Raw genomic sequence first — 55692 nt, forward strand, 5'->3', positions numbered from 1 at the left:
CGGCAGGTCGACGATGATCAGGCCGTCGACGCCGGCTTCCTTGGCATCGGCGATGAAGCGCTCGACGCCGTAGTAGTGGATGGGGTTGAAGTAGCCCATCAGCACCAGCGGGGTGCTGTCGTTGCCGGCGCGGAATTCGCGGACCATCTTCAGCGTCCTGGCCAGGTTCTGGCCGTTGCCCAGGGCGCGGATGTTGGCCAGCTGGATCGCCGGGCCGTCGGCCATCGGGTCGGTGAACGGCATGCCCAGCTCGATCACGTCGGCGCCGGCCTCGGGCAGGCCCTTGAGGATGTCCAGCGAGGTGGAGTAGCCCGGGTCGCCGGCGGTGATGAAGGTCACCAGAGCGGCGCGGTTCTGCTGTTTCAGTTCGGCGAAGCGGGTCTGCAGGCGGCTCATGCTTGCTGCTCCTGTTGCATGTGGTGCATGACGGTCTGCATGTCCTTGTCGCCACGACCGGACAGGTTCACCACCATGATGTGGTCCTTGGGCAGGTTCGGCGCGCGCTTGAACACCTCGGCCAGGGCGTGGGAGGACTCCAGCGCCGGGATGATGCCTTCCAGGCGGCAGCAGGTGTGGAAGGCCTGCAGCGCTTCGTGGTCGGTGATCGAGGTGTACTCGACGCGGCCGATGTCGTGCAGCCACGCGTGTTCCGGGCCGATGCCGGGGTAGTCCAGGCCGGCGGAGATGGAGTGGGCATCGATGATCTGGCCGTCCTCGTCCTGCAGCAGGAAGGTGCGGTTGCCGTGCAGCACGCCGGGCACGCCGCCGTTCAGGCTGGCCGCGTGCTTGCCGGTCTCGATGCCGTGGCCGGCGGCTTCCACGCCGATGATCTTCACCCCGGCGTCATCCAGGAACGGGTGGAACAGGCCCATGGCGTTGGAGCCGCCGCCGATGCAGGCGACCAGGGAATCGGGCAGGCGCCCTTCCTTCTCGGCCAGCTGCTCGCGGGTTTCCTTGCCGATCACCGCCTGGAAGTCGCGGACCATCGCCGGGTAGGGGTGCGGGCCGGCCACGGTGCCGATCAGGTAGAAGGTGTCGTGGACGTTGGTCACCCAGTCGCGCAGGGCTTCGTTCATGGCGTCCTTGAGAGTGCCGGTGCCGGCGGTGACCGGGATCACCTCGGCGCCCAGCAGGCGCATGCGGAAGACGTTGGCCTGCTGGCGGTCGATGTCGGTGGTGCCCATGTAGACCACGCACTTCATGCCGAAGCGCGCCGCCACGGTGGCGGTGGCCACGCCGTGCATGCCGGCGCCGGTCTCGGCGATGATGCGCTGCTTGCCCATGCGCCTGGCCAGGAGGATCTGGCCGATGCAGTTGTTGATCTTGTGCGCGCCGGTGTGGTTCAGCTCTTCGCGCTTGAGGTAGATCTTCGCGCCGCCGCAGTGCTCGGTCAGGCGCTCGGCGAAGTACAGCGGGCTCGGGCGGCCGACGTAGTCGCGCTGGAAGTAGGCCAGTTCCTTGTGGAACTCCGGATCTTCCTTGGCCTTGTCGTACTCGCGGGCCAGGTCGTGGATCAGCGGCATCAGCGTCTCGGCGACGTACTGGCCGCCGAAGCTGCCGAACAGGCCCTTGGCGTCGGGACCGGTGCGCAATGTGGACATGGGAAGGCTCCTCTGGTGTCGGTAGGCAGGAGCGCCCCTGGGTGCGAAACACCTCCAGGGAAGCACGGCTTTTCGTAGGATGGCGTTGAGCGAAGCGATACCCATCACCACGGCAGCATGGGTATCGCAAGCTCAACCCATCCTACGAAGAGCACCTCGGCGCAAGGCCGTTGCTCCTACGGAATGTGCCGAGGATACGACTGCCAGCCGGGCGGGAAAAGCGATAAGATCGCCCGGACATGTCAGGAAAACTCACAGGTTTAACGCCATGAGCCGCGACCTTCCCCCGCTCAACGCCCTGCGCGCCTTCGATGCCGTCGCCCGTCTCGGCGGCGTGAGCCAGGCGGCGGCCGAGCTGCATGTCACCCACGGCGCGGTGAGCCGGCAGCTGCGGCAACTGGAGGAAGACCTCGGCGTGGCCCTGCTGGCCAAGGACGGGCGCGGCGTAAAACTCACCGATGCCGGGCGCCGCTTGGGCGAGGCCAGCGGCGACGCCTTCGAGCGCCTGCGCCGTGTCTGCGCCGAGCTGCGCCAGGCTGGCGGCGAGGCGCCCTTCGTGCTCGGTTGCCCGGGAAGCCTGCTGGCCCGCTGGTTCATCCCGCGCCTGGACCGCCTCAACCGCGAGCTGCCGGAACTGCGCCTGCAACTCTCGGCCAGCGAGGGCGAACTGGACCCACGCCGCGGCGGCGTCGACGCCACCCTGCTGTTCGCCGAGCCGCCGTGGCCGGCCGACATGCAGGTGTTCGAACTGGCCGCCGAGCGCATCGGCCCGGTGCTCAGCCCGCGCCACCCGCGCTTCGCCGAACTGCAGCTGGCCGAGCCCCGGGCGCTGCTGGGCGAGGCATTGCTGCACACCGCCTCGCGGCCCCAGGCCTGGCCGCAATGGGCGCTCGCCCAGGGCCTGGACGCCGGCGCCCTGCACCTGGGCCAGGGCTTCGAGCACCTGTACTACCTGCTGGAAGCGGCGGTGGCCGGCCTTGGCGTGGCCATCGCCCCCCAGGCGCTGGTGGCCGACGACCTCGCCGCCGGCCGCCTCGCCGCGCCCTGGGGCTTCGCCGAAACCGCCGCGCGCCTGGCGCTGTGGGTGCCGGCCCGGCGCGGCGACGCCCGCGCCGAACGCCTGGCCCGCTGGTTGCGAACGGAACTGGCCGCGCGCTGAGGGTTGCCCCCTGGCGGCAATTTGCTGCACTTCCAGGGCTCGGCTAGTGTCCTACGAGGACATTCAGCACTGCGCGCCGCCGGGCGCGCTCAAGGAGAAGCCGATGTCGAACCATCACACCTACAAGAAGATCGAGCTGGTCGGGTCTTCGCGCACCAGCATCGAGGACGCCATCAACAACGCCCTGGCCGAGGCCTCGAAGTCGTTGAAGAACCTGGAATGGTTCGAGGTGGTGGACACCCGCGGGCATATCGAGAACGGTGCGGTGGGGCATTACCAGGTGACGCTGAAGGTCGGCTTCAAGATCGCCGACAGCTGACCGGCATTTGCCGCCGCGCGCCCGCGGGCCGGGGCGCCGGGGGCTTTCGGGGGCCGCCGCGGGGCGGCCGTTTCACGGGCCCAGCGGGGCCCTTCGTCCATTCGTTCAACGGAGAGCATCAGCCATGAAGAACCTGTTGTTGGCCGCCGGCCTACTGGCCATGGCGGGCAGCGTCCTGGCCGCCGGCAAGCCGTGCGAGGAGCTCAAGGCCGAGATCGACGCGAAACTCCAGGCCAAGGGCGTCTCGGGCTACACCCTGGAGATCGTCGACAAGGGCGCGGGTGGCGCTCGTCAGGTGGTCGGCACCTGCGAGGGCGGCAGCAAGGAGATCGTCTATTCGCGGCACTGAAGCCGCCGCGGGACCGCGAAGGGGCGCCATTGGCGCCCCTTCGTCGTTGGGCACTCTGTCGCCGCCGCGCTGTCTCTCGTTAGGATAGGGCGCCCCGTGGTGGGGCTGACGAGGGAATGCCATGACCGTGAGCAAGTTCGCCGTGCTGATGCTGGCCCTGGCCTGCGCGGGCGCCGCCCAGGCGAAGACCAAGCCGTGCGAGGAACTCAAGGCGGAGATCGAGACCAAGATCCAGTCCGCCGGGGTGACCGCCTACACCCTGGAGATAGTCACCAACGCCGAGGTGAAGGACCCGAGCATGGTGGTCGGCAGCTGCGAGGGCGGCACGCGCAAGATCATCTACCAGAAGAACGACGACTGAGCCGCCCGGCTCAGAACAGCCCGCAGTCCATCCGCCCCTGGAAATCGGTCTTGGCCACCAGCTGGCCGTTGGCATCGGTGAGCAGGGCCAGGGCCTTGCGCAGTTGCGGGCGCACTTCCAGGCGGTAGCGCTGGCCGGGGGCGAAGTTGTCGTAGGTCAGCCATACGCGGCAGGTGATCTGCGTGGTGTTGTCGCTCATCGCCAGGCCGCCGCCGCCACCCCCGGGAATCTCGTACTGGTAGCGCACTTCCAGCTCGTGCTTGCCCGGCGGCACCTGGAAGAAGCGGCCGTCGCGCAGCACCTGCTTGTCCAGGCGCTCGGCGAGCAGGGTGTTGGCCGGCTGGGTGTAGAGGTCGACCCAGGCCAGCTGCGGGTCGTGGGCCGGCAGCGGGCCGGCGCAGGCGCTCAGCAGGGCCGGGAGGAACAGCAGCGGGAGTTTGCCCATGGCGGTGTCGCTCGAAGCGGGGAATCCGCCCAGCATACGCCCTGGGCGGCGCCGCGGCGCGTTCGCTCAGACCTTCTCGCAGCGCCCGGTGCGGCCGCGGGCGATTTCATTGGCCTGCTGGTCGTACAGCCGCGCCCAGGGGTAGAAGCCGATGCTGCCGGTCTCCAGGCGGTAACGCTGGCCGGCGCCGAAGTCCTTGTACTTGAGGGTCAGCTGGCAGTCGCGCCACATCGCCTCGGAAACTGCGGCCTCGGAACCGATGTTCTGCGGTTCGACCTGGAACTGGTAGCGCACGCGCAGCTCGTGCTGGCCGGGGTCGACCTCGAAGTAGCGGGTGCTGTGCCAGGGCTGGTCGTCCACCTGCAGGGCCGAGAGGTCGCTCTGGCCGTTGGTGTCGAGGTCGATCCAGGCACGGTTGGGGTCGGGTTGCGGCAGGATCAGCGAGCAACCGCTCAGGACGAGCAGGCCGGTGGCGAGCAGCAGCGGGCGCATGGGTACACTCCAGGGTGGTCTCGTTGTGTCGGCAGCGGCGGTTCGGGGCCTGTGCTAATGTGCCGCGCATGCCCGCCCGCCTGTGTATTGCGTTTCTCGACCGCCGATTGCCCCGCTGGGTTCCCTGCCTGGCGTTCTTCCTGCTGGGCGGTTGTTCCACCGCCGGCTATTACAGCCAACTGGGCAACGGCCAGTTGCAGTTGCTGGCGGCCCGCGAGCCGGTGGCCGAGGTGGTCGCCGACCCCGCCCGCGACGCCAGGCTGCGCCAGCGCCTGGCGCTGTCCCAGGAGGCCCGCGCCTTCGCCAGCGCCGAGCTGGCCCTGCCGGACAACCGCAGCTACCGGCTGTACAGCGATATCCACCGGCCCTACGTGGTGTGGAACGTGTTCGCCACGCCGGAGCTGTCGCTGCAGCCGCTCACCCACTGCTTCCCCATCGCCGGCTGCGTGGCCTACCGCGGCTACTACGCCGAGGCCGGCGCCAAGGCTGAGGCGCAGCGCCTGAAGGCGCAGAGCTGGGACGTCTACGTCGGCGGCGTGGAGGCCTACTCCACCCTCGGCTGGTTCGACGACCCGATCATCAGCAGCATGCTGCGCTGGGACGACCAGCGCCTGGCCGAGACGCTGTTCCACGAGCTGGCCCACCAGCGCTTCTACCTGCCGGGCGACACCGCCTTCAACGAATCCTACGCCAGCTTCGTCGAGCAGGAGGGCGGCCGCCGCTGGCGCGCCTTCCGCGGCCTGCCGCCGGAACAGGCCAGCCGCGTGCGCCAGCGCGAAGGCTTCACCCGCCTGGTGCTGGACACCCGCGAGCGCCTGAAGGAGCTCTACGCCCGCGACCTGCCCGAGGCCGACAAGCGCGCCGCCAAGGCCGCCGAGTTCGAGCGCCTGCGCCGCGACTACCGTGAACTGTGCCAGCGCGAATGGGCCGGCAAGTGCCCCTACGACGCCTGGGTGAACGGCCCGCTGAACAACGCCAAGCTGCTGCCATTCGGCCTCTACGACCAGTGGGTGCCGGCCTTCGCCACCCTGCTGCGCCAGGTCGGCGGCAACTGGCCGGCGTTCTATGCGCGGGTCGAGAAGCTCGGCGCGCTGCCCGCGGAAGAGCGCCAGGCAGCGCTGGTTCGACTGAAAACCGGCGAATTCGTCAGCCTGCGCTAGGCTCACCCGTAAAGAGTCGATTTCTTGACTTCGCGCGGGCCGCCATGGCCCCCCTGCCCCGGGTCAACGGGCATGGAGGTGCGCCATGGGCCTGGTCCATTGCACCTTGGTCTGCCTGGGCCTGCCGTTGCTGATGGCCTGCGCCGCCGGGAGCTACCAGGAGCAGTTGCACGAGGGCCAGCGGCAAGTGCTGGCCAATGCCCTGCCGGTGGCCGAGGTGCTGGCCGACCCCGGCACCGACGCGCGCACCCGGCGCCTGCTCGCCGCCGCCCTGGCCGCCCGCGACTTCGCCAGCCGCCACCTGGACCTGCCGGACAACGCCAGCTACCGCCGCTACGCCGACCTGCGCCGGGACTATGCGGTGTGGAACCTGTTCGCTACCGACGAATTCTCCCTGCGGCCGCGCGATCGCTGCTTTCCCCGCGCCGGCTGCGTCAGCTACCTCGGCTTCTACGATCCGCATGCCGCTCGGCGCGCGGCGGCCGAGCTGCAGCGCCAGGGCCTGGACACCTGCATAGGCGCGGCCGCGGCCTTCACCATTCCCGGGCGCGAGGATGCGCCCATCCTCAGCACCATGCTCGGCGACGAGGCGCACCAGGCCGAGCTGATCTTCCACGAGCTGGCCCACCAGCGCCTGTACCTGCCCGGCGACAGCGCCTTCAACGAATCCCTGGCGGTCTTCGTGCAGCGGGAGGGGCTGCGCCAGTGGCTGGCCTCGCGCGGGCAGCCGTTGCCGACGGAGACGGGGCCACGGCAGCGCGAGGAGCTGGCGGCCCTGCTGCTGGCGACGCGGGCGCGGTTGCAGGCGCTCTACGCCAGCGGCCTGCCGCCGGAGGCCATGCGGGCGCGCAAGGCCGCCGAGTTCGAGCGCCTGCGTAGCGAATACCGGCAACTGGTGGCCCGGCGCTGGGGTGGCAAGGGCCTGTTCGACGGCTGGATCGACGGGCCGCTGAACAACGCCACGCTGCTGCCCTTCGCGCTCTACGACCAGTGGGTGCCGGCCTTCGCCGCGCTATACCGCCAGGTCGACGGCGACTGGTCGGCGTTCTATGCCCAGGCCGCAAGGCTCGGCGCGCTGCCCGCGGCGCAGCGGCAGGCGGCGTTGGAGCGGCTTGCGGATGGGCGGTTTCGGTGGTTGTGAGGCATGCCCCCGTAGGAGCGGACCTTGTCCGCGATAGCCGGAGGTTCCGGCGCGATTCGCGGATGAGATCCGCTCCTACACTGCTCCACCCGCGCCATTCCCATGTAGGAGCGCGCCCTGCGCGCGAAATCGCGGGCAGGGCCCGCTCCTACGAAGAGCGGTTCGGCGCGGCCTGGAAGCCAGTTGTTCTCAGTCCGCCGCATCCGGGGCGTGCAGCGGCAGGTCCAGCTGCACGCGGCGGCGCAGCCAGGGGCTGGGGCGGTAGCGCGGTTCGCCGTAGCAGGCCTGCAGGCCCTGGAGGATGGTGAGGATGCGCGCCGCGCCGTAGTGCTCGCCGAAGGCCAGCGGGCCGAAGGGGTAGCCCAGCGCCAGTTGCACCGCGCGGTCGAGGGTCACCGGGGTGGCGATGCCGCGCTGGGCGATCTCGCAGCCCAGGTTGACGATGCTGGCGATCACCCGCTGGGTGACGAAGCCGGCGGAGTCGTTGATCACCTCCACCGGCACGCCGTCGGCGCCCAGGGCCTGGCGCGCCTGGGCCTCCAGCTGCGGGTCGAGGGCCGGCTGGCGCATCAGCACGCGACGCTTGTCGAGGTCGCCGAAGCTTTCCAGGGCCAGGCTGCGCTCCGCCGGCAGGCCGAGGGCGTCGATGCGGGTGCTGGCGTCTTCCCCCAGCGGGGTGACCAGGCAGATGGCGCGGGCCGAAGGCGCCTCGGCGCTCTCCAGCACCAGCCCGGCCTGGATCAGCAACTGGCCGACGTGGTGGCGCAGCTCCGGGTCCTGGCTGTCCAGCCAGAAGGGCCGGTCCAGCAGCACCGGCTCGGGCTGCGGCTCCGGCTCGCGCAGCTGTTGGCCGTCGCGATAGCGGTAGAAGCCCTCGCCGCTCTTGCGCCCGAGCAGGCCGGCGGCTACCCGCTGCGCCGCCAGGGGCGAGGGCAGGTAGCGCGGGTCCTGGTAGAACTGCTGGTACAGCGACTCCATCACCGCGTGGGAGACGTCCAGCCCGGTCAGGTCGAACAGTTCGAAGGGCCCCATGCGGAAGCCGGCGCCGTCGCGCAGGATGCGGTCGATCTGCGCGGCGCTGGCGATGCCCTCGCCGAGGATGCGCAGGGCCTCGGTGCTGTAGGCGCGGCCGGCGTGGTTGACGATGAAGCCGGGGCTGTCCGGGCTCACCGCCGGGAAATGCCCGGCCTGTTCGGCCAGGCGCGAAAGGCGCGTTATCACCGCCTCGTCGGTGCGCTGGCCGCGCACCACTTCGACGATGCGCATCAAGGGCGCCGGGTTGAAGAAGTGGAAGCCGGCCACCCGCTCGGGGCGGCGGCAGCGCGCGGCGATGCGGGTGACCGACAGCGACGAGGTGTTGCTGGCCAGCACCGCGTCGTCCGCCACCCGCGCCTCCAGCTCGGCGAACAGCGCCTGCTTGGCGCCGAGGTCTTCGACGATGGCCTCGATCAGCAGGTCGCAGCCGGCCAACTCGTCGAGGCTGTGCGCCGCTTGCAGGCGCTGCAGGGTCGCGGCCAGGGCGTCGGCGCCGAGCTTGCCCTTGGCGGCGGCGCGTTCGAGCAGCTCGCGGTTGAAGTCCAGGGCCTGCTGGATGCTCTCGGCGCGGCTGTCGTAGAGCTGCACCGGCACCCCGGCGCTGGCGAACAGCTGGGCGATGCCGCGGCCCATGGCGCCGGCGCCTATCACGCCGATGCGGCGGAACGCGGGAAGGTTGCTCTCGGGCATGGGCTTGGGGCCCCTGTCTGGCTGGCTTGTCTTCACCTTAGTCGCTGTCGTCACGTCGTGGGGTTCCGTCGTGCTTCCAGGTCGCGCAACTGGCGGCGGAGCATCTTGCCCACCGAGGTCTTGGGCAGCTCGTCGAGAATCTCGACGAAGCTCGGCACCTTGTAGCCGGTGAGGTGCTCGCGGCAGTGGGCGATGATCGCGGCGGCGTCCAGGGCCGGGTCGCGCAGGCTGACGAACAGCTTCACCGACTCGCCCTTGCGCGGGTCCGGCACGCCGATGGCGATGCACTCGCGGATGCCCGGGTGGCGCATCACCGCGTCCTCCACCTCGTTGGGGAAGACGTTGAAGCCACTGACCAGGATCATGTCCTTCTTGCGGTCGACGATCTTCAGCAGGCCGTTGGCATCCTGCAGGGCGATGTCGCCGGTGCGCAGCCAGCCGTCGGCGTCCAGCACCTGGGCGGTTTCCTCCGGGCGGCCCCAGTAGCCGAGCATCACCTGCGGGCCGCGCAGGCACAGCTCGCCGGGGACTTCCGGCGGGCACGGGTTGCCCTCCTCGTCGACGATGCGCACTTCGGTGTCGATCAGCGGCTGGCCGACGAAGCCCTCGCGGTAGGGCGTCAGCCGGGTGTTGGTGCACACCACCGGCGATGCCTCGGTGAGGCCGAAGCCCTCCAGCACCGGGGCGCCGGTGAGCGCCTGCCAGCGCCGGCCGACTTCCAGGTTGAGCGGCGCGCCGCCGCTGGTCACCCACTTCAGGTGGCTGAAGTCCAGGCTGGCGAAGGCCGGGTGGTTCATCAGCCCGACGAACAGGCTGTTCAGCCCGCTGAGTAGGCTGAAGGGATAGCGGCGCATGGCCTCGATGATCTCGTCGAGGTTGCGCCCGTCGCGGATCACCACCGTGTGCAGCCCCATGGCCACCGAGCTGAGGCAGTTCGTGGAGAAGGCCATGATGTGGTACAGCGGCAGCGGCGCGATGCGCACGTCGCTGGCCGGGTCGAGCAGGCCCGGGCGCATGAACAGCTCCAGGGTCTGGATGACGTTGGCCAGCAGGTTGTAGTGGCTGAGCATGGCGCCCTTGGAAACCCCGGTGGTGCCGCCGGTGTACTGCAGCAGCGCCAGGCGTTCCAGGCCCGGCTCGGCGTCCAGCGGCGGGGCTTCGGCGCCCAGGCGCAGGGCCTGCATGAAGCGCGTGGCGTCGGGCTCGTCGCAGGCGTACTGCGGTGTTTCCATGTCCTCGACCGAGGTCAGCAGCACCTGGCGCACCGCGCTGTCGCCCTGGACCTTGCGCAGCAGCGGCAGCAGGCGGTCGAGCAGCAGTATGGCCACGGCGCCGGAGTCGCGCAGCTGGTGGCTCAGTTCGCCGGCGGTGTACTGCGGGTTGGTGTTGACCAGCACCAGCCCGGCCTTGAGCGCGCCGAAGGCGGCGATGGGGTATTGCAGGGAGTTGGGCAGCATCAGCGCCAGGCGCTCGCCGGGTTGCAGGCCGGCGCAGTGGCGCAGGTAGCGGGCGAAGGCGTCGGCCTGGCGCTCCAGCTCGGCGAAGCTCAGGCAACCGGGCCCGCAGGAGAAGGCGAGGCGTTCGGGGTGTTCGCGGCTGGCGTCGCGCAGCAGGTCGTGGACGTTGCGGTAACCGCGCGCGGCGAATTGCGCGGCGACATGGCTTTCGGCAGTGACGGGCATCGTCGCCCTCCATCAGTGAATTGTTATTCTGCTCTGCGAAACATGATGTCGAAATCGATGGTATGCGATAGCCTTTGCCTGTGCAACGGCCCGTCGCCCTGCTGTCCGCGGCATGCCGATCTGCTATCGTTCGCCCGCGCCGGACGCCGCTCCGGCCCTTATTTCCCCATAGCCGAGGCAGCATGAGCGACGATTTCGAAGACTCCAGCGCACCCAAGGACCGCAAGTTCGTCGAGGCCCTGGCCCGCGGCCTGGACGTGCTGCGCGCCTTCACCCACGGCTCGGTGGTGCTGGGCAACCAGGAGATCGCGCGGATCACCGGCCTGCCCAAGCCGACCGTGTCGCGCATGACCTACACGCTGACCAGGCTCGGCTACCTCAGCTATTCGCAGCAGCATGAGAAGTACCAGCTGGATTCCGGCGTGCTCGCCCTGGGCTACGCCTACGTGTCGAACCTGCGCGTGCGCCAGTTGGCCAAGCCCTACATGGACGCCTTCGCCCGCCGCACCAACACCACCGTGGGCCTGACCTGCCGCGACTGGCTGTCGATGATCTACGTGGAGAACTGCCGGCCGCCGGAGGCTACCTCGTTGCGTATGGATGCCGGCGTGCGCCTGCCGCTGGCCACCACTGCCGCCGGGCGCGCCTACCTGGCGGCGACTCCGGAGCAGGAGCGGGAGCATTTGCTTCAGGCCCTCGAAGCCCGTCATGAAGGCGACTGGGCGGCCATGCGTGCGTCGCTGGAGCGTTCCTTCGAGGAATATCGCGAGCATGGTTTCTGCCTGTCCCTCGGCGATTGGGATCGCAATGTGCGTGCGGCCGGCGTGCCGCTGCGGCTGGCCGATGGGGGGCTGATGGCGCTGACTTGTGGTGCGCCGTCGTTCCAGTTGAGCGAGGAAACGCTCAAGGGGTCGCTGGCCCATGAGCTGGAGATGCTGGCGCGGGATATCGAGAGCCTGGGGGCCTGAGGCGGGTTCGCGAGCAAGCTCGCTCCTACAAGGTGTGGGTCTGGTGGTGGTGGTGCTCGGGCTTTTCCCTCACCCCAGCCCTCTCCCAGAGGGAGCTGTCCGTGCCGGCTGGGAGTGGGGGTTCAGCCGGAAACGCCTGGGTTTCCGACTGACTCCAACCTCCCCGCACACACCGAACGGTCCCCTCTCCCTCCGGGAGAGGGTTAGGGTGAGGGGGCCGCAGGCCTGCCCTACGCCACCTCCATCAACCCTGCATAAGCCTTCAGGTGATGGTCGTCATCGCCCAACTGGTGACCGAGCATCACCAGCCGCTTGGCGTGGTGCGCCAGCACGTATTCCCAGGTCATGCCGATGCCGCCGTGCAGCTGGATCGCCTGCTCGGCGATGTAGCGCCCGGCGCGGGTGACGATGAATTTCGCCGCCGCCAGGGTGCGGCTGCGCTCGGTGCTGTCCGGCTGGTCCGCCACACAGGCGGCGAGGATGGCCATGGACGTGGCCTGCTCCAGCTCGCTGCGCATGTCCACCATGCGGTGCTGCAGCACTTGGAACTTGCCGATGGGCACGCCGAACTGCTTGCGCGTCTTCAGGTAGTCGAGGGTCAAGGCGCAGGCCTCCTGCATGCTCCCCAGGGCTTCGGCGCACTGCGCGGCGATGGCGCGGCCCTGCTGGTAGCGCAGCGCCGGCAATGCTTCACCGGGAACGCCGACGGCCTCGCCGAGGGCGCCGTCGAGGAACAGCTCGCAAGCCTTCTGCCCGTCGATGGTCGGGTAGGTGCGGCGCTGCACGCCGGGCTGTTGCGGATCGACCAGGAACAGGCCGATGCCCGCCTCGTCTCGCGCATTACCGGATACCCGCGCCGAAACCAGGATCGCCGTGGCGCTCTGCCCGCCGATCACCACCGCCTTGCGGCCGCTGAGCTTCCAGCCGTCGCCGGCCTTCTCCGCGCGGGTCTGCACGTCGTGCAACTGGTAATGGCTCTGCGGCTCTTCCAGGGCCACCGCCAACTGCGCCTCGGCGCTGGCGATGCGCGGCAGCCAGCTTTCCTTCTGCGCTTCGCTGCCCAGTTGGGCGAGCAGCCCGCCGGCGTGCACCACCGATTGCAGGTAGGGCTCCAGGCACAGGCCGCGGCCCAGTTCGGTGAGCACCAGCATGCTGTCCACGCCGCCGCCGAAGCCGCCGTAGGCTTCCGGTAGCGATACCGAGGTCAGACCCAGCTCGCCCAACTGGCGCCAGAAGCCGGCGCTGTAGCCCAGCTCGCTGTTGCCGAAGCCCTCGCGCCTGTCGAAGGCGTATTCGTCGCGCACCAGGCGCGCCGCGGTGTCCTGCAGCATCTGCTGCTCTTCGCTGAGTTTGAAGTCCATGCTCACGCCCTCACAGCTCGAGAATCATCTTCGAGACGATGTTCTTCTGGATTTCGTTGGAGCCGCCGAAGATCGACAGCTTGCGCAGGTTGAAGTACTGGCTGGCCGGCGCGCTGGCGTAGTCGGCGTGCAGCGGCTCGGCGCCCAGCTCGAATTCTTCTTCGAGGAAGGGCAGCGCGTAGGGGCCGATGACCTTGCGCAGCAGATGGCTGATGGCCTGGCGGATCTCGGTGCCCTTGACCTTGAGGATCGAGCTTTCCGCCCCCGGCACGCCGCCTTCGCGGGCGGCGGCGAGGATGCGCAGGGTGCTCATCTCGATGGCCATCAGCTGCATCTCCACCTCGGCCACCTGGGCGCGGAACAGCGGGTCTTCCAGCATCGGCCTGCCGTCGCACAGCTCGCGGCTGGCCACGCGCTTGAGGTGCGCCAGCACCGCCTTGGACGCGCCTATGCCGGCCAGGCCGGTGCGCTCGTAGGTGAGCAGGTACTTGGCGCAGGTCCAGCCTTCGTTCTCGCGGCCGACCAGGTTCTGCACCGGCACCTTCACGTTGTCGAAGAAGACTTCGTTGACCTCGTGCTCGCCGTCCAGGGTGATGATCGGCCGCACGGTGATGCCAGGGCTCTTCATGTCGATCAGCAGGAAGCTGATGCCGCGCTGCTGCTGGGCCTCCGGGTCGGTGCGCACCAGGCAGAATATCCAGTCGGCGTGCTGGCCCAGTGTCGTCCAGGTCTTCTGGCCGTTCACCACGTAATGGTCGCCCTCGCGCACCGCGCGGGTTTTCAGCGACGCCAGGTCGGAGCCGGCGCCCGGCTCGGAGTAGCCCTGGCACCACCAGTCGGTGCCGTCGAGAATGCGCGGCAGGTAGTGGGCCTGCTGCTCGGGCGTGCCGAACTTGATGATCACCGGGGCGACCATGTTCACGCCGAAGGGGATGGTGCGCGGCGCGCCGAAGGCGGCGCATTCCTCTTCGAAGATGTGCTTCTGCACGGCGTTCCAGCCGGTGCCGCCGAATTCCACCGGCCAGTGGCTGGCGTACCAGCCCTGCTCGCTGAGGGCGCGTTGCCAGCGCTGGTGGTCCTGTTTGTTCAGGTGCTTGCCCAGGCGCACCTTGCTGGCGATGTCGGCCGGCAGCTTGTCGCGCAGGAAAGCGCGGACTTCATCGCGGAAGGCCAGTTCGTCGGGGGTGAAGTGGATGTCCATGGCGGTTCCTTAGAGATCGGCGAAACGGCGGCCTTCGGCCACCAGGCGTTCGAGCAGCGGCGCCGGCTCCCACCAGGCGCCGAAGCGCTGGTGGAATTCGCGGATGCGTTGCAGTACGTGGTCCAGGCCCAGGCGGTCGGCGTGGAACAGCGGGCCGCCGCGCCAGGCGGGGAAGCCGTAGCCGTTGAGGAAGATCAGGTCGACGTCGCTGGCGCGCTGGGCGATGCCCTCGTCGAGGATGCGCGCGGCCTCGTTGACCAGGGCGAAGAGGCAGCGCTCGACGATGTGTTCGGCGCTCACCGGCTGGCGAGTGATGCCGCGCGCGGCGGCGGCCTGCTCCAGCATGGCCGGCAGCGCCGGGTTGTCCTGCGGGGTGCGCGAGCCTTGCGGGTAGAGGTAGAAGCCGGCGCCGGTCTTCTGCCCGAGCATGCCGGCGGCGTACAGGTGGTCGAGCACCGTGGGCAGCGTCTGCCCGGGCTCGAGGCCGGGGCGCTGGCGCTCGCGGATGGCGTGGCTGATGTCCAGCCCGGAGAGGTCACGCACCGCCAGCGGGCCCATGGCCATGCCGAAGTCGCGCAGGGCGGCGTCCACCTGGGCCGGGCTTGCGCCCTCTTCCAGGAGGAACTCGGCCTGGCGGCCGTACTGGAAGATCATGCGGTTGCCGACGAAGCCGTCGCACACGCCCACCGCCACCGCGACCTTCTTCAGGCGCTTGCCCAGCTGCATGGCGCTGGCCAGCACTTCGGCGGAAGTCTCGCGGCCGCGCACCACTTCCAGCAGGCGCATGACGTTGGCCGGGCTGAAGAAGTGCAGGCCGACCACGTCCTGCGGGCGTTTGGTGAAGGCGGCGATGGCGTCGAGGTCCAGCGACGAGGTGTTGCTGGCGAGGATGGCGCCGGGCTTGCACACCGCGTCCAGGCGCTCGAAGACCTGGCGCTTGACCTCCAGGCTCTCGAACACGGCTTCGATCGCCAGGTCCACGTCGGCCAGCGCGGCGTAGTCGAGCACGCCCTGGATCAGGCCCAGGCGTTTTTCCATCGCGTCGCTGGAAAGGCTGCCGCGCTCGACGCTGGCCTGGTAGGTGGCGCGGGCGCGTTGCAGGGCGCGGTCGAGGGCGGCGCCGTCGACTTCCAGCAGCTTCACCGGGATGCCGACGTTGGCGAAGCACAGGGCGATGCCCACGCCCATGGTGCCGCCGCCGATCACCGCGGCCGTGCGCACTTCGCGCACCGGGGTGTCGGCGGTCAGGCCGGCGATCTTCGCCGCTTCGCGCTCGGCGAAGAAGGCGTGGATGAGGGCGGCGCGCTGCGGCGACTCCAGGCATTCCTGGAACAGTTCGCGCTCGCGCTTCAGGCCCTCGGCCAGGGGCAGGCGGCTGGCGGCTTCCACCGCGGCCACGCAGCGCAGCGGGGAGAACAGGCCGGGCATGCGCTTCTGCACCTCGGCGTGCTTGGCGGCGATCAGCGCGGCGTCGCCTTGCACCTGGCGCTCGCCGCTGCGGCGCGGGCCGCGGCCTTCGTCCAGCAGGCGGCGGGCATAGGCCAGGCCGGCTTCGGTCAGGTCGCCGTCGACGAGTTCATCGAGGATGCCGTATTCCAGGGCCTGCGGGGCTTTCACCGGGTTGCCGGAGACGATCATCTCCAGCGCCCGTTCCACGCCGACCAGGCGCGGCAGGCGCTGGGTGCCGCCGGCGCCGGGGAGCAGGCCGATCTTCACTTCCGGCAGGCCGACCTGGGCGTCGGCCCGGGCGATGCGGTAATGGCAGGCCAGCGCCACTTCCAGCCCGCCGCCCAGGGCGGTGCCGTGGATGACCGCCACGCTGGGCTTGGTCGAGGCCTCGATGGCTTCCACCACCTCGGGCAGCGAGGGCGCCTGCGGCGGCTTGCCGAATTCCTTGATATCCGCCCCGGCCATGAAGGTGCGCCCGGCGCACACCAGCACCACCGCGCGCACCGCGGCATCCGCCTCGGCCTCGCGGAAGGCCCGCAGCAACCCGGCGCGCACCGCCAGGCCCAGGGCGTTGACCGGGGGATTGTCGACCTTGATCAGGGCCACGTCGCCGTGACGTTCGACCTGCACTACCTCGGACATGCTCAGCGTCTCCGTTGTAATTGTGGTTTTTAACGGAATTATGTTTCGCTGTGCAGAATACGAAGATCATTTAGGGTTGTCGAGGGGCGTTGTGCTTTTCGTAGGAGCGAGGGGGGCGCCTAGCTCTTGCTCGCGAACGGTGCCTCCCGGCTGCTTCGGTGTCGTGGCTTGACTCCGCCCCCTCTCCCTAACCCTCTCCCTGAAGGGAGAGGGGACCGTTCGGTGTGCTTGGGCATTCCTGAGTTAGCCGGCAGCGCCAGCGGTTTCCGGCTGAAACCATCACTTCTCTCGGCACAGACTGCCCCCTCTCCCTTCAGGGAGAGGGCTGGGGAGAGGGCGCTCTTCGGACAAACACCATAGGCCCGGCCGGAAATCCGTTCGCGAGCAAGCTCGCTCAAATAATTTCGGAGAGCGCAAAGCGCAGGACGTTGGGGCGTCGGCGCGAAACGCAGACAAAAAAAGACCGCTCTCCCCTGCCTGAATCTGGAAAAGCGGTCTGTAAGCGAAAGAAGTCGTGGAAATGCCGTTATAGCCCCCCGGCCGTTGCAGCTTGTTTACAGCCGCCAAGAAAAAAGCCGCGCCTTGCGGGGCGCGGCTTCTTCAAAGGTGCGGTCGGCTATCAGAACGCCGGAACCACGGCACCCTTGTACTTCTCCAGGATGAACTGCTTCACCTCGGGGCTGTGCAGGGCTGCGGCCAGTTTCTGCATGGCGTCGCTGTCCTTGTTGTCCGGGCGGGCTACCAGGATGTTCACGTAGGGCGAGTCGGAACCCTCGATGGCCAGGGCGTCCTTGGTCGGGTTCAGCTTGGCTTCCAGGGCGTAGTTGGTGTTGATCAGCGCCAGGTCGACCTGGCCCAGCACGCGCGGCAGGGTCGCGGCTTCCAGTTCACGCACCTTGATGTTCTTCGGGTTGTCGGTGATGTCCTTCGGGGTGGCGGTGATGCTCTTCTCGTCCTTGAGCTTGATCAGGCCGGTCTTGGCCAGCAGCAGCAGGGCGCGGCCGCCGTTGGTGGCGTCGTTGGGGATCACCACGGTGGCGCCGGAGGGCAGTTCGTCGAGCTTCTTGTACTTGCTGGAGTAGGCGCCCAGCGGCTCGATGTGCACGCCGGTGACGGCCACCAGGCTGGTGCCCTTGGACTTGTTGAACTCGTCCAGGTACGGCTGGTGCTGGAAGAAGTTGGCGTCCAGGCGCTTCTCGGCGACCTGGGTGTTGGGCTGCACGTAGTCGGTGAATTCCTTGACCTTCAGCTCCACCCCTTCCTTGGCCAGGATGGGTTTGACGAAGTTGAGGATTTCCGCGTGTGGCACCGGGGTGGCGGCCACGCTGAGGGTTTCGGCCGCGTTGGCGCCGGTGATCGACAGCGCCGCGGTGGCGGCGAAGGCGGCAAGCAGTTTCTTCATGGAGCGCTCCTTTTGGGATTTTCCTGTGGCCCGCGGGGCCTTGTGGTTATTTGCGGGAGAAGTGGACCACCAGCTTGTCGCCGACGGTCTGCAGAACCTGTACCAGCACCAGCAGCATGATCACGGTGACCACCATGACGTCGGTCTGGAAGCGCTGGTAGCCGAAGCGGATGGCCAGGTCGCCGAGGCCGCCGGCGCCGACCACGCCGGCCATCGCGGTGTAGGACACCAGGGTGATGGCGGTGACGGTGATGGCGGCGATGATGCCCGGGCGGGCCTCCGGCAGCAGGGCGTTGCAGATGATCTGGCGGGTGCTGGCGCCCATCGCCTGGGTGGCCTCGATGATGCCCTTGTCCACCTCGCGCAGGGCGGTTTCCACCAGGCGCGCGAAGAACGGCGTGGCGCCCACCACCAGCGGCGGGATGGCCCCGGCGACGCCCAGCGAGGTGCCGGTGATCAGCACGGTGAAGGGGATCATCACGATCAGCAGGATGATGAACGGCAGCGAGCGCAGCACGTTGACCACGAAGGAAAGCAGAGCGTAGACCGCGCGGTTCTGGAACAGCTGCTTGGGCCCGGTGAGGAACAGCAGCACGCCCAGCGGCAGGCCGAGGATGACGGTGAACAGCAGCGAGCCGCCGAGCATCCAGAAGGTGTCGATGCTGGCCTGGAGGATTTCCGACCAGTCGATATTTATAAAGAAGTCGTTCATGCGCGCAGCACCTCTACATGCACCTCGGCCGCATTCAGCTGGGCCATGGCCGCCTCCATGTCACCGCCCACCAGGGCCAGGGTCAGCTGGCCGTAGGGCTGGTCCTTGATGCGGTCGATGCGCCCGGCGAGGATGCTGTAGTCCACCCCGGTCTGCCGCGCCACCGTGCCCAGCAGCGGGGCGTAGGTGGCCTCGCCGCGGAAGGTCAGGCGCAGGATGCGCCCGGGCACGTGGGCGAAGTCGTCGTGCTGCTCGTCCTCGTCGACGCGCTCGGCCTCGAAGACGAAGCGCCGGGTGGTTTCGTGCTGCGGGTGGAGGAAGACGTCGGCCACCTCGCCCTGCTCGACGATGCTGCCGGCGTCCATCACCGCCACGCGGTCGCAGACGCGGCGGATCACGTCCATCTCGTGGGTGATGAGGACGATGGTCAGCTTCAGCTCGCGGTTGATCTCCGCCAGCAGCTGCAGGACCTGGCCGGTGGTCTGCGGGTCCAGCGCGCTGGTGGCCTCGTCGCAGAGCAGCAGCTTGGGCCCGCAGGCCAGGGCGCGGGCGATGCCGACGCGCTGCTTCTGGCCGCCGGAAAGCTGCGCCGGGTACTTGCGGGCGTGGTCCTGCAGGCCCACGCGCTCGAGCAGTTCGTCCACCCGCGCGGCGATCTGCGCGGCGCTGAAACTGCCGGCCAGCCTCATCGGCATGGCGATGTTCTCGGCCACGGTCTTGGAAGCCAGCAGGTTGAAGTGCTGGAAGATCATCCCGACGCGCTGGCGGAAGCGCCGCAGGCCGTCGGCGTCGAGGGCGGTGACGTCCTCGCCGTCGATGACGATGCGCCCGCCGCTGGGTTCTTCCAGGCGGTTGATCAGGCGCAGCAGGGTGCTCTTGCCGGCGCCGGAGTGGCCGATCAGGCCGAACACCTGGCCGGCGCCGATGCTCAGGCGCGTCGGCTGCAGGGCCGGGATGTCGCGGCCGGCGACGCGGTAGGTCTTGTGGACGTCGTGGAATTCGATCACGTGGCGAACCTTGTGGGTACGGCGAAGTGTGGGAATGGCGCGCTCTGCCGGGGTGTCCTGGCAAACGAGCGTAGGCGCTCGGCAAAAACCGCGCATTTTACCCTGCTTTCCTATAGCCGATTAATCCTTGTTCGGATAAGGGCCGGGCGAAACGGAATAAGACGGGCGGACGCGGCTTTCAGGGCTCGCACTTGACCGGGGCGGCGGCCTTGGGCTGGCCGATGTCCTTGACATCGGCGGCCAGCGCCGGGGCGCGCGGCATCAGCGAGCGGGCGCGGGCCAGGGCGTTGCTGGCGCCGTTGACGTCGCCGGCCTGCAGGGCCTCGCGGCTGCGTTGCAGGTAGGCGTCGGCCAGGCGCTGGCGGCGTTCGGCCAGCTGCGCGGCATCCTCGTGCTCCTGGCCCAGCTGCAGTTGCGCGGCTTCCAGCTGGCCGGCGGCCAGGCGGGCCTCGAAGCCGGAGCCGGCCGGCGCCTGGCCGGACAGGCTCTGGCACGCGCCCAGCAGCAGGGCGAGGGAGAGGACGGAAAGCAGACGGAGGGCAAGGAACTTCATGCCAGTCATTCTCGATTGATCAAAAAATCGACAAATTCTACACCGTCCGCCGCGGCAGGACAAAACTCAGCAGGAACAGCGCTGCGGCACTGACCACGATGGACGGCCCGGCCGGGGTGTCCTTGAACCACGACAGCGCAAGCCCGGCGCACACCGCCACCAGGCCCACCAGGGTGGCGCCGAAGGCCATCTGCTCGGGGCTGCGGGCGTGGCGCTGGGCGGCGGCGGCGGGAATGATCAGCAGCGAGGTGATCAGCAGCACGCCGACGATCTTCATGGCCACGGCGATGACGATGGCGATCAGCAGCATCAGCGCCAGGCGGATGGCGGTCACCGGCAGGCCCTCGACCCGCGCCAGTTCCTCGTGCACGGTGATCGCCAGCAGCGGCCGCCACAGCCAGCAGATCAGCCCCAGCACCAGGGCGCTGCCGGCGACTATCCACATGAGGTCGGTCTGGCTCACCGCCAGCAGGTCGCCGAACAGGTAGGCCATCAGGTCCACCCGCACTTCCTTCATGAAGCTCAGGGTCACCAGGCCCAGGGACAGCGTGCTGTGGGCGAGGATGCCCAGCAGGGTGTCGGCGGCCAGCGGCTGGCGCTGCTGCAGGGTCACCAGCAGCACGGCCAGCAGTACGCAGCCGACGGTCACCGCGAGGGTCGGGCTGACGTCCAGCAGGAAGCCCAGGGCCACGCCGAGCAGCGCGGCATGGGACAGGGTGTCGCCGAAATAGGCCATGCGCCGCCAGACCACGAAGGAGCCCAGGGGGCCGGCGACCAGCGCCAGGGACAGCCCGGCCAGCAGCGCGTAGAGAAGGAAATCAGCCATGGTTGCAGTCGGGGCCGTGCTTGTGTACCGGGGTCAGTTTGCCGTGGATAGCCAGGCCGGCGCCGCCCTGCGGCACCACTTCGCCGTGCAGGTCGTGGGCATGGTCGTGGTGGTGGTGGTAGACCGCCAGGCTGCGGGCGTCCTGGCCGAACAGCTCGACGAAGGCCGGGTCGCCGCTGACCTGCTCGGGGTGCCCGTGGCAGCACACGTGGCGGTTCAGGCAGACCACCTGGTCGGTGGTGCTCATCACCAGGTGCAGGTCGTGGGAGACCATCAGCACGCCGCAGCCCAGGCGGTCGCGCAGGCGGGTGATCAGGCGGTACAGCTCGGCCTGGCCGGCGACGTCGACGCCCTGCACGGGCTCGTCGAGCACCAGCAGCTGCGGCTTGCGCAGCAGCGCGCGGGCCAGCAGCACGCGCTGCAGTTCGCCGCCGGAGACGGTCTGCAGCGGGCTGTCCAGCACCTGCGCGGCGCCCACTTCCTTGAGCGCGGCCAGGGCCTGCTCGCGGCCCACGCCGGGCACCAGGCGCAGGAAGCGCAGCACCGAGAGCGGCAGGGTCGGGTCGACGTGGAGCTTCTGCGGCATGTAGCCGATGGTCAGCTTCGGCTGGCGCCACACCGTGCCGCTGTCGGGCCTGAGCAGGCCGAGCACGCTGCGCACCAGGGTGGTCTTGCCGGCGCCGTTGGGGCCGATCAAGGTGACGATCTCGCCGGCGCCGATGCTCAGGCTGACGTTCTGCAGCACCGCCTGCCCGGCATAGCGCACGCCCACCCCTTCGAGGCGGACCAGGGGCTGGCTCATCAGGCCTCCCGCTGCTTGGGCGCGCAGGCGGCGCAGAGGCCGACCACTTCGACGGTCTGCGTCTCGACGCTGAAGCCGACGCCCTCGGCGCCGGCGACTATGGCCTGGCTGATGGCCGGCTGTTCCAGCTCGATGGCGGTGTGGCAGGCGCGGCAGATGAGGAACTGGCCCTCGTGGGCGTGCTCGGGGTTGTTGCAGCCGACGAAGGCGTTGAGCGAGGCGATGCGGTGCACCAGGCCGTTTTCCAGGAGGAAGTCCAGCGCCCGGTAGACGGTGGGCGGCGCGGCGCGGCGGCCGTCTTCCTCGCTGAGCACGGCGAGGATGTCGTAGGCGCCCAGCGGCCTGTGGCTCTGCCAGACCAGTTCCAGCACGCGCCGGCGCAGCTCGGTCAGGCGCACGCCCTGGCGCGCGCAGAGCGCGTCGGCCTCGGCCAGGGCGCCGGCCACGCAGGTGGCGTGGTCGTGCGGGCGGCAGGCCAGCGGGGTGTTGGGCATCAACTTGTACATTGCGGCGACGACGCTCGGGTACGGAGACGTTATTATATTACCCTTTACCTCCCTGCCCGTGTGAGTCCGCCGTGTCCCTGCGCCCATCCGCCCTGCTCCTCGCCTGTTGCACCCTGTTCCTGAGCCTTGGCGCCAGCGCCGAGGTCAAGGTGCTGACCAGCATCAAGCCGCTGCAACTGATCGCCGCCGCCGTCCAGGACGGCGAGGGCAGCCCCGACGTGCTGCTGCCGCCCGGCGCCTCGCCGCACAGCTACGCCCTGCGCCCCTCGGACGTGCGCCGCCTGCGCGAGGCCCAGCTGTTCTACTGGGTGGGCCCGGACATGGAAGTGTTCCTCGACAAGCCGCTGCAGGCCCGCCAGGCCCCCAGCGTGGCGGTGCAGGAGCTGCCGGGCATGCACCTGCGCAAGTTCGTCAACTTCGAGAACATGAGCCACGCCGACTACGAGGACCACGACCACGATCACCGCCCCGGCACCCTGGACGCGCACCTCTGGCTGCTGCCGGCCAACGCCCAGGCCATCGCCGCGCGCATGGCCGAGGACCTGGCCATCGCCGACCCGCTCAACGCCGGGCGCTACCAGGCCAACCTCAAGGCCTTCGACGAGCGCATGGAACAGCTCGACGCGCGCCTGAAGCAGCGCCTGGCGCCGCTGGTCGGCAAGCCCTACTTCGTCTTCCACGAAGCCTTCGACTACTTCGAGGAAGCCTACGGCCTGCGCCACGCCGGGGTCTTCGCCCTGTCCGCGGACGTGCAGCCGGGGGCGAAGCACGTCGCCGCGATGCGCGCGCAACTGCAGAAGGCCGGCCCGTCGTGCATCTTCAGCGAACCGCCGCTCCGCCCGCGCCTGGCCGATACCCTCAGCGCCGGCCTGCCGGTGCAGCTGGCCGAGCTGGATGATCTGGGCGTGGCGGTCAAGGTCGACGCCAATGGCTATGAGAGGCTGCTGGGCAACCTGGCCGATGAGTTCGCCGGGTGCCTGGAGAAGCTCTGAGGCGGCGCTCTTGTAGGATGGGTTGAGCGAAGCGATACCCATCGGGCCATGCCATGGTGATGGGTATCGCAAGCTCAACCCATCCTACGGTCTTTGGTGGGGTGAGAGGGAATGGTGCCTGCCGGGGGGCCATGGTGCTGGGATGGGTACCGCTCCCTCTCCCCAGCCCTCTCCCTGAAGGGAGAGGGGGCTAGTTCGTGCCGAGAATAGAACAGGCATCAGCCTGAAAATTTCGGCGTTGCCGGCTAACTCCTATATCTCCGACTCTGCCCAACGGTCCCCTCTCCCTTCAGGGAGAGGGTTAGGGAGAGGGCGCTCTTGCGCTCTTGGGCACTTAGGCTCTTGCCCCCACCCCAACCCCCTCCCTCCCGCCCCCGCTCACCTACACTTTCCCCCTGCGTCCCATCGCCTCATAGGCAAATACCTCTTCCGGGTACTAGAGTCTCCGGCTGGACTAAATACACAATATGTAGTTTCGTGTATTTACTGGATAACTAGATATTGCGGTCTGCCCCAAGCCGGCCGCGCACCAACGGGAGGATCTTCAGCGGATGGCCAAGACCGATGCTCGCCCGCAGGGCACAGACCAGGCGGCACTCGAACTGCAGCCGGCGTCCCAGGACATCTGGGACAGCAAGTACCGGCTCAAGCAGAAGGACGGCACGCCCATCGACGCCAGCGTCGACGAGACCTGGCAGCGGGTGGCCCGCGCCCTGGCGGACGTCGAGCCGGACGCGGCGACCCGCGAGCACTGGTACGAGCGCTTCCTCTGGGCCCTGCGGCATGGCGCCATCCCGGCCGGGCGGATCATCTCCAACGCCGGCGCCCAGGGGCACAAGCCGGCCACCTCGACCATCAACTGCACCGTCTCCGGGATCATCCACGACTCCATGGACGACATCCTGCAGAAGGTCCACGAGGCCGGCCTGACGCTCAAGGCCGGCTGCGGCATCGGCTACGAGTTCAGCACCCTGCGCCCGCGCGGCGCCTACGTGTCCGGCGCCGGCGCGCACACCAGCGGGCCGCTGTCGTTCATGGATATCTTCGACAAGATGTGCTTCACCGTCAGCTCCGCCGGCGGCCGCCGCGGCGCGCAGATGGGCACCTTCGACGTCGCCCACCCGGACGTGCGCGAGTTCATCCGCGCCAAGCGCGAGGACGGCCGGCTGCGCCAGTTCAACCTCAGCCTGCTGATCACCGACGACTTCATGCAGGCGGTGCAGGCCGACGCCGACTGGCCGCTGCTGTTCCCGGTGCACCACAAGGAGCGCGACGAGGTCGACCTGGACGACCCGGCCCAGGTGCTCTGGCGCGACTGGCCGATCCACGACGAATACCTGGTCGGCGAGGACGGCCGCGTCGCCTGCAAGGTCTACGGGCGCGTGAAGGCGCGGCACCTGTGGGACATGATCATGGTCTCCACCTACGACTACGCCGAGCCGGGCTTCATCCTCATCGACCGCGTCAACGAGCTGAACAACAACTGGTGGTGCGAGGCCATCCGCGCCACCAACCCCTGCGGCGAGCAGCCGCTGCCGCCCTATGGTTCCTGCCTGCTGGGCTCGGTGAACCTCACCGGCTTCGTCGTCGACCCCTTCGGCGAGGAGCCGCACTTCGACTGGGAGCGCTACCGCGAGGTGGTGCGGGTGTTCACCCGCATGCTCGACAACGTGGTGGAGGTCAACGGCCTGCCGCTGGCGCAGCAGCGTGAGGAAATCCTCGGCAAGCGCCGCCACGGCATGGGCTTCCTTGGCCTGGGCTCGACGCTGACCATGCTCAAGCTGCGCTACGGCAGCCCCGAGGCCTGCGTGTTCACCGAGGAAGTGGCGCGCGAAATGGCCCTGGTGGGCTGGGAAGTGGCCCTAGACCTGGCCCTGGAGAAAGGCCCGGCGCCGGTGCTGGCGCAGGACTACGAAGTGACCGCGGAAATGCTGCGCAAGCGCCCGGAAATGGCCGCCGACGGCCTGAAAGTGGGCGACCGGGTGCCCGGCCGCGTCCTCCACGCCAAGTATTCGCGCTACATGCAGCGCATCGCCGAGCACGCCCCGCAGCTGGTCGAGGCCCTGGCCCGCCACGGCGCGCGCTTCACCCACCACAGCTCCATCGCGCCCACCGGCACCATCAGCCTGAGCCTGGCCAACAACGCCTCCAACGGCATCGAGCCGAGCTTCGCCCACCACTACTCGCGCAACCTGATCCGCGCCGGGCGCAAGACCAAGGAGAAGATCTCGGTGTTCAGCTACGAACTGCTGGCCTACCGCGCCAAGGTCGACGCCAAGGCCGTGCCCGACGCCGAGGACGGCAAGCACCGCCTGCCGGAGTACTTCGTCACCGCCGACGACATCACCCCGCAGCAGCACGTGGACATCCAGGCGGCGGCGCAGCGCTGGATCGACTCGTCGATCTCCAAGACCGCCAACGTGCCCACCGACTACCCCTTCGAGGACTTCAAGGACATCTACCTCTACGCCTGGCGCCAGGGCCTGAAGGGCTGCACCACCTTCCGCTTCAACCCGGCCGCCTTCCAGGGCGTGCTGGTCAAGGACTCGGACCTGGAGAAGACCCTCTACCGCTTCGAGCTGGAAGACGGCAGCACGGTGGAACTCAAGGGCAACGAGGAAGTGGAGTACGACGGCGAGACCCACACCGCCGCCAACCTGTTCGATGCCTTGAAAGAAGGCTACTACGGCAAGTTCTGAAGCCGCGGAGGAATCCCATGCCAGTGAAAATCAACCAGAAGATCCGCAGCTTCGAAGTGGTCGACGTCGCCGAGGAAAAGGCCCGCGCCGAGGCTGCCGCGGCGGCGGCCGTGGTGAAGATGGACGAAACCCTGCAGCGCCCGGAGATCCTGGTGGGCGCCACTTACAAGATCAAGTCGCCGCTGTTCGAGCACGCGCTCTACGTGACCATCAACGACATGGTGCTCAACCCCGACACGCCCTACGAGCAGCGCCGGCCCTTCGAGATCTTCATCAACTCGAAGAACATGGACCACTTCCAGTGGATAGTCGCCCTCACCCGCATCATGTCGGCAGTGTTCCGCAAGGGCGGCGACTGCACCTTCCTGGTGGAGGAAATGAAGGCGGTGTTCGATCCGCGCGGCGGCTATCTCAAGCGCGGCGGCATCTACATGCCCTCCATCGTCGCCGAGATAGGCGCGGTGGTGGAACGCCACCTGGTAGCCATCGGTCTGATGCAGGGCCCGCAGATCGACGAGGAACAGCGCCTGTACCTGGCGGAAAAGCGCGCGGCCTACGAAGCGGCCCAGGGCACCAACAAGGCCGAACCCGGCGAAGGCTTCCCCGCCGGCGCCCAGCTGTGCGGCAAGTGCAACACCATGGCGGTGGTGCAGATGGACGGCTGCGCGACCTGCCTGAATTGCGGGTATTCGAAATGTGGGTGAGCCGGAGTCTTTGCGAAGCATGCTTCGCCCGGCGAACGACTGACCATGGATGGTCAGGCCGGGGTTGAACTTGGGCGGAGGAGTATCGACAGGGATGTCTGCTCAAGATCGGATCTTCACTCCGTACGAGCATGCGTCGCGCCGGCGAACGACCGGCCAAGGATGGCCGGGCTGGGGTTGAACTTGGGCAGAGGAGCAACGACAGGGATGTCCACTCCGACTCAGATCTTCACACCCGCATGCGCCACGCTGGCACATCCCCTGTAGGAGCGAGCTTGCTCGCGAACGGAGCTTCGCCGGCAACCTCGGAGCTTGACCTGAAGAACTCCCTCTCCCCAACCCTCGGCTGCGCGCCCCGCCCTGAAGGGAGAGGGGGCTGTCCGGCGCAGATGGGAAATTCGGCATCAACCTGTAGGCCTGTAGGAGAAACACCCCGTAGGATGGGTTGAGCGAAGCGATACCCATCGCCATGACTCGGCACGATCCCCCTTCGCGAGCAAGCTCGCTCCTACGAAAAGCCGTGCCATCCGGCAGAACCGTGGGGGCGTCATCCCGCGATCGCGCGCAGGGCGCGCTCCTACAGGTGGGCATCGAGGCCCCTGGGACGCACGGACGTAGGAGCGGACTCCGTCCGCGATAGCGTACATACGCCGGCCCTGCCGGCGGAAATCGCGGATAAATCCGCTCCTACAAAAAACCGTACCGTCCGGCGGCGGCCCTACAACGCAAACGGCAAATGAATGTCCACCTTCTGCCGCTTCGCCAGGCGCCGTTCGAACTCGCCCGGGTCGTGGATCAGCACGTCCTGCCCGGCGAAGGCCTCGGCGGCGATCAGGCGCGACAGCCAGAAGCGCACGCAGGCCACGCGCAGCATTTCCGGCCACAGCTCGGCCTCCAGGGCGGTGAACGGCCGGCGGCTGGCGTAGGCGGCCAGCAGCGCGCGGGCGCGGGGGCCGTCGAGTTCGCCGTCTTCGTGGGAGCACCAGTCGTTCAGGGTGATCGCCAGGTCGTAGAGCATCCAGCCCGAGCAGGCGTTGTAGAAGTCGATCACCCCGGCCAGGTGCGGGCCGTCGAACAGCACGTTGTCGCGGAACAGGTCGGCGTGCAGGTTGGCGCGCGGCAGCTCGGGTTGTTCGGCGAGTAGCCGGGCGATTTCCTCCAGGGCGTTTTCCAGCAGTTCGCGCGGGGCCGGGGCCAGGTGCGAGGCGAGGTTCTCGCCCTGGTGCAGCATCCAGCTCAGGCCGCGGTCGCTGGGGCGTTCGATGATGCGCCCGCGGGTGGCCAGGTGCAGGCGTGCCAGCAGGGCGCCGACCTCGCCGCAATGGTGGGCGTTGGGCTGGCGCTCGTGGCGGCCGGGCAGGCGCGGCTGCAGCAGCGCCGGCTTGCCCTCCAGCTGGCGCAGGGCCTCGCCGGATTCGGTGCGCAGGGCGTAGGGCACCGGCAGGTCGGCCTCGTGGAGCACGTCGAGCAGTTCGACGAAGAACGGCAGGTCCTGCACCGGGCCGCGCTCGACCAGGGTCAGGACGAATTCGCCGCGCTCCAGGCTGACGAAGAAGTTGCTGTTCTCCGAGCCCTCGGGGATGCCGCGGAACTCATGCAGGCGCCCCAGTCCGTAGGGAGCGAGGAAGCTTTCCAGGGTGGAACGCTCAAGAGGGGTGAATACCGACATGCTCAGGCCTCGTGAGCGCCATGGGGTTGAAGGTTTACCAGCTGAAGATCTGCCACTGCGGGATCAGCTTGTCCGGCTGGTCGGAACGGATGAAATTGCCATCGCTGCCGTCCTGGCGCACCAGGAAATACGGCTTGCCATGCTTGGGCGTGACCTTGATGGCATAGAGGAAGCCGTTGACCCGGTATTCCTGGATGGTCTTGTCGCCCTCCTGGCGGATGGTCACATCCGGTTCGGGCGTCGGCGCTTCCTCGTCCACCGCCATGGCGACCAGGGGGGATACGGCCAGCAGGGCGGCGAGCAACCAGCGTTTGCGACTGCGCATGATAACCTTGTTCCTTTGTCGATTCGGCTGGGGTCATTCTAGCCCCTGGCCTCCGGAAAAGGTTGATTCCACTCATGAGTCAAGCACCCCTCGTCCTCGTGGACGGCTCTTCCTACCTGTACCGCGCCTTCCATGCCCTGCCGCCGCTGACCACCTCCACCGGCATGCCCACGGGCGCGGTGAAGGGGGTGCTGAACATGCTCAAGAGCCTGCGCAAGCAGTACCCGGACAGCCCCTTCGCGGTGGTCTTCGACGCCAAGGGCCCGACCTTCCGCGACGAGCTGTTCGCCGAATACAAGTCGCACCGCCCGCCGATGCCGGACGAGCTGCGGGTGCAGATCGAGCCGCTGCACGCGGCGGTGCGCGCGCTGGGCCTGCCGCTGCTGTGCGTGGAAGGGGTGGAGGCCGACGACGTGATCGGCACCCTGGCCCGCAGCAGCGCCGCGGCGCAGCGCCCGGTGGTGATCTCCACCGGCGACAAGGACATGGCCCAATTGGTCGACGGGCACATTACGCTGGTCAACACCATGACCGGTAGCTCGCTGGACGTGGATGGCGTTAAGGAGAAATTCGGCGTCGGTCCTGAGCTGATCATCGACTACCTGGCGCTGATGGGCGACAAGGTCGACAACATCCCCGGCGTGCCCGGGGTCGGCGAGAAGACCGCGCTGGGCCTGCTCACCGGCGTCGGCGGCGGCCTCGACGTGCTCTACGCCAGCCTGAACAAGGTGCCCGAGCTGCCGATCCGCGGCGCCAAGGGCCTGCCGGCCAAGCTCGAGGAAAACCGCGAGCAGGCCTACCTGTCCTACCAGCTGGCCACCATCAAGACCGACGTGGCGCTGGACATCGAGCTGGATGCCCTGCACCCGGGCGAACCGGACCGCGAGGCGCTGATCGAGCTGTACCGCCAGCTGGAGTTCAAGAACTGGCTGGACGACCTGCTGCGCGAGGCCAAGGACGCCGGCGAAAGCCCCGCCGAGAGCGCCCCGGCCCAGGACTCGCGCTACGAAACCGTTCTGGAGCAGGCCGCCTTCGACGCCTGGCTGCAGAAGCTGCAAGTCGCCGAGCTGATCGTCTTCGACACCGAGACCACCAGCATCGACGCCCAGCAGGCGCAGGTGGTGGGCGTGTCCTTCGCCGTCGAGCCGGGCGAGGCCGCCTACGTGCCCCTGGCCCACAGCTACATGGGCGTGCCCCAGCAGCTGGACCGCGACGCCGTGCTCAAGGCCCTCAAGCCGCTGCTGGAAGACCCGAACAAGGCCAAGGTCGGCCAGCACGCCAAGTACGACATCAACGTCCTGGCCAACGCCAGCACGCCCATCGAGGTGCGCGGCGTGGCCTACGACACCATGCTCGAATCCTACGTGCTCAACTCCACCGCCACCCGCCACGACATGGACAGCCTGGCGCTGAAGTACCTGGGCCACAGCACCATCCGCTTCGAGGACATCGCCGGCAAGGGCGCCAAGCAGCTGACCTTCGACCAGATCGCCCTGGAGCAGGCCGGCCCCTACGCCGCCGAGGACGCCGACGTGACCCTGCGCCTGCACCAGGCCCTGTGGGAGAAGCTGCAGGCCATCCCGTCGCTGGCCAAGGTGCTGACCGACATCGAGATGCCGCTGGTGCCGGTGCTGGCGCGCATCGAGCGCAACGGCGCGCTGGTCGACGCCAACCTCCTGGGGCTGCAAAGCCGCGAACTGGGAGAGAAAATGGTCGAACTGGAGCGCAAGTCCTTCGAACTGGCCGGCCAGGAGTTCAACCTCGGCTCGCCCAAGCAGCTCGGCGCCATTCTTTACGAGAAGCTTGGCCTGCCGGTGCTGGCCAAGACCGCCACCGGCCAGCCGTCCACCGCCGAGAACGTGCTGGCCGACCTGGCCGAGCAGGACTACGAGCTGCCCAAGGTGATCATGCAGTACCGCTCCCTGAGCAAGCTCAAGAGCACCTACACCGACAAGCTGCCGGAGCAGATCAACCCGCGCACCGGGCGCATCCACACCAGCTACCACCAGGCGGTGGCGGCCACCGGGCGGCTCTCCTCCACCGACCCGAACCTGCAGAACATCCCGATCCGCACCGCCGAGGGCCGGCGCATCCGCCAGGCCTTCGTCGCCCCCGCGGGCTGCCGGCTGCTGTCGGCCGACTATTCGCAGATCGAATTGCGGATCATGGCCCACCTGGCCCAGGACGAAGGCCTGCTGGACGCCTTCCGCCACGACCGCGACGTGCACCGCGCCACCGCCGCCGAGGTCTTCGGCCTGCCGCTGGACGAGGTCACGCCCGAGCAGCGCCGCCGCGCCAAGGCCATCAACTTCGGGCTGATCTACGGCATGAGCGCCTTCGGCCTGGCCAAGCAGATCGGCGTCGAGCGCAAGGAGGCCCAGGCCTACATCGACCGCTACTTCGCCCGCTACCCCGGGGTGCTGGCCTACATGGAGCGCACCCGCGCCCAGGCCGCCGAGCAGGGCTACGTCGAGACGCTCTACGGCCGCCGCCTGTACCTGCCGGAAATCGGCTCGAAGAACGCCGCCATGCGCAAGGCCGCCGAGCGCACCGCGATCAACGCGCCCATGCAGGGCACCGCGGCGGACATCATGAAGCTCGCCATGGTCGCCGTGGACGACTGGCTGCAGGCCAGCGGCATCGACGCCCGGGTCATCCTCCAGGTACACGACGAACTGGTGCTGGAAGTGCGCGAGGACCTGGTCGAGGAGGTGGCGGCGAAACTGCGCGACCTGATGGGCAAGGCGGCGCAGCTGGCGGTACCGCTCATCGTCGAAACCGGCAGCGGTTCGAACTGGGACGAAGCCCACTGACGAACGGTCGCAGGGCCCGGGTGACGGGCTCTGCGGGGCGCCTCAGGAAACCCTGAAAAGGGCCTCGGGAAAATTTTTTCAGCCACCACTGAACTTTCCCGCTGCAGCCCGGGTCAGAACTCGTGAATGGCTGGAGAAGCCCTTCGATGCTCCTTTGCAGTGTTTAGTGTTGGCAGAATCCTGGACCCCGCCCTAGCGGTCCGGACTTAAACCCCGAACTTCCCCCTCCCCATACGAAGCTCGGGGTTTTTTTTGCCCGCGCAAAAGTGCCGGCGGCCAGCCGGCACCCTCTGCGCCAGGCCTTCAGGCCTGTTCGGCCTCCTCTCCGTCCTCTTCCAGCAGGCCCAGCCAGGCCGCCAGGACCTGTTGCGCCTCCTCCACTCCCTCGCGCTTGGGCGCCGAGAACAACTGCACGCTGGCGACGTCGCCCCAGCCCTGCTGGATTTCGCGGCGCACCTTGAGCAGCGCGTTCTTCGCCGCGCCGAAGGCCAGCTTGTCGGCCTTGGTCAGCAGCACGTGGATCGGCAGCCGGCTGGCCTGGGCCCAGTCGAGCATCAGGCGGTCGAATTCGGTCAGCGGATGGCGGATGTCCATCATCAGCACCACCCCGGCCAGCGACTCGCGGCTGCTCAGGTAGGCTTCCAGGTGCTGCTGCCAGTGCAGCTTCAGCGGGATCGGCACCTTGGCGTAGCCGTAGCCGGGCAGGTCGACCAGGCGGCGCTCGTCGTCCAGGCGGAAGAAGTTCAGCAACTGGGTGCGCCCGGGGGTTTTCGAGGTGCGCGCCAGATTGGCATGGGTGAGTGCATTTAGCGCGCTAGACTTACCAGCGTTGGAACGGCCGGCGAAGGCGACTTCGCGGCCGCTGTCTTCCGGGCACTGCTCGACCTTGGCCGCGCTGATCAGGAAGGTTGCCTGCTGGCAAAGGCTGAGGATGGGGTTCTTGGCAGGGCTCTTGGGGGGCATGGGGGGCTTCCGCGGCGGGGTGCGACTCGGTGTCGCGGGGGCCGGTCTCGTTTTCGAACAGGCAGGCGAAGTATATAATGCCGCGGATTTTGTGTGCGCTTTATCCCCCAGGGTCGGGCGCCACGGGAACGCGATAATCAACCGGCCGCGCAATAGAACGCGGACGTTCCCTCCCGATGAGGACGATCATGAAGAAACTGCTGTTCGCAGCCGTAGCCGCCGCGATGGCTACCAGCGTGCAGGCCGCCCAGGACCCGGAAGCGGTATTCAACCGGGCATGTGGCGCCTGTCATGCCGGCCAGTTGCCGATGGCCCCGAAGAAGGGCGACGCCGCAGCCTGGAAACCGCGCCTGGACAAAGGCATGGATACGCTGGTGCAGCACGTCACCAACGGTTTCAACGCCATGCCCCCGCGTGGCCTGTGCACCGACTGCAACACCGAGGACTACAAGGCAATCATCCAGTGGATGTCCAAGTAACCCGGGCTTTTCTCTTTCACCTATTAGCCGTAATGGATTAGCTGATGAACAAAATAATCGTGAGTCTGCTCTTGACCCTGGGACTGACCGCCATGGCCCACGCCGAAGTCGGCGATGCCAAGGCCGGCCAGGCGAAGGCCGCCGTGTGCGGCGCCTGCCATGGTGCCGATGGCAACAGCATGGCGCCGAACTTCCCGAAACTGGCGGGCCAGGGCGACAAATACCTGCTCAAGCAGATGCATGACATCAAGGACGGCAAGCGCACCGTTCTGGAGATGACCGGCCTGCTGACCAACCTCAGCGACCAGGACCTGGCCGACATCGCCGCCTACTTCTCCAGCCAGAAGATGAGCGTCGGCGCCGCCGATCCCAAGCTGGTCTCCGCCGGCGAGGCCCTGTACCGCGGCGGCAAGCTCGCCGAGGGCATGCCCGCCTGCACCGGCTGCCACTCGCCCGACGGCGTGGGCAACGAGCCGGCCGCCTTCCCGCACCTGGGTGGCCAGCACGCGGCCTACGTGGCCAAGCAGCTGACCGCCTTCCGCGAAGGCGAGCGCACCAACGACGGCGACAGCATGATCATGCGCAGCATCGCCGCCAAGCTGTCCAACAAGGACATCGCCGCCGTCTCCAGCTACATCGAAGGCCTGCACTGAGGCCTTCGCCCCGCGGCACGGCTTGAAAAAAAAGGGTGGCTTCGGCCACCCTTTTTCGTATCCGCCGCCACTACAATGCCTGGAACCGCCGCCGGCCTCCCCAGTCCAATCACGGCCGCGCCGCGGCGCCCCCGATCCAGCCAAGGAGTGAACCATGCGTAACCTGATTTTCACCGCCGTACTGGCCTTCGCCGGCCTGTTCGGTCTCAGCGCGCAAGCCGCCGAGTTCGAATCCGGCAAGCAGTACACCGAGCTGAGCACCCCTGTTCCGGTGTCCCAGCCCGGCAAGATCGAGGTGGTGGAGCTGTTCTGGTACGGCTGCCCGCATTGCTACGCCTTCGAACCGACCATCAACCCGTGGATCGGGAAACTGCCGGCCGACGTGCATTTCGTCCGCATCCCGGCCATGTTCGGCGGCATCTGGAACGTCCACGGCCAGCTGTTCCTGACCCTGGAAGCCATGGGCGTGGAGCACAAGGTGCACACCGCCGTGTTCGAGGCCATCCACAAGGAAGGCAAGAAACTGGCCACCCCGGAAGAGATGGCCGACTTCCTCGCCCCGCTGGGCGTGGACAAGGACAAGTTCCTCAGCACCTTCGACTCGTTCGCCATCAAGGGCCAGATCGAGAAGGACAAGAAACTGGCCATGGCCTACCAGATCAGCGGCGTACCGACCATGGTGGTCAACGGCAAGTATCGCTTCGACATCGGCTCGGCCGGTGGCCCGGAGAAGGCCCTGGAGCTGGCCGACTTCCTGATCGCCAAGGAACGCGACGCCGCCAAGGCCGCCCAGTGAGGTAACCCGCCATGCTGAGCAGGCTCCGCCAGCAGCGGGTGGTCGCATCCCGCCCCGCGCAGGTCAACCCGCAGGCCGCGGAATCCGGCTATCCCGCCGATGGCCGCCTGCGCCTGCTCAGCTTCAACATCCAGGTGGGCATCAGCACCGAACGCTACCGCCACTACCTGACCCGCGGCTGGCAGCACCTGCTGCCCGCCGCCGGGCGCGCCGGCAACCTGCAGCGCATCGGCGACCTGCTGTCCGGCTACGACCTGGTGGCCCTGCAGGAGGCCGACGGCGGCAGCCTGCGCTCCGGCTACGTCAACCAGGTCGAGCACCTGGCCCAGCTCGGCGCCTTCCCCTACTGGTACCAGCAGCTCAACCGCAACCTCGGGCGCATCGCCCAGCACAGCAACGGCCTGCTCAGCCGCCTGCGCCCGACCCTGCTGGAAGACCACCCGCTCCCCGGCCCGCCCGGCCGCGGGGCGATCCTCATGCGCTTCGGCGAGGGCGACAACGCCCTGGCCGTGGTGATGATGCACCTGGCCCTGGGCCCGCGCACCCGCACCCGCCAGCTCGCCTACATCCGCGAGCTGCTGCAGAACTACCGCCACCAGGTGCTGATGGGCGACATGAACACCCACGCCAGCGACCTGCTGGAGACTTCGCCGCTGCGCGATCTCGGGCTGATCGCCCCGCAGGTCCAGGCGACCTTTCCCAGCTGGCGCCCGCAGCGCTGCCTGGACCACATCCTGCTCAGCCCCGGGCTGACCCTGGAGCGGGTCAGCGTGCTGCCGGAGCCGATCTCCGACCACCTGCCGGTGTCCGTGGAGATCCGCCTGCCCGACGGCTGCCGGCAAGACTCCGCGCTTTCTCTCAAGGACGCTCGATGAGCCGCGACGACAACCAGCGCTGGAAGGAAAAGTACCTCGCCAACATCGACCAGCAGGAGCGCCTGGAGCGCCGCTGGGAAGTGCGCGTCGACCTGCTGCGCCGCGGCCTGGTGCGCAGCAGCCTGGCTGCCGAGGGCAGCGACAAGGCGGTCGACCAGTGCATGCAGGAACTGCGCGAACTGCTGCGCCGCAACGATATTGACGCGGGCCTGGCGCGGCTGATCCCGCGCCTGGAAAAGACCGTGCTGGACTCCGAACAGCGCCGCCAGCAGCGCATCCGCCAGAACATCACGGCGCTGCAGCAGATCGCCCAGCAGCTGCTGAACCTCGACCTGCCGCGGGACGTGCGCCTGCCGCTGAAACTGTTCGCCCGCGACCTGGAGGCGCGCGCCAGCCAGTCCCGCGAGCTGCCGGTGCTGCTCGGCGAGCTGGGCAACTTGCAGCGGCGCGTGCTGGAACAGCTTTCCGACGCCGAGGCGCCGCGCCCCGGCCTGCTGCAGCGCCTGTTCGGTGGCCGCGAAGACGGCGAGGACGGCCCCGCCCAGCCCGCGCCCGCCAGCAATGGCGCGCCGGCCAGCGAGGCGCCGGCGGCGCCGGCCAGGGCCGAGGCCGCCGTGGTCGCCGAGGCTGACGTGGCCGTCGCGGACGAAGAACCCCTGGTCATTCCGCAGCAGGCCGCCGCCGTGGCGGTGCAAGCCGATCCCGAACCGCTGCCGTCACCCGCGCCGTCCGCCGCCCTGCTGGACAGCCTGCCGCTGCCCGCCGACCTCATCCCCAGCGCGCCGCGCCCGGTGCTGCTGGATGGCGAGGGCGAGCAGCACTACGCCCTGCCGCCGATGCCGGAGCCCGGCTACAGCGCGGTGGCGCCGCACATCGAGGCCAGCCTGCTGAACCTGCTCGACCAGCTGCAGCTGCCGGCCACCTACCGCCCACAGGCCCAGGCCCTGCGCGAGCGCATCAACGGCAGCCTGAACTGGTACGAACTGGTGCCGGTGCTGGACGACCTGGCGGTGCTGGTGCTGGCCCTCAACGACAGCGGCCAGGCCGCCTTCGAAGGCTACCTGCACCAGCTCAACGACCGCCTGAGCACCTTCCTCGACAGCCTTGGCGCCGTGCAGCAGGGCCAGGACGCCGTGTCCGACAGCGCGCGGCGCCTGGACGATGAACTGCGCGACCAGGTCAGCGGCCTGCAGAACAGCGTGCAGCAGGCCACCGACCTGGACAGCCTCCGGCGCTCGGTGGATGAGCGCCTGGAAGGCCTGCTCGGCAGCATCGAGCGGCACCGCCAGGAACGCGAGGCCCGCGAGCGCGAGGCCGGGGAGCGCCTGCAGGCGCTGGTGGCGCGGGTTTCCTCGATGGAGGAAGAGGCGCGCAGCTTCCAGGCCAGCATCGAGGACCAGCGGCAGAAGGCCCTGACCGACCCCCTCACCGGCCTGCCCAACCGCGCCGCCCTGAGCGAGCGGCTGGAACTGGAAGTGGCGCGGGTGCAGCGCTTCGGCGGCGAACTGCTGCTGGCGGTGCTGGACGTCGACCACTTCAAGCGCATCAACGACGACTACGGCCACCTGGCCGGCGACAAGGTGCTGAAGATCATCGCCGGCGAGCTGGCCAAGCGCCTGCGCAAGACCGACTTCATCGCCCGCTTCGGCGGCGAGGAATTCGTCGTGCTGCTGCCCTCCACGCCGCTGGACGGCGGGCAGCAACTGCTGGAAGCCCTGCGCACGTCGGTGGAACGCATCCCCTTCCACTTCAAGGGCGAACCGCTGGTCATCACCTGCTCCGCGGGCCTCACCCAGTTCCGCGCCGGCGAGCGCAACGAAGCGGCCTTCGAGCGCGCCGACCAGGCCCTGTACCGTGCCAAGCGCGGCGGCCGCAACCGCCTGGAGATGGGCTGAGGCGCTGCCCGTGGGCGCTCCTGCACCCGCCGGCAAACACAACCCCCGTAGGATGGCGTTGAGCGAAGCGATACCCATCGCCACGGCAGCATGGGTTTCGCAGGCTCAACCCATCCTACGAAAAGCGCCCCGGTGCGGTGGGCAGTCGCTCCTGCGTCGCCCCAACCTCCCATCACCCGAACTTGACGAATGAAAGCTCTTGGGTTTTGATTCGCACCTGTAACTTTCGAATCGAAACATAAGCCTTCATGTCGAAACGCAACACGCCCCAGCGCCGCCACGAGATCCTCGCCCTGCTCAACCAGCAGGGCGAGGTCAGCGTCGACGACCTCGCCCGGCGTTTCGCCACCTCCGAGGTGACCATCCGCAAGGACCTGGCCGCCCTGGAGAGCAACGGCCTGCTGCTGCGCCGCTACGGCGGCGCGGTGCCCATGCCGCAGGAACTGCTGGCCGAGCCGAGCCCGCCGCTGTCGCCCTACAAGCAGGCCATCGCCCGCGCCGCGGCGGCCTGCATCCGCGAGCACGCGCGGATCATCATCGACAGCGGCAGCACCACCGCCGCGCTGATCCCCGAGCTCGGGCACAAGCCCGGCCTGGTGGTGATGACCAACTCGCTGAACGTCGCCAACGCCCTGCGCGAGCTGGAGCGCGAGCCGGTGCTGCTGATGACCGGCGGCACCTGGGACCCGCACTCGGAGTCGTTCCAGGGCCAGGTGGCGGAGCAGGTGCTGCGCTCCTACGATTTCGACCAACTGTTTATCGGCGCCGCCGGCCTCGACCCCGCGCGCGGCACCACCACCTTCAACGAACTGCTCGGGCTCAGCCGGGTGATGGCCGAGGTCGCCCGCGAGGTGATCGTCATGGCCGAGGCCGACAAGCTCGGGCGGCGCATGCCCAACCTGGAGCTGCCGTGGAGCAGCATCCAGACCCTGATCACCGACGAGCGCCTCAGCGACGAGGCCTGTGCCCAGATCGAGGCGCGTGGCGTGAAAGTCATACGCGCGCGCTGCACGAACTAAGGAGAACGCCCCATGTGTGGAATCGTTGGCGCCATTGCCGAACGTAACGTCACCCCGATCCTGATCGAGGGCCTCAAGCGCCTCGAATACCGCGGCTACGACAGCGCCGGCCTGGCCCTGGTGGACGCCGCCGGCGAACTGCAGCGCCGCCGCCGCGTCGGCAAGGTGGCGAGCCTGGAGCAGGCCCTGGCCGAACAGCCGCTGGCCGGCCACCTGGGCATCGCCCACACCCGCTGGGCCACCCACGGCGCGCCCAGCGAGGCCAACGCCCACCCGCACTTCTCCCACGACCGCCTGGCGGTTGTGCACAACGGCATCATCGAGAACCACGAGGAGCTGCGCGAATACCTCAAGAGCGAGGGCTACGTGTTCAGCTCGCAGACCGACACCGAGGTCATCGTCCACCTGCTGCACCTGCGCCTGCGCGAGCTGGGCGACCTGACCACCGCGCTCAAGGCCACGGTCCGGGAACTGCACGGCGCCTACGGCCTGGCGGCGATCAGCCTGGACCAGCCGGACCGCATCGTCGCCGCCCGCAGTGGCAGCCCGCTGGTGGTCGGCCTGGGCCTGGGCGAGAACTTCCTCGCCTCCGACCAGTTGGCCCTGCGCCAGGTCACCGACCGCTTCATCTACCTGGAAGAAGGCGACATCGTCGAGCTGCGCCGCGATAGCGTGCAGCTGTGGGATGCCGAAGGCCGCCCGGTGAAGCGCGAGGCGGTGCAGTACCACGAGGGCGCCGAGGCCGCCGACAAGGGCGAGTACCGCCACTTCATGCTCAAGGAAATCCACGAGCAGCCCAAGGTGGTGCAGCGCACCCTGGAAGGCCGCCTGGGCTCCGGCCAGGTGCTGGTGGAGAGCTTCGGGCCGAACGCCGCCGAGCTGTTCGCCAAGGTGCGCAACGTGCAGATCGTCGCCTGCGGCACCAGCTACCACGCCGGCCTGGTGGCGCGTTACTGGCTGGAAGAGCTGACCGGCATCCCCTGCCAGGTGGAAGTGGCCAGCGAGTTCCGCTACCGCAAGGTGGCGGTGCAGCCCGACGCCCTGTTCGTCACCATCTCGCAGTCCGGCGAGACCGCCGACACCCTGGCCGCGCTGCGCAACGCCAAGCAACTGGGCTTCCTCTCCAGCCTGGCGATCTGCAACGTCGCCACCAGCTCGCTGGTGCGCGAGTCGGACATGACCCTGCTGACCCTGGCCGGCCCGGAAATCGGCGTGGCCTCGACCAAAGCCTTCACCACCCAGCTGGTGGCCCTGCTGCTGCTGACCCTGGCCATCGGCCGGGTGCAGAACCGCCTGGGCGAGGGTGTCGAGGCCGAACTGGTGGAAGCCCTGCGCCGCCTGCCGACGCGCCTGGAAGAAGCCCTGGCGATGGACAAGGTGGTGGAGAAGGTCGGCGAGCTGTTCGCCGAGAAGCACCACACCCTGTTCCTCGGCCGCGGCGCGCAATACCCGGTGGCCATGGAGGGCGCGCTGAAGCTCAAGGAAATCTCCTACATCCACGCCGAAGCCTACCCGGCCGGCGAGCTCAAGCACGGCCCGCTGGCCCTGGTGGACGCCGACATGCCGGTGGTCACGGTGGCGCCGAACAACGAGCTGCTGGAGAAGCTCAAGTCCAACCTGCAGGAAGTCCGCGCCCGCGGCGGCGAGCTGATCGTCTTCGCCGAGGCCAACAGCGGCCTGGGCAACGGCCCGGGCACCCACGTGGTAAGCATGCCGCCGATCCACGACTGCCTGGCGCCGATCCTCTACACCGTGCCGCTGCAACTGCTGTCCTACCACGTCGCCGTGCTCAAGGGCACCGACGTCGACCAGCCGCGCAACCTGGCCAAGTCGGTTACGGTGGAATAAGCCGCGCGCCCGGTGAATCCAATCGCGGACAAAGTCCGCTCCTACCGCATGAGCGAGCATGGCTTTTCGTAGGATGGTGTTGAGCGAAGCGATACCCATCAGCGCAACCGCATGGGTATCGCAAGCTCAACCCATCCTACGCAGGAACACTTCAGCCTAGGCAGCTGGGTCATTTCCCTTCGGGCCGGGTCACCCCCACGGATAACCGAATCGTCATGCACGCCTCAGGCTCCCGTTAGGCCCCGCTGCTTAAGGTGAAGGCAGTTTCCACCACCACCGACGAGGTGACTGCCATGAACCTGTTCCGCCCTCTCCTGCTCGCCGGCCTGCTCGGTGTTTCGTCCCTGGCCCTGGCCGAGAGCGGGGGCGACCGTACCTTCGCGCGCATGGAGCAGAACCGCCTGGCGGCCATGGCCGCCGCGAACCCGCCGGCGCAGGCCGACGATTTCCGCCGCTACGAGTACGGCATGCGCCTGGACATCGCCCAGGTGCTGGAAGTGACGCCGGCCCGGGGCTGCGGCGTGGTGCCGGTGCGCATGCGCTACCTGGACTCCGACGGCGCCGAGCAGCGCCTGGAATACCGCGCCGAGCGCGTCAGCTGCAACCGCGGCAAGTGATCAGGCGGCCGCGTTGGGAAAGCGCAGGTGGAAGCGCGTCGGACCTTCCGCCGCGCTGTCCACCGCGACGCTGCCGTTGTGCAGGCTCATGATCGAGCGGACGATGGCCAGGCCCAGGCCGGTGCCGCCCTCCTGGCGCGAGCGGCCGCCATCGGCGCGGTAGAAGCGCTCGAACAGGTGCGGCAGGTGCTGCGGCTCGATGCCGGGCCCGGGGTTGCCGACGCAGAGCGCCACGCCCTCCGCGCCGCCCTTGATGTCGATGTCGACCTGGCTGCCGGCCGGCGCGTGGCGGATGGCGTTGGACAGCAGGTTGGAGATCGCCCGCTGCACCATCAGGCGGTTGCCGTGGACCCAGGCATCGCCGGACAGTTCGATGTCCACCCCCTTCTCCTCGGCGGCATACAGGAACAGCTCCGCCACGCGGCAGGCCTCGGCCCCCAGCGAGAGGCGCTCGAAAGGCACCTGCGCCTGGTTGACCTGGGCCAGGAACAGCATGTCGCTGACGATGCGCGACAGCCGCTCCAGCTCCTCGACGCCCGAGGCCAGCACTGCCTGGTATTCCTCCACCGGCCGCTCGCGGGACAGGGTGACCTGCGCCTTGCCCAGCAGGTTGCCGATGGGCGAGCGCAGCTCGTGGGCGAGGTCGTCTGAGAACTGCGTCAGCTGCTGCACGCCCTGGTCCAGGCGATGCAGCATGACGTTCAGCGCCTGGGCCGCCTCGCCCAGTTCCAGCGGCAGTTTCTCCACCGGGATGCGGTGGCTGAGGTCCTCGGTGGAAATGCGCGCGGCCACCTTGCGAAAGCGCTGCAGCGGCGACAGCCCGCGGTGCACCGCGTACCAGGCGCCCAGGCCCACCAGCAATAGAAGGAAGGGCACGCCGGCCAGCACCGACTGGCGGAAGGCGCCGAGCAGCGCATCGTCGTTGCCGCGCTCGAGGGTCAGCAGGGCGCGCACGCTGGCGCCGTTGGCCATCGGCACCCGGCTGCCGATGCTGAGCAGGCGCCGGCCGGCGTCGTCGGTCCAGGCGTGGTACTGCGGTTCGCTGCCCGGTTGCAGGCTGTCCAGGGTGGCCAGCCGCTGCGGCTTGCCGGTGTCGAGCAGCGGTGCCTGGCCCTGGTCCGGGGCCAGCAGCGTCAGCTCCAGGTTGTCGTGGCCGGCCACCACGTCCAGCAGTTCGTGCGGCCCGCGCGCCAGGGCGCGGTCGTCCAGGCCGGCATCCAGGGCGTGGCGGACCTGGCCGAGCTTGTCGGCCAGCTCGTTGCGCGCGCGGCTCTGCAACTCGTGGTCGAGGGCCGTGTAGGCGAGCAGGGCGAACACCACCACCAGGCCGGCGCAGAGCAGGCCGATGCCCAGGGCCAGGCGGGTGGACAGGCTGGCCGGCTTCATTCGCGCGCCTCCAGCACGTAGCCGACGCCGCGCAGGGTGTGGATCAGCTTGCTGTCGAAGGGGTCGTCGACCTTCAGCCGCAGGCGGCGGATGGTGACTTCCACCACGTTGGTGTCGCAGTCGAAGTTCATGTCCCACACCAGGGAGATGATCTGGGTGCGCGTCAGCACCTCGCCGCTGCGGCTCATCAACAGGTGCAGCAGGGCGAATTCCTTGGTGGTCAGGTCGATGCGCCGGCCGTCGCGGTAGGCGCGGTGGCGCGCCGGGTCCAGCTCCAGGCCGGCGATGCGCAGCACCGGCGGCGCGCTCACCCGCTCGCTGCGGCGCAGCAGGGTGCGCACCCGGGCGAGCAGCTCGGGGAACTCGAAGGGTTTCACCAGGTAGTCGTCGGCGCCCAGCTCCAGGCCGCGCACGCGCTCGGCCAGGCGGCCGCGGGCGGTGAGCAGCATGACCCGCGTGTCGCTCTCGCGGCGCAGTTGCTGCAGCACTTCCCAGCCATCCATCTGCGGCATGTTCACGTCGAGGATGACCAGGTCGTAGGTGCCCTGGCGGGCCAGGTGCAGGCCGTCCACGCCGTTGTCGGCGCGGTCCACCACGAAGCCGCTTTCGCTCAGGCCCTGGTGCAGGTAGTCGGCGGTCTTGGCTTCGTCCTCTACAACTAGGATTCGCATATGGGGAATGACCTTACTTATGAAGTCTGAAAATTCTGTACTTATCGGACGTGTGAATTACGGATATGTAGGCAGGGAACTTTCCGATATTTAACTGGCCGGCGAGGCTAAGGGCTGTAGCCGCTTCAGGGTCAATGCCGCTGGCTCCCAAAGGATGTTTCCGGATATTGCTATTGCGGCGCATTAGTTGTTCAAAATCCTTGATAAGGCGGCTTTATCGGTGGTTTTCAGGGCCTGGTTCGGAGCGCCCTGGATAGCCGGATAAAGCCGATGCTAACGCAGGAAAATATGAACTTCGGTTGAATGACATATTTGTAATTGACGAGTCACCTTGCCGATAAAAGCAGGAAATTAACGTTGCGGCAGTGGGTGGAACTTCCCTGGAAGTTGCCGCCTGTCCATGGGGCGAAAACGCCGTCCCGGGCCGTTTCCTGAGGTGTGCCGTGTCCTACTTTCGTGGCCTGTTCCGCTGGCCGGCTGCGGGCCTGTGTCCGTGGCCGGCATCGTTGTCGCTGTTCCTGCTTCTGCTCGGCCTGCCGGGCGTGCCGGCCGAGGCCCGCGCCCTGGGCTTCGACGAGGCCCTGCGCACCGCGCTGGCGGCCAACCCCGAGCTGGCCGCCGTCGCCCGCGGCCAGGGTATCGCCGCGGGCGAGCGGCGCCAGGCGGCGCTGCTGCCGAACCCGAGCCTGTCCTGGGAGACCGAGGACACCCGCCGCGAGCGTTCCACCACCACCCTCGCCCTGACCCAGCCCCTGGAACTGGGCGGCAAGCGCGGCGCGCGGGTGGCCGTGGCCGAACGCGGCGAGGCGATCGCCGAAATGGAGCTGGAAGTGCGCCGCAACACGCTGCGCGCCGAGGTGCTGGAGGCCTTCCAGGCTGCCTTGCAGGCCCAGGAACGCCTGCGCCTGGGCGAGGAGTCGGCAACCCTGGCCCGGCGGGCACTGCGCGCCGCCGAGGCACGGGTGCGCGCCGGCAAGTCGGCGCCGCTGGAGGCGACGCGGGCACAGGTGCAACTGACCGAGGTGGAGCTGGAACTGCAGCGCGCGCGCATCGACCGTGACCAGGCCTACCGCGCCCTGGCCGGGCTCATGGGCGAGGCCGAGCCGGGCTTCGCCGAGGTGGCCGGCAACGCCGAACTGCCGGCGCCGCCCCAGGCCGCGCAGTTGCTGCGGCGCCTGGAGCAGACCGCCGAGCTGCGCCTGGCGCTGCTCCAGGTCGACCAGCGCGAGGCCGCCATACGGCTGGCGCGTGCCGAGCGCGTGCCCAACCTCGACGTCACCCTGGGCAGCCAGTACGACCACGAGGCCCGCGAGCGGGTGAACCTGGTCGGGCTGTCCATGCCGCTGCCGCTGTTCGACCGCAACCAGGGCCGCCTGCTGGCCGAGGCGCGCAGGGCGGACCAGGCCCGCGACCTGCGCAACGCCACCGAGCTGCGCCTGCGCCGCGAGACGCAGCAGGCGCTGGACCTGTGGGGCACCGCGCAGCATGAGGCGCAAACCCTGCGCGACAGCCTGCTGCCGGTCGCGCGCCAGGCCCTGGACGCCGCCACCCGCGGTTTCGAGATGGGCAAGTTCGGCTTCCTCGAAGTGCTCGACGCCCAGCGCACCCTGCTCGCCGCGCGCGACCGGTACCAGCAGGCGCTGGCCCGCCTCGCCGAGGCGCGCGCTCGCACCGAGCGCATCTTCGGCGACCTGGCGCTGCGCTGATGGCCGGGCGCTCCCTGCGCGCCCGGCTGTCGTCGGCCCTGCTGCTGGCGGCGTTGCTGGCCACCAGCGGCCACCTTCCCTACCAGGCCTACGGCTCCGCCGCCGGGCACTGGTGCATCCATGACCTGTTCCGCGCCCTGGGCGCGTTGTCGAGCCTGATCGGCGCCTGAGGCGCGGGGCCATCCGGGAGAGTCCATGAAGTCGAGAGAAATGAAGATCGCCGCCGCCGTGCTGTTCATGCTGGCGCTGGGCGGCGCCGCCACGCTGTTGCCGGGCGGGGCCGCGCAGGCGCCGGAAGGGCATGGCGAGGCGGCCGCGCACCAGGATGGCGAACACCACGGCGAAAGCACCGCCAAGGCCCATGGCGAGGCCGCTGGCCATGGCGACGACGAGCACCACGCCGATAGCGAAGAACACGGCGAGGAAGACGCCGGCCTGCGCCTGAGCGACGAGCAGTTGCGCGTAGCCGGCGTGGAGCTGGAGCGCGCCGCGCCGGCCGAGCTGTCCGCGCGCCTGAGCCTGCCCGGCGAGATTGCCTTCGACGCCGACCGCACCGCGCACCTGGTGCCGCGGGTGGCCGGGGTGGTGCAGCAGGTGGCGGCCGAACTGGGCCAGGCGGTGAAGCGCGGCGAGCTGCTGGCGGTGATCGCCAGCCCGCAGCTGTCGGACCTGCGCAGCGAACTGGCGGCGGCGCAGCGGCGCCTCGAACTGGCGCGGGTGACCTACGAGCGCGAGCGCCAGCTGTGGCAGGAGAAGGTCTCCGCCGAGCAGGACTACCTGCAGGCGCGCCAGGCCCGGCAGGAAGCCGAGATCGCCCTGGCCAACGCCCGGCAGAAGCTCGGCGCCCTGGGCGGCGGCGGCGGCGACCGCTACGAGCTGCGCGCGCCCTTCGACGGCGTGGTGGTGGAGAAGCATCTGGTGCGCGGCGAGGTGGTGGACGAGAACACCGCCGCCTTCACCCTTTCCGACCTGTCGCGGGTCTGGGCCACCTTCGCCGTGGCGCCGCGCGACCTGGCCTGGGTGCAGCTGGGCAAGGCGGCGCAGGTCGAGGCCGTGGACCTGGGCATGAGCGCCGAGGGCCGCGTCGCCCAGGTCGGCAACCTGCTGGGCGAACAGTCGCGCATGGCCAGCGCCCGGGTGGTGGTGGAGAACCCCGGCGGCACCTGGCGGCCGGGCCTGCCGGTGCAGGTGACGCTGGCCGGCGCGCCGCGTGCGGCGGCGGTCAGCGTGGCGGAGGCGGCCATCCAGCGGGTGGAGGAGCAGGACGTGGTGTTCGTCCGCCGCGACGGCGTCTTCGTCGCCCAGCCGGTGCGCCTGGGCGCGCGCGGCCAGGGCCGGGTGGAGGTGCTGCAGGGCCTGGCCGCCGGCGAGCAGGTCGCCGCCGCCGGCAGCTTCGTCCTCAAGTCGGAGCTGGGCAAGGCCAGCGCCGAGCACGCCCACTGACCGCGAGAGCCCCCCATGTTCGAACGCATCATCCGTTTCGCCATCGAGCAGCGCTACCTGGTGCTGCTCGCCGTGCTGGGCATGGCCGCCCTCGGCGTGGCCAGCTACCAGAAGCTGCCGATTGACGCGGTGCCCGACATCACCAACGTCCAGGTGCAGATCAACACCGCCGCCCCCGGCTACTCGCCGCTGGAGACCGAACAGCGCATCACCTACCCCATCGAGACCGCCATGGCCGGCCTACCGGGCCTGCAGCAGACGCGTTCGATCTCGCGCTCGGGGCTGTCGCAGGTGACGGCGATCTTCGCCGACGGCACCGACATCTACTTCGCCCGGCAACTGGTCAACGAGCGCCTGCAGCAGGCCCGCGAGCAGCTGCCCGAGGGCGCCGAGGCGGCGCTGGGGCCGATCTCCACCGGCCTGGGCGAGATCTTCCTGTGGACCATCGAGGCCGCCGAGGACGCCCGCAAGGAGGACGGCACGCCCTACACGCCCACCGACCTGCGGGTGATCCAGGACTGGATCGTCAAGCCGCAGCTGCGCAACGTGCCCGGCGTGGCCGAGATCAACACCATCGGCGGCCAGGCCCGGCAGTACCAGGTGGCGCCCGACCTGCAGCGCCTGGCCGCGTACCGCCTGACCCTGGCCGACCTGCTGGCGGCGCTGGAGCGCAACAACGGCAACGTCGGCGCCGGCTACATCGAGCGCAACGGCGAGCAGCTGCTGGTGCGCGCGCCGGGGCAGCTGTCCGGCCTGGAGGACATCGGCAACGTGCTGGTGGCCAACCTGGAAGGCACGCCGATCCGCGTGCGCGACGTGGCGCAGGTGCAGATCGGCCGCGAACTGCGCAGCGGCGCGGCCACCGAGAACGGCCGCGAGGTGGTGCTGGGCACGGTGTTCATGCTGATCGGCGAGAACAGCCGCAGCGTCGCCGCCGCCGTGGCCGAGCGCCTGGAGCAGGTCAACCGCAGCCTGCCGGCGGGCGTGCGCGCGGTGCCGGTGTACGACCGCACGCAACTGGTGGACAAGGCCATCGCCACGGTGAAGAAGAACCTGGTGGAGGGCGCGGTGCTGGTCATCGCCGTGCTCTTCCTGTTCCTCGGCAACCTGCGCGCGGCGCTGATCACCGCCATGGTCATCCCGCTGGCGATGCTGTTCACCTTCAGCGGCATGTTCGCCAACCGCGTCAGCGCCAACCTGATGAGCCTGGGTGCGCTGGACTTCGGCATCATCGTCGACGGCGCGGTGGTCATCGTCGAGAACGCCATCCGCCGCCTGGCCCACGCCCAGCAGCACCACGGCCGCCTGCTGACGCGCAGCGAGCGCCTGCATGAAGTATTCGCCGCCTCGAAGGAGGCGCGCCGCGCGCTGATCTTCGGCCAACTGATCATCATGGTGGTGTACCTGCCGATCTTCGCCCTCACCGGCGTGGAAGGGAAAATGTTCCACCCCATGGCCTTCACCGTGGTCATCGCGCTGTTCGGCGCCATGCTGCTGTCGGTGACCTTCGTGCCGGCGGCCATCGCCCTGTTCGTCAGCGGCCGCGTGCGCGAGGAAGAGAACTGGCTGATGCGCGGCGCGCGGCGCGGCTATGAGCCGGTGCTGGGCTGGGTGATGGGCCACCGCGCGCGGGTGTTCGCCGGCGCTGCGCTGCTGGTGCTGGGCGCGGGTCTGCTGGCCACGCGCATGGGCAGCGAGTTCGTGCCCAGCCTCAGCGAGGGCGACTTCGCCCTGCAGGCGCTGCGCGTGCCGGGCACCAGCCTGACGCAGTCGGTGGAGCTGCAGGAACGCCTGGAGCGCCACATCCTCGCCAGGGTGCCGGAGGTGCAGCGAGTGTTCGCCCGCACCGGCACCGCCGAGATCGCCTCCGACCCCATGCCGCCGAACATCTCCGACAGCTACCTGATGCTGCGCCCGCAGCAGGACTGGCCGGACCCGCGCAAGCCGCGCGCGCAGCTGGTGGAGGAAATCCAGCGCGCCGCCGCCGAGGTGCCGGGGAGCAACTACGAGCTGTCGCAGCCGATCCAGCTGCGCTTCAACGAGCTGATCTCCGGGGTGCGCAGCGACGTGGCGGTGAAGGTCTTCGGCGACGACATGGCGGTGCTGGAACAGACCGCCGGGAAGATCGCCGAGGCCCTGCGCCAGGTGCCCGGCGCCTCCGAGGTGAAGGTCGAGCAGACCGGCGGCCTGCCGGTGCTGACCCTCGACATCGACCGCGACCGGGCGGCGCGCTTCGGCCTGGCCGTGGGCGACGTGCAGGACTTCGTCGCCATCGCGGTGGGCGGGCGCCAGGCCGGCACGCTGTTCGAGGGCGACCGCCGCTTCGACCTGCTGGTGCGCCTGCCCGAGGCGCAGCGCAGCGACATCGACGGCCTGTCGCGCCTGCTGCTGCCGTTGCCGGCCGGCGCCGACGGGCGCATCGCCTTCATCCCGCTCGGCCAGGTGGCGCAACTGCAATTGCTGCAGGGGCCGAACCAGGTCAGCCGGGAGAACGGCAAGCGCCTGGTGGTGGTCAGCGCCAACGTGCGCGGCCGCGACATCGGTTCCTTCGTCGCCGAGGCCGAACGGCGCCTGGCCAATGAGGTGCAGGTGCCGGCCGGCTACTGGACCGCCTGGGGCGGCCAGTTCGAGCAGCTGCAATCGGCGGCCAAGCGCCTGCAGGTGGTGGTGCCGGTGGCGCTGCTGCTGGTCTTCGTGCTGCTGTTCATGATGTTCGGCAACGTCCGCGACGGCCTGCTGGTGTTCACCGGCATCCCCTTCGCCCTCACCGGCGGGGTGGCGGCGCTGTGGCTGCGCGACATCCCGCTGTCGATCTCCGCCGGCGTGGGCTTCATCGCCCTGTCCGGGGTGGCGGTGCTCAACGGCCTGGTGATGCTCGCCTTCATCCGCAACCTGCGCGAGGCGGGCCGCGGGCTGGATGCGGCCATCCACGAGGGCGCCCTGACGCGCCTGCGCCCGGTGTTGATGACGGCGCTGGTGGCGTCGTTGGGCTTCGTGCCCATGGCTTTGGCGACAGGTACCGGCGCCGAGGTGCAACGGCCGCTGGCTACGGTGGTGATCGGGGGCATTCTCTCCAGCACTGCGCTCACGCTGCTGGTGTTGCCGGCGCTGTATCGCTGGGCGCACAGGCGCGATGAGATGGGCTGAGCAGGGACGTAAAAAAGGCGCCCGCGGGGGGCGCCTCAGGGGCCGTCCCTCACCAAAGGAGCTTTCGCTGCCGGGACGGCCGTCAGTTCACACGAGTGGGGCTGACGGGGTTATTGGAACCTGTCGTCGGTAACAGGATGCTGAGGTGGGGATGACGATTTTGATAGGGAGGGGTTTGGCTTTTGCGTAGGAGCGAGCTTGCTCGCGAACGGAGTTCCCCGGTTGCAACGGAGCCTTGGATTGACTCCGTTCCCTCTCCCCAGCCCTCTCCCTGAAGGGAGAGGGGGCTAGTTCGTGCCGAGAGGCGATGTGGTTTCATCCTGATACCCGTGTAGTAGCCGGCTAACGCCGAAATACCCGAGCACACCGAACGGTCCCCTCTCCCTTCAGGGAGAGGGTTAGGGAGAGGGCGCTCTTCAGGCCAGGCACCGAAGCCACCGGGAAACCGGGTTCGCGAGCAAGCTCGCTTCTACGCAAAAGCCAAACCACCCCCGCAAACGAAAAAGGCCCCGCAGGGGCCTTTCTCCACACCCGAACCTCAAAGCACCCGCAACGGGTACTCCACTATCAGCCGCACCTCATCCAGGTCCGACTCGAAGGCCGTGGCCCGCGTCGTCGCCTGGCGCAGGCGGAAGGACAGGTCCTTCAGGCTGCCGTTCTGCACCACGTACTTCGCCTCGACGTCGCGCTCCCAGCGCTTCTGGTCGGTCAATGGATCGCCGTTCCCGTCGCGGCGCATGTAGACCGCGTTGGCGTGGCTGTAGTCGGCGTCGCTGCCGCGGGCGTAGCGGGTCATGAAGCTCAGGCCGGGGATGCCGTAGGCCTGCATGTCGAGGTCGTAGCGGAGCATCCAGGAGCGCTCCTTCGGCGAGTTGAAGTCGGTGTACTGGATGGAGTTGTCCAGGTAGATCGAGTCCGACTGGCGCAGGTAGTCGAAGTCGTTATTGCCGTTGTTGCGCTGGTGGCTCAGGGCCAGGGTGTGGGCGCCGAAGCGCACGCCGAGCTTGCCGCTCCAGATGTTGGTGTTGAACTCGCCGAGCAGCTCGCGGCCGCCGTCGTCCACCGACTTGTAGTAGGTGAAGCCGCCGATCAGGTCCAGGCCGTCGGCCAGTGGATAGGTCGCCGAAGTGGCCGCGTAGTACTGCTTCCAGGCGTCCTTCAGGCGGCTGCCGTAGAGGCTCACGCTGACCTGTTCGGTGAGCGCGTAGTCGCCGCCCAGGTAGGCGACCCAGGGGGCGTCGACGGGGCCGGCGTAGAAGGTCGAGAAGCCTTCGCTCATCTTGCGGTCGTTGGGCTGGCTCATCGAATGCAGGCGCCCGGCCTGCAGGTCCAGGCCGTCGATGCTGGCGTTGTTCAGGGTCACGCCGCGGAAGGATTCGGGCAGCAGGCGCGAGTCGCCGTAGTGCACCACCGGCGTCTGCGGGAACACGTCGCCGATCCTCACCTCGGTGTCGAACAGGCGCAGCCTGGCGGCGCCGCCGGCCTTGGCGTATTCGTCCTGGGTGCGGCCCCGGGCGTCCACCGGCAGCACGTCGAACGAACTGTGCCCGCCGTTGCGGCCGTCGCCGCTGTCCAGCTGGATGCCGAGCATGGCGAAGGCGTCGACGCCGAAACCCACCGTGCCCTGGGTGTAGCCGGACTGGTAACGGGCGAAGAGGCCCTGGGCCCAGGCCTCGGAGTAGCCGTTGCCCTTGGGGCTGGACTGGCCGTGGCGGTCGTCGCGGTTGAAGTAGAAGTTGCGGTTGAGGATGTCCAGGCGCTGGCCTTCGAGGAAGCCTTCGGCGCTCTCCTCGGCGCCGGCCAGGGGGCTGGCCAGCCCGGCGGCGAGCAGGGAGAGGGCCAGGGGGATGTGCCGCTGTGTCATCGATCGCTCCATGGGGTGTTGGGCGGCTGCCGGAGAGGCGCCGCATCGTTGTTGTGCACCCGCAGCGGCTGGGAGCCGCGCGCAGGCAGGCTCCATCCTGATGACGGCGGAATGACGCGGAGATGAGGCGGACATGACAATTCCGTCAGCCGGCGAACGGCAGACGAAGACGGCAACGGCACGAAGGATGGGGAAGGCGGGGGGGACCATTATCCCCCCGGTGCCTGCGCGTCCGGGGGTGTGGACGGGGCACCGAGGCTTTGCGGCAGGAGCCGCCCTGCGAGGGGAAGGTAATCGACCTTGTCTTGTGGACAAGGTCGGACCCTGCGGCCCACCGAGGGGTACCTGACAAGTAGTCCCGGCAGGCACGCGTGGGTGGCGAAACGATAGAAGCTGGCCTTGTGCCGGTCAATCGGAAATGCCGAACGGACGTTCGATATTCGCCCTTTCGATGGTTGGCACCCCGTCGATCGGCAGGATTTATCGTTAGCTGGCTATCGGCAGGGGGCTATACTCCTGTAACAGATTGTGTCGGCAAGCTGCCCGAGTGCGGCCTGCCGCACCTCGTCCGGTGGCGAAAGGGACGGCCGCCGTACAACGCCAACAACAGTGTCATCGACGAGAGAACCCGCATGAACGCACCCGTACCGCATTACTCCGCCGAAGAACGCGCCCGACGCATCTTCGCCATTGTCGGCGCCTCCTCCGGCAACCTGGTGGAGTGGTTCGACTTCTACGTCTACGCCTTCACTGCCATCTACTTCGCCCACGCCTTCTTCCCCTCGGGCAACCCCACGGTGCAGCTGCTCAACACCGCCGGGGTGTTCGCCGCCGGCTTCCTGATGCGCCCCATCGGCGGCTGGATGTTCGGCCGCATCGCCGACAAGAAGGGCCGCAAGACGGCGATGATGATCTCGGTGCTGATGATGTGCGGCGGCTCCCTGGCCATCGCCGTGATGCCCACCTACGAGACCATCGGCGTGCTGGCGCCGGCGGCGCTGCTGCTGGCGCGGCTGTTCCAGGGCCTGTCGGTGGGCGGCGAGTACGGCACCAGCGCCACCTACATGAGCGAGGTGGCGCTCAAGGGCCAGCGCGGCTTCTTCGCTTCCTTCCAGTACGTGACGCTGATCGGCGGCCAGCTGCTGGCGGTGCTGGTGGTGGTGATCCTGCAGCAGCTGCTGAGCAACGAGGAGCTGCGCGCCTGGGGCTGGCGGATTCCCTTCGTGGTCGGCGCCATCACCGCGGTGATCGCCTTCTACCTGCGCCGTTCGCTGAGCGAGACGGCCAAGGACGAGAACCTGCACCGCGCCGAGTCCGGCACCCTCACCGAGCTGTTCGCCCACCACAAGCGCGCCTTCTTCACCGTGCTCGGCTTCACCGCCGGCGGCTCGCTGATCTTCTATACCTTCACCACCTACATGCAGAAGTACCTGGTCAACACCGTGGGCATGGACGCCAAGGTGGCCAGCGGCGTGATGACCTTCGCGCTGTTCGTCTACATGTGCATGCAGCCGCTGTTCGGCGCCCTCTCCGACCGCATCGGGCGCAAGACCTCGATGCTCTGGTTCGGCCTGCTGGGCATGCTCTGCACCTGGCCGATCCTCTCCGCGCTCAAGACCACCACCAGCCCCTACATGGCCTTCGTGCTGATCATCGTGGCCATGGCCATCGTCAGCCTGTACACCTCCATCAGCGGGCTGATCAAGGCCGAGCTGTTCCCGCCGCAGATCCGCGCCCTGGGCGTGGGCCTGTCCTACGCGGTGGGCAACGCCATCTTCGGCGGCTCGGCGGAATACGTGGCCCTGGGCCTGAAGAGCCTCGGCGTGGAGTCGTACTTCTACGTCTACGTCTCGGTGATGTGCGGCGTGGCGCTGGTGGTCTGCCTGCTGCTGCCGGACCTGCGCAAGGTCAGCTACCTCAACGATGAGGACTGACGGCGCGCGGGCGGTGGAGGCTCAGTCCTCCACCTTGCCGCGCAGGCGGCTGTTGGGCAGCGCCAGGGCGATGAGCAGCGCCAGCACGCCGACGCCGGCGTTGACCAGGAACAGCCGGCGGAACACTTCGTCCAGCAGCAGGCGGCGGTCCTCGTGGCCGGGGCCGGCGAGGCTGGCGAGCAGTTCGTTGGCGGAGATGCCGTGGCCGAAGCCCTGCCCGGCCGCCAGCGGCTGCAGCATGGCCAGGAGGATCGCCGACATCAGGGCGACGCCCACCGCCCCGCCGAGGGAGCGGAACAGCGTGGTGTTGCTGGTGGCGACGCCCAGGTGGCTATGCGACACGGCGCTCTGCGCGGCCACCAGGCTGGTGGGGAACTGGGTGCCGGCGGCGGTGCCGCACAGCAGCATGAACAGCCCCGACAGCCAGAAGCTGGACGGCGTGACCAGGGCCAGGCCGGCCACCGCGCAGGGCAGCAGCAGCGCGCCGGCGACTATCTGCGGCTTGTAGCGGCCCAGGATGGTGGTCAGGCGCCCGCAGCAGTAGGCGCCGATCGGCACGCCCATGGCCAGCGGCAGCATGTGCAGCGCGGCGCTGTCGGCGCCGGCGCCGGTCACCGACTGGAAGCGCAGCGGCACCAGCACCGACAGCGAGATGATCTGGAAGCTGGCGAAGAAGCCGACCATCCAGCTCAGCGTCGCCGCGCGGATGGCGAACAGCTGCATGGGCACCAGCGGCTCGGCGGCGCGGCGCTCCTGCAGGACGAACAGCACCAGCAGCACCAGGGCCGCGGCGAACAGCCCGAGCAGCTGCGCATCGCGCCAGTCGGCGCCCTGGCCGACGTCGGTGATGGCCAGCAGCAGGCTGCCCAGGCCTGCGATCATCAGCAGCGTGCCCAGGTAGTCGATGCGCGGCCGCCGGCCCGGCACCGGCAGGCCCACCAGGGTGCGCCGCGACACCGCGAAGGCCACCAGGCCCACCGGCAGATTGATCAGGAACACCCAGCGCCAGGACAGGTACTCGGTGAGCAGCCCGCCCAGCACGGGGCCGGCGATGCTCGCCACCGCGTACATGCTGCTGAAGTAGCCCTGGTAGCGGCCGCGTTCGCGCGGCGGGACTATGTCGCCGATGATCGCCTGGCTCACCGACATCAGCCCGCCGGCGCCCACGCCCTGCAGCACCCGCGCCAGCACCAGCTGCTCCATGCTCTGGGCCAGGCCGCAGAGCAGCGAGGCGAAGGTGAACAGCGCGGTGGCGAAGAGCATCAGCCGGCGCCGCCCGTAGAGGTCGCCGAGCTTGCCGTAGATGGGCATGGAGATGGTCATGGCGACCATGTAGCCGGAGATCACCCAGGCCAGCAGGTCGAAGTTGGCGAAGCCGGCGGAGATGGCGGGCAGCGAGACGGCGACTATGGTCTGGTCGAGCGCGCCGAGGAAGATCGCCAGCATCAGCCCGATGAGGATGGTGCGCACCGGCGGACGCGGGTGGCTCAGGGTATTCAAGCAACCCCCTTGAGGACGAGCGAATTTATTGGGACGGGATGGATGCTTAGCAGTCTAACGGATTGTGCCTGCGGCGCGCTGCCGCACTTTTGCAATCCGGTAAAGGCTCTATCTCGATATGGACACGCTGACTGTCAGAAATCTCCTGCTACGCTTTTGCAGCGCTCCGTTCGCACCTGCCGCCGAATCCACCGATAGACGAAGGGCGGGAACACCCATAGGCGAAGGCTATGAGGGTCCTATTCTATAGTTTTTCTGTTCGTGACCAGGAGGAATGCATGAAAGCCAACCTGCCCTCTGAGTTGCTGTCCCTGCAATTGCCGTTGCGCATCCGCATCGGCGATGCCCAGGCCTTCGACCTCGGCCCGGACCCGCAGGTGACGCTGATCGTCCGCGATCCGACGCTGCTGGCCGAGATCACCCAGCCCAGCCTGGACGCCCTCGGCCGCGCCTACGTCGAGAAGCGCATGGATATCGAGGGGCCGATCGGTGACGTCATCGCCATGGGCGATGCCCTGAGCGAGGCCCTGGGCGTCGACGACGGGCCCGCCGACTTCGTCCGCGAAAGCCACGACAAGCGCACCGACGCCGAAGCCATCCACTACCACTACGACCTCTCCAACGACTTCTACAAGCTCTGGCTGGACCCGGAGATGGTCTATTCCTGCGCCTACTACGAGACCGGCACGGAAGACCTGGCCACCGCCCAGCTGGCCAAGCTGCGCCACCTGTGCCGCAAGCTGCGCCTGAAGCCCGGCGAGCGCCTGCTCGACGTCGGCTGCGGCTGGGGCGGCCTGGCCCGCCTGGCGGCGCGCGAATTCGGCGCCGAGGTCTACGGCATCACCCTGAGCGAAGAGCAGCTCAAGCTCGGCCGCGAACGGGTCAAGGCCGAGGGCCTGGAAGGCAAGGTGAGGCTGGAGCTGCTGGACTACCGCGACCTGCCCCGCGACGGCCGTTTCGACAAGGTGGTCAGCGTGGGCATGTTCGAGCACGTCGGCCACGCCAATCTGGGCCTCTACTTCCAGCAGCTGTACGACGCGGTGCGCCCGGGCGGCCTGGTGATGAACCACGGCATCACTGCCAAGTACACCGACGGCCGCCCGGTGGGCCGCGGCGCCGGCGACTTCATCGACCGCTACGTGTTCCCCCACGGCGAGCTGCCGCACCTGTCCCTGGCGGTGTCGCGCATGAGCGAGGCGGGCCTGGAAGTGGTCGACGTCGAGGGCCTGCGCCTGCACTACGCGCGCACCCTGGACTTCTGGAGCGCCAGCCTGGAAGCGAAACTGGCCGAGGCCGCCAAGCTGGTGCCGGAGCAGGCACTGCGCATCTGGCGCTTGTACCTGGCCGGTTGCGCCTACGGCTTCAAGAAGGGCTGGATCAACCTGCACCAGATCCTGGCGAGCAAGCCGCACGCGGACGGCAGCCACGAAGTGCCGTGGAGCCGGGGGGATATCTACGCCTGAGGCGCGGCCACCCTATAGGCGCGGGCCCTGCCCGCGATTCGCGCGCAGGGCGCGCTCCTACATGGGCACGGTGTTGGGGGCACTCGTAGGAGCAACTATCTTGCGCCGAGGTGCTCTTCGTAGGATGGGTTGAGCTTGCGAAACCCATGCGGTCGTGGCGATGGGTATCGCTGCGCTCAACGCCATCCTACGAAAGGCACCTCGGCCTCGCTTCAACGTTTCGCGACGTCCAGCCAATCCTCCGGGCGTTGCGCCGGCGGCACTCCGCTGGCCTGCGCCGCCTCGAAAGCCTTGCGCCAGCGCTGTGCCGAGCACTCCTGGCGATAGTCCGCCGCCAGTGCCTCGATTCGGTTCAACGCCGCGTCGCT

49 protein-coding genes (2 of these 49 running past the window's edge) are annotated in these 55692 nt (G+C 68.7%); 25 read left to right on the plus strand and 24 right to left on the minus strand.

Going from position 1 to position 55692, the window contains the following annotated elements; translation table 11 throughout:
* Window positions 1-396: the beginning of a tryptophan synthase subunit alpha gene (trpA, locus tag PcP3B5_RS00260; RefSeq protein WP_043270093.1), read on the minus strand. 411 nt of this gene lie to the left of the window's left edge; only the first 396 of its 807 coding nucleotides appear in the window; the start codon lies at window positions 394-396; the stop codon falls past the left edge of the window.
* The gene (gene trpB / locus PcP3B5_RS00265; RefSeq protein WP_043270091.1) at window positions 393-1601 is read right to left on the minus strand and encodes a tryptophan synthase subunit beta; all 1209 of its coding nucleotides are present in this window, start codon (window positions 1599-1601) and stop codon (window positions 393-395) included. Before trpB ends, trpA begins: the two co-directional genes overlap by 4 nt.
* Before the next feature lie 268 nt (window positions 1602-1869).
* Between trpB and PcP3B5_RS00270 the strand changes: the two genes are divergently transcribed.
* The 4 genes from PcP3B5_RS00270 to PcP3B5_RS00285 all read left to right on the plus strand — a co-directional run bounded on the left by PcP3B5_RS00270 (window position 1870) and on the right by PcP3B5_RS00285 (window position 3789).
* Window positions 1870-2760 carry a LysR family transcriptional regulator gene (locus tag PcP3B5_RS00270; protein ID WP_043270089.1) on the plus strand — a complete coding sequence of 297 codons (891 nt, stop codon included), beginning with the start codon at window positions 1870-1872 and terminating at the stop codon, window positions 2758-2760.
* Window positions 2761-2863: 103 nt separating this feature from the next.
* The gene (locus PcP3B5_RS00275; protein WP_009614515.1) at window positions 2864-3079 is read left to right on the plus strand and encodes a dodecin; all 216 of its coding nucleotides are present in this window, start codon (window positions 2864-2866) and stop codon (window positions 3077-3079) included.
* Window positions 3080-3203: 124 nt separating this feature from the next.
* A complete protein-coding gene (locus tag PcP3B5_RS00280; protein ID WP_043270087.1) occupies window positions 3204-3428 on the plus strand; it encodes a DUF1161 domain-containing protein in 225 nt (74 codons plus the stop codon).
* 148 nt (window positions 3429-3576) lie between these two features.
* Window positions 3577-3789: a DUF1161 domain-containing protein gene (locus PcP3B5_RS00285; protein ID WP_099049091.1), complete on the plus strand. Its 213-nt coding sequence runs from the start codon at window positions 3577-3579 to the stop codon at window positions 3787-3789.
* 10 nt (window positions 3790-3799) lie between these two features.
* Here the strand turns inward: PcP3B5_RS00285 and PcP3B5_RS00290 are convergent, their stop codons facing one another.
* Both PcP3B5_RS00290 and PcP3B5_RS00295 read right to left on the minus strand, forming a co-directional pair.
* Window positions 3800-4234 (minus strand): PA0061/PA0062 family lipoprotein, encoded by a 435-nt coding sequence (locus tag PcP3B5_RS00290; RefSeq protein ID WP_009614521.1) that lies wholly within the window; start codon window positions 4232-4234, stop codon window positions 3800-3802.
* 66 nt (window positions 4235-4300) lie between these two features.
* Window positions 4301-4726, minus strand: a complete 426-nt coding sequence (locus tag PcP3B5_RS00295; RefSeq protein ID WP_043270085.1) for a PA0061/PA0062 family lipoprotein — start codon at window positions 4724-4726, stop codon at window positions 4301-4303.
* Between the two features lie 68 nt (window positions 4727-4794).
* On the opposite strand from PcP3B5_RS00295, the gene PcP3B5_RS00300 reads away from it, so the two are divergent.
* A complete protein-coding gene (locus PcP3B5_RS00300; protein WP_051878802.1) occupies window positions 4795-5886 on the plus strand; it encodes an aminopeptidase in 1092 nt (363 codons plus the stop codon).
* Between the two features lie 85 nt (window positions 5887-5971).
* A complete protein-coding gene (locus PcP3B5_RS00305; protein WP_061560290.1) occupies window positions 5972-7027 on the plus strand; it encodes an aminopeptidase in 1056 nt (351 codons plus the stop codon).
* Between the two features lie 189 nt (window positions 7028-7216).
* Here the strand turns inward: PcP3B5_RS00305 and PcP3B5_RS00310 are convergent, their stop codons facing one another.
* Window positions 7217-8752: a 3-hydroxyacyl-CoA dehydrogenase gene (locus PcP3B5_RS00310; RefSeq protein ID WP_061560291.1), complete on the minus strand. Its 1536-nt coding sequence runs from the start codon at window positions 8750-8752 to the stop codon at window positions 7217-7219.
* Between the two features lie 50 nt (window positions 8753-8802).
* Window positions 8803-10434, minus strand: coding sequence for a long-chain-fatty-acid--CoA ligase (locus PcP3B5_RS00315; RefSeq protein WP_061560292.1), 1632 nt, complete (start codon window positions 10432-10434; stop codon window positions 8803-8805).
* 182 nt (window positions 10435-10616) lie between these two features.
* Between PcP3B5_RS00315 and PcP3B5_RS00320 the strand changes: the two genes are divergently transcribed.
* Complete coding sequence (locus PcP3B5_RS00320; RefSeq protein WP_009614533.1) at window positions 10617-11402, plus strand: IclR family transcriptional regulator; 786 nt, start codon at window positions 10617-10619, stop codon at window positions 11400-11402.
* A gap of 230 nt (window positions 11403-11632) precedes the next feature.
* Here PcP3B5_RS00320 and PcP3B5_RS00325 read toward each other — a convergent pair whose 3' ends face one another.
* The 10 genes from PcP3B5_RS00325 to zur form a co-directional block, all read right to left on the minus strand.
* Complete coding sequence (locus PcP3B5_RS00325; RefSeq protein ID WP_061560293.1) at window positions 11633-12763, minus strand: acyl-CoA dehydrogenase family protein; 1131 nt, start codon at window positions 12761-12763, stop codon at window positions 11633-11635.
* 10 nt (window positions 12764-12773) lie between these two features.
* Window positions 12774-13964 (minus strand): acyl-CoA dehydrogenase family protein, encoded by a 1191-nt coding sequence (locus PcP3B5_RS00330; protein ID WP_061560294.1) that lies wholly within the window; start codon window positions 13962-13964, stop codon window positions 12774-12776.
* 9 nt (window positions 13965-13973) lie between these two features.
* A complete protein-coding gene (locus PcP3B5_RS00335) occupies window positions 13974-16055 on the minus strand; it encodes a 3-hydroxyacyl-CoA dehydrogenase NAD-binding domain-containing protein (protein ID WP_061560295.1) in 2082 nt (693 codons plus the stop codon).
* Between the two features lie 619 nt (window positions 16056-16674).
* Window positions 16675-17457, minus strand: a complete 783-nt coding sequence (locus PcP3B5_RS00340; protein ID WP_043312555.1) for a MetQ/NlpA family ABC transporter substrate-binding protein — start codon at window positions 17455-17457, stop codon at window positions 16675-16677.
* Window positions 17458-17503: 46 nt separating this feature from the next.
* On the minus strand, window positions 17504-18169 hold the full coding sequence (locus PcP3B5_RS00345; RefSeq protein ID WP_061560296.1) for a methionine ABC transporter permease: 666 nt from the start codon (window positions 18167-18169) through the stop codon (window positions 17504-17506).
* Window positions 18166-19176, minus strand: a complete 1011-nt coding sequence (locus PcP3B5_RS00350) for a methionine ABC transporter ATP-binding protein (RefSeq protein WP_061560297.1) — start codon at window positions 19174-19176, stop codon at window positions 18166-18168. The genes PcP3B5_RS00345 and PcP3B5_RS00350 overlap by 4 nt, the downstream gene beginning before the upstream one ends.
* Before the next feature lie 178 nt (window positions 19177-19354).
* Window positions 19355-19729, minus strand: coding sequence for a hypothetical protein (locus PcP3B5_RS00355; RefSeq protein WP_061560298.1), 375 nt, complete (start codon window positions 19727-19729; stop codon window positions 19355-19357).
* A gap of 37 nt (window positions 19730-19766) precedes the next feature.
* On the minus strand, window positions 19767-20555 hold the full coding sequence (gene znuB / locus PcP3B5_RS00360; protein ID WP_009614550.1) for a zinc ABC transporter permease subunit ZnuB: 789 nt from the start codon (window positions 20553-20555) through the stop codon (window positions 19767-19769).
* The gene (gene znuC, locus PcP3B5_RS00365; protein ID WP_043270072.1) at window positions 20548-21357 is read right to left on the minus strand and encodes a zinc ABC transporter ATP-binding protein ZnuC; all 810 of its coding nucleotides are present in this window, start codon (window positions 21355-21357) and stop codon (window positions 20548-20550) included. The genes znuB and znuC overlap by 8 nt, the downstream gene beginning before the upstream one ends.
* Entirely contained in the window at window positions 21357-21863 is a 507-nt protein-coding gene (gene zur, locus PcP3B5_RS00370) for a zinc uptake transcriptional repressor Zur (RefSeq protein WP_009614552.1), read from the minus strand. The genes znuC and zur overlap by 1 nt, the downstream gene beginning before the upstream one ends.
* 71 nt (window positions 21864-21934) lie before the next feature.
* Between zur and PcP3B5_RS00375 the strand changes: the two genes are divergently transcribed.
* The 3 genes from PcP3B5_RS00375 to PcP3B5_RS00385 all read left to right on the plus strand — a co-directional run bounded on the left by PcP3B5_RS00375 (window position 21935) and on the right by PcP3B5_RS00385 (window position 26258).
* Entirely contained in the window at window positions 21935-22855 is a 921-nt protein-coding gene (locus PcP3B5_RS00375; protein WP_043270070.1) for a zinc ABC transporter substrate-binding protein ZnuA, read from the plus strand.
* A 551-nt stretch (window positions 22856-23406) separates the two neighbouring features.
* Window positions 23407-25554, plus strand: coding sequence for an adenosylcobalamin-dependent ribonucleoside-diphosphate reductase (locus PcP3B5_RS00380; RefSeq protein ID WP_009614554.1), 2148 nt, complete (start codon window positions 23407-23409; stop codon window positions 25552-25554).
* A gap of 17 nt (window positions 25555-25571) precedes the next feature.
* Window positions 25572-26258, plus strand: a complete 687-nt coding sequence (locus PcP3B5_RS00385) for a TSCPD domain-containing protein (protein ID WP_043270067.1) — start codon at window positions 25572-25574, stop codon at window positions 26256-26258.
* Between the two features lie 718 nt (window positions 26259-26976).
* On the opposite strand, the gene PcP3B5_RS00390 is transcribed toward PcP3B5_RS00385, so the two are convergent.
* Window positions 26977-27927 (minus strand): homoserine kinase, encoded by a 951-nt coding sequence (locus PcP3B5_RS00390; RefSeq protein ID WP_043270065.1) that lies wholly within the window; start codon window positions 27925-27927, stop codon window positions 26977-26979.
* Window positions 27928-27961: 34 nt separating this feature from the next.
* The gene (locus PcP3B5_RS00395; RefSeq protein WP_009614560.1) at window positions 27962-28252 is read right to left on the minus strand and encodes a DUF2782 domain-containing protein; all 291 of its coding nucleotides are present in this window, start codon (window positions 28250-28252) and stop codon (window positions 27962-27964) included.
* A 74-nt stretch (window positions 28253-28326) separates the two neighbouring features.
* Here PcP3B5_RS00395 and polA point away from each other — a divergent pair, with 74 nt between their 5' ends.
* Complete coding sequence (gene polA, locus PcP3B5_RS00400; protein ID WP_061560299.1) at window positions 28327-31065, plus strand: DNA polymerase I; 2739 nt, start codon at window positions 28327-28329, stop codon at window positions 31063-31065.
* A gap of 303 nt (window positions 31066-31368) precedes the next feature.
* On the opposite strand, the gene yihA is transcribed toward polA, so the two are convergent.
* On the minus strand, window positions 31369-32028 hold the full coding sequence (gene yihA, locus PcP3B5_RS00405) for a ribosome biogenesis GTP-binding protein YihA/YsxC (RefSeq protein ID WP_043270061.1): 660 nt from the start codon (window positions 32026-32028) through the stop codon (window positions 31369-31371).
* A gap of 188 nt (window positions 32029-32216) precedes the next feature.
* On the opposite strand from yihA, the gene PcP3B5_RS00410 reads away from it, so the two are divergent.
* The 8 genes from PcP3B5_RS00410 (at window position 32217) to PcP3B5_RS00445 (ending at window position 40210) form a co-directional block, all read left to right on the plus strand.
* Complete coding sequence (locus PcP3B5_RS00410) at window positions 32217-32507, plus strand: c-type cytochrome (RefSeq protein WP_009614563.1); 291 nt, start codon at window positions 32217-32219, stop codon at window positions 32505-32507.
* A gap of 44 nt (window positions 32508-32551) precedes the next feature.
* Window positions 32552-33160 carry a c-type cytochrome gene (locus tag PcP3B5_RS00415; protein ID WP_009614564.1) on the plus strand — a complete coding sequence of 203 codons (609 nt, stop codon included), beginning with the start codon at window positions 32552-32554 and terminating at the stop codon, window positions 33158-33160.
* 154 nt (window positions 33161-33314) lie between these two features.
* Window positions 33315-33956 (plus strand): thiol:disulfide interchange protein DsbA, encoded by a 642-nt coding sequence (gene dsbA, locus PcP3B5_RS00420; RefSeq protein WP_009614565.1) that lies wholly within the window; start codon window positions 33315-33317, stop codon window positions 33954-33956.
* Window positions 33957-33967: 11 nt separating this feature from the next.
* Window positions 33968-34831: an endonuclease/exonuclease/phosphatase family protein gene (locus PcP3B5_RS00425; RefSeq protein WP_009614566.1), complete on the plus strand. Its 864-nt coding sequence runs from the start codon at window positions 33968-33970 to the stop codon at window positions 34829-34831.
* Window positions 34828-36726, plus strand: a complete 1899-nt coding sequence (locus tag PcP3B5_RS00430) for a GGDEF domain-containing protein (RefSeq protein WP_043270058.1) — start codon at window positions 34828-34830, stop codon at window positions 36724-36726. Before PcP3B5_RS00425 ends, PcP3B5_RS00430 begins: the two co-directional genes overlap by 4 nt.
* A gap of 248 nt (window positions 36727-36974) precedes the next feature.
* Window positions 36975-37745, plus strand: coding sequence for a DeoR/GlpR family DNA-binding transcription regulator (locus tag PcP3B5_RS00435; protein ID WP_009614568.1), 771 nt, complete (start codon window positions 36975-36977; stop codon window positions 37743-37745).
* A 12-nt stretch (window positions 37746-37757) separates the two neighbouring features.
* Window positions 37758-39593: a glutamine--fructose-6-phosphate transaminase (isomerizing) gene (glmS, locus tag PcP3B5_RS00440; RefSeq protein ID WP_043270056.1), complete on the plus strand. Its 1836-nt coding sequence runs from the start codon at window positions 37758-37760 to the stop codon at window positions 39591-39593.
* Window positions 39594-39886: 293 nt separating this feature from the next.
* The gene (locus PcP3B5_RS00445) at window positions 39887-40210 is read left to right on the plus strand and encodes a co-regulatory protein PtrA N-terminal domain-containing protein (protein WP_009614585.1); all 324 of its coding nucleotides are present in this window, start codon (window positions 39887-39889) and stop codon (window positions 40208-40210) included.
* Here the strand turns inward: PcP3B5_RS00445 and PcP3B5_RS00450 are convergent, their stop codons facing one another.
* Together PcP3B5_RS00450 and PcP3B5_RS00455 are read right to left on the minus strand one after the other, a co-directional pair.
* Window positions 40211-41596, minus strand: a complete 1386-nt coding sequence (locus PcP3B5_RS00450) for a heavy metal sensor histidine kinase (RefSeq protein ID WP_043270054.1) — start codon at window positions 41594-41596, stop codon at window positions 40211-40213.
* Window positions 41593-42267 (minus strand): heavy metal response regulator transcription factor, encoded by a 675-nt coding sequence (locus tag PcP3B5_RS00455; protein WP_043270052.1) that lies wholly within the window; start codon window positions 42265-42267, stop codon window positions 41593-41595. Before PcP3B5_RS00455 ends, PcP3B5_RS00450 begins: the two co-directional genes overlap by 4 nt.
* Window positions 42268-42710: 443 nt before the next feature.
* Here PcP3B5_RS00455 and PcP3B5_RS00460 point away from each other — a divergent pair, with 443 nt between their 5' ends.
* Genes PcP3B5_RS00460 through PcP3B5_RS00470 form a run of 4 tightly spaced genes read left to right on the plus strand, consistent with a single transcriptional unit; the run spans window position 42711 to window position 48563 of the window.
* Window positions 42711-43973 carry a TolC family protein gene (locus PcP3B5_RS00460; protein WP_081884613.1) on the plus strand — a complete coding sequence of 421 codons (1263 nt, stop codon included), beginning with the start codon at window positions 42711-42713 and terminating at the stop codon, window positions 43971-43973.
* Window positions 43973-44143 carry a hypothetical protein gene (locus PcP3B5_RS31780; RefSeq protein ID WP_156060072.1) on the plus strand — a complete coding sequence of 57 codons (171 nt, stop codon included), beginning with the start codon at window positions 43973-43975 and terminating at the stop codon, window positions 44141-44143. Before PcP3B5_RS00460 ends, PcP3B5_RS31780 begins: the two co-directional genes overlap by 1 nt.
* Window positions 44144-44168: 25 nt before the next feature.
* Complete coding sequence (locus PcP3B5_RS00465; RefSeq protein WP_043270050.1) at window positions 44169-45416, plus strand: efflux RND transporter periplasmic adaptor subunit; 1248 nt, start codon at window positions 44169-44171, stop codon at window positions 45414-45416.
* A 15-nt stretch (window positions 45417-45431) separates the two neighbouring features.
* Window positions 45432-48563 (plus strand): CusA/CzcA family heavy metal efflux RND transporter, encoded by a 3132-nt coding sequence (locus PcP3B5_RS00470; protein ID WP_043270048.1) that lies wholly within the window; start codon window positions 45432-45434, stop codon window positions 48561-48563.
* Between the two features lie 538 nt (window positions 48564-49101).
* On the opposite strand, the gene PcP3B5_RS00475 is transcribed toward PcP3B5_RS00470, so the two are convergent.
* Window positions 49102-50427 carry an OprD family porin gene (locus PcP3B5_RS00475; RefSeq protein WP_043270046.1) on the minus strand — a complete coding sequence of 442 codons (1326 nt, stop codon included), beginning with the start codon at window positions 50425-50427 and terminating at the stop codon, window positions 49102-49104.
* 632 nt (window positions 50428-51059) lie between these two features.
* On the opposite strand from PcP3B5_RS00475, the gene PcP3B5_RS00480 reads away from it, so the two are divergent.
* Window positions 51060-52361, plus strand: coding sequence for an MFS family transporter (locus tag PcP3B5_RS00480; RefSeq protein WP_043270044.1), 1302 nt, complete (start codon window positions 51060-51062; stop codon window positions 52359-52361).
* Window positions 52362-52382: 21 nt separating this feature from the next.
* Here PcP3B5_RS00480 and PcP3B5_RS00485 read toward each other — a convergent pair whose 3' ends face one another.
* Window positions 52383-53807, minus strand: coding sequence for an MDR family MFS transporter (locus PcP3B5_RS00485; RefSeq protein WP_167361040.1), 1425 nt, complete (start codon window positions 53805-53807; stop codon window positions 52383-52385).
* A gap of 332 nt (window positions 53808-54139) precedes the next feature.
* On the opposite strand from PcP3B5_RS00485, the gene cfaB reads away from it, so the two are divergent.
* Window positions 54140-55324, plus strand: a complete 1185-nt coding sequence (cfaB, locus tag PcP3B5_RS00490; RefSeq protein ID WP_009614613.1) for a C17 cyclopropane fatty acid synthase CfaB — start codon at window positions 54140-54142, stop codon at window positions 55322-55324.
* Window positions 55325-55536: 212 nt separating this feature from the next.
* Here cfaB and PcP3B5_RS00495 read toward each other — a convergent pair whose 3' ends face one another.
* Window positions 55537-55692, minus strand: the end of a protein-coding gene (locus tag PcP3B5_RS00495; RefSeq protein WP_061560300.1) for a hypothetical protein. It continues 294 nt past the right edge of the window; the window shows 156 of its 450 coding nt (coding positions 295-450); its start codon lies beyond the right edge, outside the window; the stop codon is at window positions 55537-55539.

Source organism: Pseudomonas citronellolis (genome assembly GCF_001586155.1).
Lineage (GTDB): Bacteria > Pseudomonadota > Gammaproteobacteria > Pseudomonadales > Pseudomonadaceae > Pseudomonas > Pseudomonas citronellolis.

Coding starts and splice junctions, on each gene's coding strand:
- trpB (WP_043270091.1), bottom strand. CDS start 1,601: ATGTCCACATTGCGCACCGGTCCCGACGCCAAGGGCCTGTTCGGCAGC.
- PcP3B5_RS00270 (WP_043270089.1), top strand. CDS start 1,870: ATGAGCCGCGACCTTCCCCCGCTCAACGCCCTGCGCGCCTTCGATGCC.
- PcP3B5_RS00275 (WP_009614515.1), top strand. CDS start 2,864: ATGTCGAACCATCACACCTACAAGAAGATCGAGCTGGTCGGGTCTTCG.
- PcP3B5_RS00280 (WP_043270087.1), top strand. CDS start 3,204: ATGAAGAACCTGTTGTTGGCCGCCGGCCTACTGGCCATGGCGGGCAGC.
- PcP3B5_RS00285 (WP_099049091.1), top strand. CDS start 3,577: ATGCTGGCCCTGGCCTGCGCGGGCGCCGCCCAGGCGAAGACCAAGCCG.
- PcP3B5_RS00290 (WP_009614521.1), bottom strand. CDS start 4,234: ATGGGCAAACTCCCGCTGCTGTTCCTCCCGGCCCTGCTGAGCGCCTGC.
- PcP3B5_RS00295 (WP_043270085.1), bottom strand. CDS start 4,726: ATGCGCCCGCTGCTGCTCGCCACCGGCCTGCTCGTCCTGAGCGGTTGC.
- PcP3B5_RS00300 (WP_051878802.1), top strand. CDS start 4,795: ATGCCCGCCCGCCTGTGTATTGCGTTTCTCGACCGCCGATTGCCCCGC.
- PcP3B5_RS00305 (WP_061560290.1), top strand. CDS start 5,972: ATGGGCCTGGTCCATTGCACCTTGGTCTGCCTGGGCCTGCCGTTGCTG.
- PcP3B5_RS00310 (WP_061560291.1), bottom strand. CDS start 8,752: ATGCCCGAGAGCAACCTTCCCGCGTTCCGCCGCATCGGCGTGATAGGC.
- PcP3B5_RS00315 (WP_061560292.1), bottom strand. CDS start 10,434: ATGCCCGTCACTGCCGAAAGCCATGTCGCCGCGCAATTCGCCGCGCGC.
- PcP3B5_RS00320 (WP_009614533.1), top strand. CDS start 10,617: ATGAGCGACGATTTCGAAGACTCCAGCGCACCCAAGGACCGCAAGTTC.
- PcP3B5_RS00325 (WP_061560293.1), bottom strand. CDS start 12,763: ATGGACTTCAAACTCAGCGAAGAGCAGCAGATGCTGCAGGACACCGCG.
- PcP3B5_RS00330 (WP_061560294.1), bottom strand. CDS start 13,964: ATGGACATCCACTTCACCCCCGACGAACTGGCCTTCCGCGATGAAGTC.
- PcP3B5_RS00335 (WP_061560295.1), bottom strand. CDS start 16,055: ATGTCCGAGGTAGTGCAGGTCGAACGTCACGGCGACGTGGCCCTGATC.
- PcP3B5_RS00340 (WP_043312555.1), bottom strand. CDS start 17,457: ATGAAGAAACTGCTTGCCGCCTTCGCCGCCACCGCGGCGCTGTCGATC.
- PcP3B5_RS00345 (WP_061560296.1), bottom strand. CDS start 18,169: ATGAACGACTTCTTTATAAATATCGACTGGTCGGAAATCCTCCAGGCC.
- PcP3B5_RS00355 (WP_061560298.1), bottom strand. CDS start 19,729: ATGAAGTTCCTTGCCCTCCGTCTGCTTTCCGTCCTCTCCCTCGCCCTG.
- znuB (WP_009614550.1), bottom strand. CDS start 20,555: ATGGCTGATTTCCTTCTCTACGCGCTGCTGGCCGGGCTGTCCCTGGCG.
- znuC (WP_043270072.1), bottom strand. CDS start 21,357: ATGAGCCAGCCCCTGGTCCGCCTCGAAGGGGTGGGCGTGCGCTATGCC.
- zur (WP_009614552.1), bottom strand. CDS start 21,863: ATGTACAAGTTGATGCCCAACACCCCGCTGGCCTGCCGCCCGCACGAC.
- PcP3B5_RS00380 (WP_009614554.1), top strand. CDS start 23,407: ATGGCCAAGACCGATGCTCGCCCGCAGGGCACAGACCAGGCGGCACTC.
- PcP3B5_RS00385 (WP_043270067.1), top strand. CDS start 25,572: ATGCCAGTGAAAATCAACCAGAAGATCCGCAGCTTCGAAGTGGTCGAC.
- PcP3B5_RS00390 (WP_043270065.1), bottom strand. CDS start 27,927: ATGTCGGTATTCACCCCTCTTGAGCGTTCCACCCTGGAAAGCTTCCTC.
- PcP3B5_RS00395 (WP_009614560.1), bottom strand. CDS start 28,252: ATGCGCAGTCGCAAACGCTGGTTGCTCGCCGCCCTGCTGGCCGTATCC.
- polA (WP_061560299.1), top strand. CDS start 28,327: ATGAGTCAAGCACCCCTCGTCCTCGTGGACGGCTCTTCCTACCTGTAC.
- yihA (WP_043270061.1), bottom strand. CDS start 32,028: ATGCCCCCCAAGAGCCCTGCCAAGAACCCCATCCTCAGCCTTTGCCAG.
- PcP3B5_RS00410 (WP_009614563.1), top strand. CDS start 32,217: ATGAAGAAACTGCTGTTCGCAGCCGTAGCCGCCGCGATGGCTACCAGC.
- PcP3B5_RS00415 (WP_009614564.1), top strand. CDS start 32,552: ATGAACAAAATAATCGTGAGTCTGCTCTTGACCCTGGGACTGACCGCC.
- dsbA (WP_009614565.1), top strand. CDS start 33,315: ATGCGTAACCTGATTTTCACCGCCGTACTGGCCTTCGCCGGCCTGTTC.
- PcP3B5_RS00425 (WP_009614566.1), top strand. CDS start 33,968: ATGCTGAGCAGGCTCCGCCAGCAGCGGGTGGTCGCATCCCGCCCCGCG.
- PcP3B5_RS00430 (WP_043270058.1), top strand. CDS start 34,828: ATGAGCCGCGACGACAACCAGCGCTGGAAGGAAAAGTACCTCGCCAAC.
- PcP3B5_RS00435 (WP_009614568.1), top strand. CDS start 36,975: ATGTCGAAACGCAACACGCCCCAGCGCCGCCACGAGATCCTCGCCCTG.
- glmS (WP_043270056.1), top strand. CDS start 37,758: ATGTGTGGAATCGTTGGCGCCATTGCCGAACGTAACGTCACCCCGATC.
- PcP3B5_RS00445 (WP_009614585.1), top strand. CDS start 39,887: ATGAACCTGTTCCGCCCTCTCCTGCTCGCCGGCCTGCTCGGTGTTTCG.
- PcP3B5_RS00450 (WP_043270054.1), bottom strand. CDS start 41,596: ATGAAGCCGGCCAGCCTGTCCACCCGCCTGGCCCTGGGCATCGGCCTG.
- PcP3B5_RS00455 (WP_043270052.1), bottom strand. CDS start 42,267: ATGCGAATCCTAGTTGTAGAGGACGAAGCCAAGACCGCCGACTACCTG.
- PcP3B5_RS31780 (WP_156060072.1), top strand. CDS start 43,973: ATGGCCGGGCGCTCCCTGCGCGCCCGGCTGTCGTCGGCCCTGCTGCTG.
- PcP3B5_RS00465 (WP_043270050.1), top strand. CDS start 44,169: ATGAAGTCGAGAGAAATGAAGATCGCCGCCGCCGTGCTGTTCATGCTG.
- PcP3B5_RS00470 (WP_043270048.1), top strand. CDS start 45,432: ATGTTCGAACGCATCATCCGTTTCGCCATCGAGCAGCGCTACCTGGTG.
- PcP3B5_RS00475 (WP_043270046.1), bottom strand. CDS start 50,427: ATGACACAGCGGCACATCCCCCTGGCCCTCTCCCTGCTCGCCGCCGGG.
- PcP3B5_RS00480 (WP_043270044.1), top strand. CDS start 51,060: ATGAACGCACCCGTACCGCATTACTCCGCCGAAGAACGCGCCCGACGC.
- PcP3B5_RS00485 (WP_167361040.1), bottom strand. CDS start 53,807: ATGCTGGCGATCTTCCTCGGCGCGCTCGACCAGACCATAGTCGCCGTC.
- cfaB (WP_009614613.1), top strand. CDS start 54,140: ATGAAAGCCAACCTGCCCTCTGAGTTGCTGTCCCTGCAATTGCCGTTG.